Annotated in this window: 60 protein-coding genes (2 of these 60 only partly in view); 3 read left to right on the forward strand and 57 right to left on the reverse strand. The window is 47.6% G+C overall.

Annotated elements, in window-relative coordinates; genetic code table 11:
• The 12 genes from KNQ12_RS02605 to bshA form a co-directional block, all read right to left on the reverse strand.
• Nucleotides 1-142: the start of a DnaD domain-containing protein gene (locus tag KNQ12_RS02605; protein ID WP_023468616.1), read on the reverse strand. It extends 437 nt beyond the left edge of the window; only the first 142 of its 579 coding nucleotides appear in the window; it begins with the start codon at nucleotides 140-142; its stop codon lies off the left edge, out of view.
• Nucleotides 143-217: 75 nt separating this feature from the next.
• Complete coding sequence (asnS, locus tag KNQ12_RS02610; protein WP_174316766.1) at nucleotides 218-1,507, reverse strand: asparagine--tRNA ligase; 1,290 nt, start codon at nucleotides 1,505-1,507, stop codon at nucleotides 218-220.
• 29 nt (nucleotides 1,508-1,536) lie between these two features.
• The gene (locus tag KNQ12_RS02615) at nucleotides 1,537-2,718 is read right to left on the reverse strand and encodes a pyridoxal phosphate-dependent aminotransferase (protein WP_214746235.1); all 1,182 of its coding nucleotides are present in this window, start codon (nucleotides 2,716-2,718) and stop codon (nucleotides 1,537-1,539) included.
• A gap of 14 nt (nucleotides 2,719-2,732) precedes the next feature.
• Nucleotides 2,733-3,200: a hypothetical protein gene (locus tag KNQ12_RS02620; protein ID WP_023468619.1), complete on the reverse strand. Its 468-nt coding sequence runs from the start codon at nucleotides 3,198-3,200 to the stop codon at nucleotides 2,733-2,735.
• Entirely contained in the window at nucleotides 3,197-3,367 is a 171-nt protein-coding gene (locus KNQ12_RS02625) for a YpmA family protein (RefSeq protein ID WP_012370646.1), read from the reverse strand. The genes KNQ12_RS02620 and KNQ12_RS02625 overlap by 4 nt, the downstream gene beginning before the upstream one ends.
• 62 nt (nucleotides 3,368-3,429) lie before the next feature.
• Complete coding sequence (gene dinG / locus KNQ12_RS02630) at nucleotides 3,430-6,243, reverse strand: ATP-dependent DNA helicase DinG (RefSeq protein WP_214746237.1); 2,814 nt, start codon at nucleotides 6,241-6,243, stop codon at nucleotides 3,430-3,432.
• A gap of 105 nt (nucleotides 6,244-6,348) precedes the next feature.
• A complete protein-coding gene (gene panD / locus KNQ12_RS02635; protein WP_029341994.1) occupies nucleotides 6,349-6,732 on the reverse strand; it encodes an aspartate 1-decarboxylase in 384 nt (127 codons plus the stop codon).
• Nucleotides 6,733-6,734: 2 nt separating this feature from the next.
• Nucleotides 6,735-7,565 (reverse strand): pantoate--beta-alanine ligase, encoded by an 831-nt coding sequence (panC, locus tag KNQ12_RS02640; protein ID WP_214746240.1) that lies wholly within the window; start codon nucleotides 7,563-7,565, stop codon nucleotides 6,735-6,737.
• Entirely contained in the window at nucleotides 7,562-8,401 is an 840-nt protein-coding gene (panB, locus tag KNQ12_RS02645; protein WP_214746243.1) for a 3-methyl-2-oxobutanoate hydroxymethyltransferase, read from the reverse strand. The genes panC and panB overlap by 4 nt, the downstream gene beginning before the upstream one ends.
• 248 nt (nucleotides 8,402-8,649) lie before the next feature.
• Nucleotides 8,650-9,621, reverse strand: a complete 972-nt coding sequence (locus KNQ12_RS02650) for a biotin--[acetyl-CoA-carboxylase] ligase (protein ID WP_058264832.1) — start codon at nucleotides 9,619-9,621, stop codon at nucleotides 8,650-8,652.
• Entirely contained in the window at nucleotides 9,591-10,724 is a 1,134-nt protein-coding gene (locus KNQ12_RS02655; RefSeq protein WP_251055699.1) for a CCA tRNA nucleotidyltransferase, read from the reverse strand. The genes KNQ12_RS02650 and KNQ12_RS02655 overlap by 31 nt, the downstream gene beginning before the upstream one ends.
• The gene (bshA, locus tag KNQ12_RS02660) at nucleotides 10,711-11,853 is read right to left on the reverse strand and encodes an N-acetyl-alpha-D-glucosaminyl L-malate synthase BshA (protein ID WP_023468626.1); all 1,143 of its coding nucleotides are present in this window, start codon (nucleotides 11,851-11,853) and stop codon (nucleotides 10,711-10,713) included. Before bshA ends, KNQ12_RS02655 begins: the two co-directional genes overlap by 14 nt.
• Before the next feature lie 170 nt (nucleotides 11,854-12,023).
• On the opposite strand from bshA, the gene KNQ12_RS02665 reads away from it, so the two are divergent.
• On the forward strand, nucleotides 12,024-12,911 hold the full coding sequence (locus tag KNQ12_RS02665) for a YitT family protein (protein WP_023468627.1): 888 nt from the start codon (nucleotides 12,024-12,026) through the stop codon (nucleotides 12,909-12,911).
• Nucleotides 12,912-12,954: 43 nt separating this feature from the next.
• On the opposite strand, the gene KNQ12_RS02670 is transcribed toward KNQ12_RS02665, so the two are convergent.
• The 26 genes from KNQ12_RS02670 to prsW all read right to left on the reverse strand — a co-directional run bounded on the left by KNQ12_RS02670 (nucleotide 12,955) and on the right by prsW (nucleotide 34,021).
• Nucleotides 12,955-13,635, reverse strand: coding sequence for a zinc metallopeptidase (locus tag KNQ12_RS02670; RefSeq protein WP_023468628.1), 681 nt, complete (start codon nucleotides 13,633-13,635; stop codon nucleotides 12,955-12,957).
• Nucleotides 13,636-13,680: 45 nt separating this feature from the next.
• Nucleotides 13,681-14,283, reverse strand: coding sequence for a DUF1405 domain-containing protein (locus KNQ12_RS02675; protein WP_023468629.1), 603 nt, complete (start codon nucleotides 14,281-14,283; stop codon nucleotides 13,681-13,683).
• 54 nt (nucleotides 14,284-14,337) lie between these two features.
• The gene (locus KNQ12_RS02680; RefSeq protein ID WP_023468630.1) at nucleotides 14,338-15,129 is read right to left on the reverse strand and encodes a menaquinol-cytochrome c reductase cytochrome b/c subunit; all 792 of its coding nucleotides are present in this window, start codon (nucleotides 15,127-15,129) and stop codon (nucleotides 14,338-14,340) included.
• 40 nt (nucleotides 15,130-15,169) lie between these two features.
• Entirely contained in the window at nucleotides 15,170-15,841 is a 672-nt protein-coding gene (gene qcrB, locus KNQ12_RS02685) for a menaquinol-cytochrome c reductase cytochrome b subunit (RefSeq protein ID WP_012370658.1), read from the reverse strand.
• Between the two features lie 3 nt (nucleotides 15,842-15,844).
• Complete coding sequence (locus tag KNQ12_RS02690) at nucleotides 15,845-16,351, reverse strand: ubiquinol-cytochrome c reductase iron-sulfur subunit (protein WP_023468631.1); 507 nt, start codon at nucleotides 16,349-16,351, stop codon at nucleotides 15,845-15,847.
• A 104-nt stretch (nucleotides 16,352-16,455) separates the two neighbouring features.
• On the reverse strand, nucleotides 16,456-16,896 hold the full coding sequence (locus tag KNQ12_RS02695) for a DUF2487 family protein (RefSeq protein ID WP_023468632.1): 441 nt from the start codon (nucleotides 16,894-16,896) through the stop codon (nucleotides 16,456-16,458).
• 181 nt (nucleotides 16,897-17,077) lie between these two features.
• Nucleotides 17,078-17,608 carry a ReoY family proteolytic degradation factor gene (locus KNQ12_RS02700; protein WP_023468633.1) on the reverse strand — a complete coding sequence of 177 codons (531 nt, stop codon included), beginning with the start codon at nucleotides 17,606-17,608 and terminating at the stop codon, nucleotides 17,078-17,080.
• A 28-nt stretch (nucleotides 17,609-17,636) separates the two neighbouring features.
• Entirely contained in the window at nucleotides 17,637-18,923 is a 1,287-nt protein-coding gene (locus KNQ12_RS02705; protein ID WP_251055700.1) for a tetratricopeptide repeat protein, read from the reverse strand.
• An 11-nt stretch (nucleotides 18,924-18,934) separates the two neighbouring features.
• Nucleotides 18,935-20,191 carry a 3-phosphoshikimate 1-carboxyvinyltransferase gene (aroA, locus tag KNQ12_RS02710; RefSeq protein WP_214746246.1) on the reverse strand — a complete coding sequence of 419 codons (1,257 nt, stop codon included), beginning with the start codon at nucleotides 20,189-20,191 and terminating at the stop codon, nucleotides 18,935-18,937.
• On the reverse strand, nucleotides 20,182-21,243 hold the full coding sequence (aroB, locus tag KNQ12_RS02715; RefSeq protein ID WP_023468636.1) for a 3-dehydroquinate synthase: 1,062 nt from the start codon (nucleotides 21,241-21,243) through the stop codon (nucleotides 20,182-20,184). Before aroB ends, aroA begins: the two co-directional genes overlap by 10 nt.
• Nucleotides 21,240-22,394, reverse strand: coding sequence for a chorismate synthase (gene aroC, locus KNQ12_RS02720; RefSeq protein WP_035396818.1), 1,155 nt, complete (start codon nucleotides 22,392-22,394; stop codon nucleotides 21,240-21,242). Before aroC ends, aroB begins: the two co-directional genes overlap by 4 nt.
• A gap of 19 nt (nucleotides 22,395-22,413) precedes the next feature.
• The gene (locus KNQ12_RS02725; RefSeq protein WP_023468638.1) at nucleotides 22,414-23,190 is read right to left on the reverse strand and encodes a CheR family methyltransferase; all 777 of its coding nucleotides are present in this window, start codon (nucleotides 23,188-23,190) and stop codon (nucleotides 22,414-22,416) included.
• Nucleotides 23,191-23,382: 192 nt separating this feature from the next.
• Entirely contained in the window at nucleotides 23,383-23,799 is a 417-nt protein-coding gene (gene ndk, locus KNQ12_RS02730; protein ID WP_023468639.1) for a nucleoside-diphosphate kinase, read from the reverse strand.
• Between the two features lie 93 nt (nucleotides 23,800-23,892).
• Complete coding sequence (locus KNQ12_RS02735) at nucleotides 23,893-24,855, reverse strand: polyprenyl synthetase family protein (protein ID WP_214746249.1); 963 nt, start codon at nucleotides 24,853-24,855, stop codon at nucleotides 23,893-23,895.
• A 1-nt stretch (nucleotide 24,856) separates the two neighbouring features.
• Nucleotides 24,857-25,564: a demethylmenaquinone methyltransferase gene (locus KNQ12_RS02740; protein ID WP_023468641.1), complete on the reverse strand. Its 708-nt coding sequence runs from the start codon at nucleotides 25,562-25,564 to the stop codon at nucleotides 24,857-24,859.
• A 22-nt stretch (nucleotides 25,565-25,586) separates the two neighbouring features.
• Nucleotides 25,587-26,165, reverse strand: a complete 579-nt coding sequence (locus KNQ12_RS02745; RefSeq protein ID WP_023468642.1) for a heptaprenyl diphosphate synthase component 1 — start codon at nucleotides 26,163-26,165, stop codon at nucleotides 25,587-25,589.
• Nucleotides 26,166-26,305: 140 nt separating this feature from the next.
• On the reverse strand, nucleotides 26,306-26,578 hold the full coding sequence (locus KNQ12_RS02750) for an HU family DNA-binding protein (protein WP_012370671.1): 273 nt from the start codon (nucleotides 26,576-26,578) through the stop codon (nucleotides 26,306-26,308).
• 85 nt (nucleotides 26,579-26,663) lie between these two features.
• A complete protein-coding gene (locus KNQ12_RS02755; RefSeq protein WP_035396816.1) occupies nucleotides 26,664-27,398 on the reverse strand; it encodes a hypothetical protein in 735 nt (244 codons plus the stop codon).
• Complete coding sequence (locus tag KNQ12_RS02760; protein ID WP_023468644.1) at nucleotides 27,395-27,571, reverse strand: DUF2768 domain-containing protein; 177 nt, start codon at nucleotides 27,569-27,571, stop codon at nucleotides 27,395-27,397. The genes KNQ12_RS02755 and KNQ12_RS02760 overlap by 4 nt, the downstream gene beginning before the upstream one ends.
• A gap of 39 nt (nucleotides 27,572-27,610) precedes the next feature.
• The gene (locus tag KNQ12_RS02765) at nucleotides 27,611-28,636 is read right to left on the reverse strand and encodes an NAD(P)H-dependent glycerol-3-phosphate dehydrogenase (RefSeq protein ID WP_023468645.1); all 1,026 of its coding nucleotides are present in this window, start codon (nucleotides 28,634-28,636) and stop codon (nucleotides 27,611-27,613) included.
• Nucleotides 28,637-28,650: 14 nt separating this feature from the next.
• Nucleotides 28,651-29,961, reverse strand: coding sequence for a ribosome biogenesis GTPase Der (gene der, locus KNQ12_RS02770; RefSeq protein ID WP_023468646.1), 1,311 nt, complete (start codon nucleotides 29,959-29,961; stop codon nucleotides 28,651-28,653).
• Between the two features lie 123 nt (nucleotides 29,962-30,084).
• Complete coding sequence (gene rpsA / locus KNQ12_RS02775) at nucleotides 30,085-31,218, reverse strand: 30S ribosomal protein S1 (protein WP_023468647.1); 1,134 nt, start codon at nucleotides 31,216-31,218, stop codon at nucleotides 30,085-30,087.
• A gap of 102 nt (nucleotides 31,219-31,320) precedes the next feature.
• Nucleotides 31,321-31,920 carry a lysophospholipid acyltransferase family protein gene (locus KNQ12_RS02780; RefSeq protein ID WP_023468648.1) on the reverse strand — a complete coding sequence of 200 codons (600 nt, stop codon included), beginning with the start codon at nucleotides 31,918-31,920 and terminating at the stop codon, nucleotides 31,321-31,323.
• Nucleotides 31,917-32,591, reverse strand: coding sequence for a (d)CMP kinase (cmk, locus tag KNQ12_RS02785; RefSeq protein ID WP_023468649.1), 675 nt, complete (start codon nucleotides 32,589-32,591; stop codon nucleotides 31,917-31,919). Before cmk ends, KNQ12_RS02780 begins: the two co-directional genes overlap by 4 nt.
• Nucleotides 32,592-32,667: 76 nt before the next feature.
• Nucleotides 32,668-33,324, reverse strand: a complete 657-nt coding sequence (locus KNQ12_RS02790; RefSeq protein WP_214746253.1) for a flagellar brake protein — start codon at nucleotides 33,322-33,324, stop codon at nucleotides 32,668-32,670.
• A gap of 19 nt (nucleotides 33,325-33,343) precedes the next feature.
• Complete coding sequence (gene prsW, locus KNQ12_RS02795; protein WP_023468651.1) at nucleotides 33,344-34,021, reverse strand: glutamic-type intramembrane protease PrsW; 678 nt, start codon at nucleotides 34,019-34,021, stop codon at nucleotides 33,344-33,346.
• Nucleotides 34,022-34,189: 168 nt separating this feature from the next.
• On the opposite strand from prsW, the gene KNQ12_RS02800 reads away from it, so the two are divergent.
• Nucleotides 34,190-35,158 (forward strand): asparaginase, encoded by a 969-nt coding sequence (locus KNQ12_RS02800; protein WP_058713740.1) that lies wholly within the window; start codon nucleotides 34,190-34,192, stop codon nucleotides 35,156-35,158.
• Between the two features lie 52 nt (nucleotides 35,159-35,210).
• On the opposite strand, the gene KNQ12_RS02805 is transcribed toward KNQ12_RS02800, so the two are convergent.
• From KNQ12_RS02805 to KNQ12_RS02840, 8 genes are all read right to left on the reverse strand, one after another.
• Nucleotides 35,211-36,200, reverse strand: coding sequence for a YpdA family putative bacillithiol disulfide reductase (locus KNQ12_RS02805; RefSeq protein ID WP_214746256.1), 990 nt, complete (start codon nucleotides 36,198-36,200; stop codon nucleotides 35,211-35,213).
• 121 nt (nucleotides 36,201-36,321) lie between these two features.
• Nucleotides 36,322-37,587, reverse strand: coding sequence for a Glu/Leu/Phe/Val family dehydrogenase (locus KNQ12_RS02810; protein ID WP_023468654.1), 1,266 nt, complete (start codon nucleotides 37,585-37,587; stop codon nucleotides 36,322-36,324).
• Nucleotides 37,588-37,721: 134 nt separating this feature from the next.
• A complete protein-coding gene (locus KNQ12_RS02815; protein WP_214746260.1) occupies nucleotides 37,722-38,666 on the reverse strand; it encodes a D-alanine--D-alanine ligase in 945 nt (314 codons plus the stop codon).
• Between the two features lie 139 nt (nucleotides 38,667-38,805).
• Nucleotides 38,806-39,396 carry an adaptor protein MecA gene (locus KNQ12_RS02820; RefSeq protein ID WP_075642529.1) on the reverse strand — a complete coding sequence of 197 codons (591 nt, stop codon included), beginning with the start codon at nucleotides 39,394-39,396 and terminating at the stop codon, nucleotides 38,806-38,808.
• Between the two features lie 57 nt (nucleotides 39,397-39,453).
• Nucleotides 39,454-40,338 (reverse strand): MerR family transcriptional regulator, encoded by an 885-nt coding sequence (locus KNQ12_RS02825; protein WP_023468657.1) that lies wholly within the window; start codon nucleotides 40,336-40,338, stop codon nucleotides 39,454-39,456.
• Nucleotides 40,339-40,409: 71 nt separating this feature from the next.
• A complete protein-coding gene (locus tag KNQ12_RS02830) occupies nucleotides 40,410-40,604 on the reverse strand; it encodes a hypothetical protein (RefSeq protein WP_023468658.1) in 195 nt (64 codons plus the stop codon).
• A gap of 43 nt (nucleotides 40,605-40,647) precedes the next feature.
• Entirely contained in the window at nucleotides 40,648-42,078 is a 1,431-nt protein-coding gene (locus tag KNQ12_RS02835; protein ID WP_251055701.1) for a RecQ family ATP-dependent DNA helicase, read from the reverse strand.
• A complete protein-coding gene (locus tag KNQ12_RS02840) occupies nucleotides 42,078-43,100 on the reverse strand; it encodes a YpbB family protein (protein ID WP_214746266.1) in 1,023 nt (340 codons plus the stop codon). Before KNQ12_RS02840 ends, KNQ12_RS02835 begins: the two co-directional genes overlap by 1 nt.
• 230 nt (nucleotides 43,101-43,330) lie before the next feature.
• Here KNQ12_RS02840 and KNQ12_RS02845 point away from each other — a divergent pair, with 230 nt between their 5' ends.
• Nucleotides 43,331-43,579: a ferredoxin gene (locus KNQ12_RS02845; protein WP_023468661.1), complete on the forward strand. Its 249-nt coding sequence runs from the start codon at nucleotides 43,331-43,333 to the stop codon at nucleotides 43,577-43,579.
• Nucleotides 43,580-43,708: 129 nt separating this feature from the next.
• Here the strand turns inward: KNQ12_RS02845 and KNQ12_RS02850 are convergent, their stop codons facing one another.
• From KNQ12_RS02850 to KNQ12_RS02900, 11 genes are all read right to left on the reverse strand, one after another.
• Nucleotides 43,709-44,668: an ABC transporter permease gene (locus KNQ12_RS02850; RefSeq protein WP_023468662.1), complete on the reverse strand. Its 960-nt coding sequence runs from the start codon at nucleotides 44,666-44,668 to the stop codon at nucleotides 43,709-43,711.
• On the reverse strand, nucleotides 44,668-45,738 hold the full coding sequence (locus KNQ12_RS02855) for an ABC transporter permease (protein ID WP_023468663.1): 1,071 nt from the start codon (nucleotides 45,736-45,738) through the stop codon (nucleotides 44,668-44,670). Before KNQ12_RS02855 ends, KNQ12_RS02850 begins: the two co-directional genes overlap by 1 nt.
• Nucleotides 45,735-47,264 (reverse strand): ABC transporter ATP-binding protein, encoded by a 1,530-nt coding sequence (locus KNQ12_RS02860; protein ID WP_023468664.1) that lies wholly within the window; start codon nucleotides 47,262-47,264, stop codon nucleotides 45,735-45,737. The genes KNQ12_RS02855 and KNQ12_RS02860 overlap by 4 nt, the downstream gene beginning before the upstream one ends.
• 66 nt (nucleotides 47,265-47,330) lie before the next feature.
• Nucleotides 47,331-48,404: a BMP family lipoprotein gene (locus KNQ12_RS02865; protein ID WP_023468665.1), complete on the reverse strand. Its 1,074-nt coding sequence runs from the start codon at nucleotides 48,402-48,404 to the stop codon at nucleotides 47,331-47,333.
• 129 nt (nucleotides 48,405-48,533) lie between these two features.
• A complete protein-coding gene (locus KNQ12_RS02870; protein ID WP_023468666.1) occupies nucleotides 48,534-49,253 on the reverse strand; it encodes a GntR family transcriptional regulator in 720 nt (239 codons plus the stop codon).
• Nucleotides 49,254-49,475: 222 nt separating this feature from the next.
• Nucleotides 49,476-50,489 carry a BMP family lipoprotein gene (locus tag KNQ12_RS02875; RefSeq protein WP_050677452.1) on the reverse strand — a complete coding sequence of 338 codons (1,014 nt, stop codon included), beginning with the start codon at nucleotides 50,487-50,489 and terminating at the stop codon, nucleotides 49,476-49,478.
• Nucleotides 50,490-50,821: 332 nt separating this feature from the next.
• Nucleotides 50,822-52,969: a DNA translocase FtsK gene (locus tag KNQ12_RS02880; protein WP_214746269.1), complete on the reverse strand. Its 2,148-nt coding sequence runs from the start codon at nucleotides 52,967-52,969 to the stop codon at nucleotides 50,822-50,824.
• Nucleotides 52,970-53,037: 68 nt separating this feature from the next.
• On the reverse strand, nucleotides 53,038-54,702 hold the full coding sequence (locus KNQ12_RS02885) for a ribonuclease J (RefSeq protein WP_023468670.1): 1,665 nt from the start codon (nucleotides 54,700-54,702) through the stop codon (nucleotides 53,038-53,040).
• A 153-nt stretch (nucleotides 54,703-54,855) separates the two neighbouring features.
• Entirely contained in the window at nucleotides 54,856-55,518 is a 663-nt protein-coding gene (locus tag KNQ12_RS02890) for a M15 family metallopeptidase (RefSeq protein ID WP_023468671.1), read from the reverse strand.
• A complete protein-coding gene (locus KNQ12_RS02895) occupies nucleotides 55,518-56,777 on the reverse strand; it encodes a lipid II:glycine glycyltransferase FemX (protein WP_029342035.1) in 1,260 nt (419 codons plus the stop codon). The genes KNQ12_RS02890 and KNQ12_RS02895 overlap by 1 nt, the downstream gene beginning before the upstream one ends.
• Nucleotides 56,774-57,671, reverse strand: the 3' portion of a protein-coding gene (locus KNQ12_RS02900) for a UDP-N-acetylmuramoyl-L-alanyl-D-glutamate--2,6-diaminopimelate ligase (RefSeq protein WP_214746272.1). The gene runs 566 nt beyond the window's last position; 898 of the gene's 1,464 nt are visible here — the last part of the coding sequence; its start codon lies off the right edge, out of view — the gene reads right to left on this strand; the stop codon is at nucleotides 56,774-56,776. Before KNQ12_RS02900 ends, KNQ12_RS02895 begins: the two co-directional genes overlap by 4 nt.

The raw sequence follows: 57,671 nt of genomic DNA on the forward strand, positions 1-57,671 counted from the left end.
TACCTTCTGCCCGGCAAGCAAACAGTTGACCAATCAATGTGAACTCGACAAAACTGATGCCTAACCGTTTTGCCTCGGTGAACAATCGTTTCGGTAAGACGACCGTCCCTTCCTCGAATAATTGCACTAAATTATGATTCATCGTATTTCCTCGATTCTCTAGTCTAAACAAGAAATCGACCCGTCGAGACGATGGGTCGATGTTTTTCCTTACTGCTTATGGATAGAGGCGGTTTAGCAAGCGTGGGAACGGAATTGTTTCCCGAACGTGCTCGACACCTGTGATCCAAGCGACTGTCCGCTCTAAACCAAGACCGAAGCCACTGTGTGGAACAGAACCGTATTGGCGTGTTTCGAGATACCATTTATAAGCACCTGTCTCGTCAAGACCATGTTTCTTCATCTCAGCGAGGAGTTTTTCGTGATCTTCTTCACGTTGTGAACCACCGACGATTTCCCCGTATCCTTCAGGGGCAATCAAATCATCACACAAGACGAAGTCTGGGTTTTCCGGATCTTCTTTCATGTAGAACGGTTTGATTGCTTTTGGCCAATGCGTGATGAAGACAGGACGTGCGAAGCTGTTTGCGATTGCTGTCTCGTGTGGTGCACCAAAGTCATCGCCGAATTCGATATCATCGAATCCTTGCTCCTTGAGCATATCGATTGCTTCCGTGTACTTGACGCGCGGGAACGGTGCTTTAATGTTTTCAAGGACCGTCAAGTCACGTCCAAGCAACTCAAGTTCTGCACGACAGTTTTTCAGTGCTGATTGCACAAGGTGCGAAACATAGTTTTCTTGGACTTCGAGGTTCATCTCGTGATCGTGGAATGCCATCTCAGGCTCCATCATCCAGAATTCGATCAAGTGACGACGTGTTTTTGATTTTTCAGCACGGAACGTTGGACCGAACGAGAAGACCTTTCCAAGTGCCATTGCTGCCGCTTCCATGTAAAGCTGACCCGATTGTGAAAGATACGCATCTTCATCGAAATATTTCGTATGGAACAATTCTGTTGTTCCTTCTGGTGCGCTACCTGTCAAGATTGGCGGATCCACTTTGATGAATCCTTCTTGGTTAAAGAATTCGTACGTCGCACGAATCAATTCGTTTCGAACGACCATGACCGCATGCTGGCGCTTTGAACGCAACCAGAGGTGACGGTTATCCATTAAGAAGTCCGTTCCGTGTGCTTTTGGTGTGATCGGATAATCGATTGCTTCATGGATGACTTCGATTTTTGAAATTTCCATTTCATGACCGATCGCTGTCCGACCGCCATCTGATTTGATGACACCTGTCACCCATAGTGATGATTCCTGCGTTAAGCCTTTTGCTTGTTTGAATAAGTCTTCGCCGACTGTTTCTTTGACGACGACACCCTGCATGAATCCAGAGCCATCCCGAAGTTGGAGGAAGGCGATCTTACCGCTTGAGCGTTTGTTTGCTAACCAACACCCGATCGTCACTTCTTCTCCTACATATTTGTTTACATCCCGAATCATTGCTTTCAACAGTCAACATCCTCTCTCTATTAAACGGCTGTATGTGCCGTGATGAATCCTTCAATCCGGTCGAGTGCCTCTAGGACACGTGCCGGATCCGTCGCGTAAGATAGGCGGACATAGTCCGGTGCACCAAATCCTGAACCTGGAATCAAGGCGACCTTCGCTTCAGATAAAACAGCTGTACACCAGTCATCGACATTATCGAATCCACACATCTCGGCAGCTTGCTTTGCATGTGGGAACAAGTAGAATGCCCCTTCCGGCTTCAGACACGTTAATCCTTCGATCTCGATGAGTCGTGCATAGATTTTTTCAAGTCGTTCTTCAAAGATGACACGCATCGCTTCGACCGGTGCATCGCCTTTTGCATACGCAGCAACCGATGCTGCTTGCGCAATCGATGTTGGGTTCGACGTCGAATGGCTCGCTAAGTTCGTCATCGCTGAGATGATCTCTTTCGGTCCGATTGCATACCCGATCCGCCAGCCTGTCATCGCATGGGACTTCGAGACACCATTGATGATGACCGTCCGTTCGCGCATCTCTGGCAAGGACGCGATCGAAATATGTGTCGCACCGTTATAGAGCAACTTTTCATAAATCTCGTCACTGATGACGAGTAGATCGTGCTTGATCGCAACATCTGCTACCATCTCGAGCTCTTCTTTCGAATAGACCATTCCTGTCGGATTCGATGGTGAGTTCAAGACGAGTGCTTTCGTTTTTGGGGTAATGTGTTGCTCGAGCAATTCCCGTGTCACTTTGAAGCGAGACGATTCGTCCGTTTCTAAAATGACCGGTATGCCGTCACTGAGTTTAATTTGCTCTGGATAACTGACCCAGTATGGTGCTGGGACGATGACTTCATCGCCTGGATCGAGAATCGCTTGGAACAACGTTGATAGTGCATGCTTTGCGCCTGAAGCGACCATGACTTCCGAGCGTTCGTATGGCATCCATAAGTCACGGCGTGTCTTTTCGATGATCGCATCCTTTAAGGCAACCGTTCCGCCAGACGGCGTATACTTCGTATCGCCCGCTTCTGCTGCCTCGAATGCTGCTTGGATGATGAATTCCGGTGTATTGAAGTCGGGCTCTCCCGCACCTAAACCGATGATGTCTTGACCTTCTTCACGTAGTGCCTTGGCTTTCGCTGTGATGGCTAGCGTCGTAGATGGTGTCAATTGTCGTACGCGTTTCGATAACATGTCGCCCACTCCCTTTACTTGATTCGTAATCGCTTGATGAAAGAACCTTCTTGATACGTGTAATACGAATAATCATAGCCTGTCGTCGTCTTTGAAACGATCTCGATGACGGCACGATCCTCAAAGCCGTACTTAGCAGACACGATGTCTCCTAGTTCCGGATGATCCGCGATGACCGTTTTGATGGCAATACCATCAGCAACTGGTCGTGTCTCAATCGTTCCTTTTTTCGGAACGAACGCCCGTACCGCCTGTCCATTCTGCTTCATCGTAAAAACGACATATTGACGTTTCCCGTTAAAGACTGATTCGAACCGGACGTCCGTTGGTTTGAGTTCTTTTTTCAGACGCGCCTCTGCTTGTTCGGCGACGCTCTGTTCCCGGTCTTTTGCCTCAGCGATCGTCACCTGATAAACGGCGGTGCCAAGTACAGTCAAAAGGATGAGTGCACTTAGCAGACCAAGCGTGATTTTCCACTTCATGTGCGGTAGATGGTAAAGACCATCTGCTCCTTGTCTTTTTCATCGAGAGCAAGACCGAACATTAAATCTTCCGTTTTCAGTGTCCGATTCAACAAGTCGACGATTTTATACGTATCGTCATGGCGGTTCACTTTGACGGTCGCAAGTGTTTCAATTTTTGAATCCATCTGTATGTCCTCCCTCATTTTTCTCTATCTATTATAATGCGATAGGGTTTATCTGAATAGACTTAATCGCCATCATTCAAGAACAATTCTAGTTCTGCCGTCAGTTCATCAAGCGGTTTTGATAAAACAGGCACTTTCGGCAGACTCGTGACGAACCGTTTTCCATAACGCGTCGTCTCAATCCGGCGATCAAGTACGAAGACGACACCTCGGTCGTTCGTCGTCCGGATCAAGCGACCAAAGCCTTGCTTAAAGCGAATGATCGCTTGCGGTAAGCTGTATTCGAAAAATGATGATTTCCCGAGTTTTTCGATCCGTTCCGAGCGTGCCTGGACGATCGGTTGATCCGGTGGCGCGAACGGTAGTCGGACGATGACGAGACAACTGAGATCATCTCCTGGGATATCGACCCCTTCCCAAAAGCTAGCCGTCCCGAACAAGATACAGGCGTCGAGTTGCTTGAACTGTTTCATCAGTCGTTGCCGTGAACCTTGCGTGACCCCTTGCGAGAGTAACGTAAACCGTTCAGGTAACAGTGGTTTCGTCGCTTCATGCGTCAGTCTTAGCAAGTCATTTGAGGTAAACAAGACGAGCATCCGTCCTTCCGTCACCTCTGCGATTTGTAAGATGGCTTCCGCAATCGTCTCTGCGAATTCCGGCAATGGTACATCCTGTAGGAGCGGGAGATCCGTCGGAATCATCAATCGCACGTTATCGGCATATCCGAACGGCGACGGAACGACGAAACGACGTGTCTCGAACGCATCGAGCCCTAAACGGTTCTCAATGAACTGGAACTTGTTCGAGACAGTCAGCGTCGCAGACGTCAGGATACACGTCCGTTTCGAAAAGACATCGCGTCGCAGTCGCTCTGAAATGTCGATTGGTTGTGTGTAGACCCGTGTTAGTTTCCGGTTCTTAACAGACGTCTCGATCCAAGATACCGTCTCATCGTGCGGGGCAAGCATCGTCTCGAAGATGGCGAGCTCCGCTTCTTCGATTTGTGACGTGATCGCTTTTAAATCCGCGACGAGTGAACGTTCGCGATAACTCATCTGCTCCCGGTGTTCATGGAACAGTTTATGAATCGCCCGGATTGCTTGACGCAAACGCCGCAACACCAATTCAACCCGCTTGGCACTTTCCTGGACGGCACGCATCGAACGGTCGAGTCGCTTGAAGCGAATGCTGACCATTCCTTCCCGTCGTGTTTTGCGGGAAGTCAGTTCGAGCCCGTATGCTTGAATAATCATCAATAGACCGTCCGCCTCTTCGAGCAACGTCGTCAGTGCCTCATCGACCGTCTCACTATGGGCTTCGACCATCTCGGCGATGTCCCATTCTTCCGAAAGATCGAGCAAGCGGTGTAATAATTTTTTATCGGACGAATACCCGAGTTGTCGGAACAGACGATCAAACGTATGTCCATCAAAGACGAGACCAAAATGATGGCTCGCGACCTCTTCGATTTGATGTGCCTCGTCAAGAATCAACGGACTTCCTTTCGGTAAGACCCCTGCTTCGAACTGCAGATCACTAAACAACAAGGCATGGTTCGTGACGATGATCGTTGCATCCTTTGCTTGGCGAATCGCATGTTGGAAGAAGTCCCGGCTGTACCACGGGTCAAACCGCCCGAGTTGCGATTGGCTATCAGACTGGATCAACTGTTTGATCCCGATATTGCCTTGCGCTGCACCGCCTGGTAAGCTGACTTCTTCTAAATCTCCCGTTTCCGTCTCCGTCAACCAGACGAGTAGAATTGCTTTTGCGAGCGTGAAGTTATAAGCATCCTCTTGATCATTCAAGAAAAATTCGAATTTCCGTAAATCAATATAGTTACTCCGTCCCTTAAGCAATGCAATCTGGACCGGCGCATCGAACAGTTGACGCAAGAGCGGTAAATCACGCGCGAATAGTTGCTCCTGCAATTGAATCGTGTGCGTACTGACGACGATCGGGACTTCATGTTCAAGTGCGTAATGCGCTGCCGGAACAAGATAACCGAGCGATTTTCCTGTTCCTGTTCCCGCTTCGACGAGTAACGGTGTTTCTTGATCGAGCGATTGATAGACATGACGCATCATCTCGAGCTGCCCACGTCGCTCTTCATATCCTTCGAATAGATGAGGGAACGTAACGGTGTTCAATTCATCAACGAATGGTCCGAACGGTTCAAGAACGGGCGGATGCGTTAAGCGTTCGATCGTCTGGCGCTTTTTCAAAGCGATTTTACGGAAACGATCAAACTGTGAATCTTCCTCGATGCCGACTAAACGAATCGCATGGTCGATTTCCTCTTCGATGGCACTGAACAGGCGTGGTGATAAACGTCTTAAGTGCTTCAATGTCTCAAGCGGCAACGTATGTAGTCGTTTGAGTAGTTCAAGCAACAATTCAGCCGTCGCCGAAGCGTCACTCCCTGCCCGGTGCGCCTCTTGATGGGCAAGTTGTAATGACTCTGACAGATGCGACAGCGCGTGGCTTTCTGCTGTCGGAAGTAAGATTCGTGCGAGTTCGACCGTATCGATGACAGGACCTGTGTACGGCAAGTATCCTTCCTCTTCTAACGCATCGTTTAAGAAGTTTAAATCGAACTGCACATTATGTGCGACGAAGACACCACCGTCGAGCAATGATAAGACACGCGGTGCGATGACATCGAATGTCTCGGCCTCTTTGACATCCTCATCCGTGATGCCCGTCAACTGGGAAATGAATGGAGGAATCGGTTGGGTCGGACGCACGAAGGCAGACAATTGTTCTGTCAACTGTCCATCTTCAATGACCGCCATGCCGATCTCAATCATCTCATCGCCAGCCTTTATGGAATGACCTGTCGTTTCCAGGTCGACTACGACGTACTTTTTCTTCAACACTGATCCTCCACCTTTTATCCATCCTCTCCATGACCGGATGGCATTTCATTCTTCATCTTAACAAAAAAAGAGACCCGCTGACATGATCGGGTCTCTAAAATTTCATAAGATCGTGTGGGCGATTTCTTGAGACAACATTTGTTTGATGTCGTTCTGTTCATTTAGAACAGCCACTTTTGGAACATGTGTCGCGATTTCTTCCGTCGATAGTTGCGCGTACGCCATGATGATGACCTCATCCCCGACTTGGAAATGGCGTGCTGCCGCACCGTTCAAACAGATGACACCTGAACCACGAGCACCTTTAATCGCATACGTTTCAATCCGTGCACCGTTCTGATTGTTCGTCACTTGGACTTTTTCATTTTCAAGAATCCCGACAGCATCGAGTAAATCCTCATCGATCGTAATCGAACCAACATAGTGTAAGTTCGCCTCGGTGACCCGGGCCTTGTGTAGTTTAGCGTGCATGAATGTGCGTAACATCGTCATGCTCCTCTCGTATATAGTAAATTATCGATCAAGCGTGCCGATGCAAACTGCACGGCGACTGCTAAGAGAATCGTAGTCGTTTGTTCAGTGACGGGTCTTAGTGACGGGTAGTCGACGGCTTCGACGTAATCGATTGTCGTCCCTTCGAATCGAAGTGCTTCGCGCGTCCGCTCGAGAACCGTTTCAACAGGCACCCCTTGATCGAGTGCTTGTTTCGCTTGTTGCAACGCCTGCTGAATTCCTGGTGCTTGCGCCCGCTCCGTTTCCGAAAGATAGACATTGCGTGACGATTTTGCTAGACCATCCGCTTCGCGAATGATCGGGCAACGGACGATCTCAACCGGAACGAAGTAATCAGCGACATACGCTTCAATCAATGCGAGCTGTTGTGCGTCCTTTAAGCCGAAATAAGCACGGGTTGGACGGACGACGTTCAATAGTTTGCTGACGACCGTCAACACACCATCAAAATGTCCTGGTCGTGATGCGCCGCATAAGACATCATCACCGGAGCGGACCGTAACACGGGCCATATCCAGCGGATACATCGTCTCGTTCGTCGGATAGAACAGATAATCGACCCCTTCTGCCTCTGCGATTTTCTGATCGCGTTCCGCGTCTCGTGGATAACGATCCAAATCTTCGTTTGGTCCGAATTGTGTCGGGTTGACGAAAATACTCAAGACGACGACATTATTCTCTTGTCGTGCTTGTTTGAGCAAGGAGGCATGCCCTTCGTGCAAGAATCCCATCGTCGGTACAAAACCGATTGAACCGGCTCCCGCTAAACATTCGCGTAACGTCTGGACGTCCTGAATGATCTTCATTCCTTAGTCCCTCCATAAAGCGCACCAATCAATTCTTCGTCCATCTGGAACGAGTGTGCTAGTTCAGGGAAGGTGCCGGCTTTGACGTCTTTGACGTAAGCAGCAATCGCTTCCGTTCCTGAAGTATTCCAATCCGTGTAGGCTTTGACGAACTTCGGTAAACGACCGACACCATACGTCAAGATGTCATGATAGACAAGTACTTGACCGGCGACGTCTGCACCGGCACCGATTCCGATGACCGGAATCGAGAGGAGCTCTTGAATGCGTTTCGCGAGCGGATGCGGCACACATTCGAGGACGAGCATCTTCGCTCCGGCACGCTCTGCTTCCAAACTGTCTGCAATCAGTTGTTCGGCTGCTTCTAATGATTTCCCTTGGACTTTGAATCCTTCAAGGACACCAACGGATTGTGGTGTTAATCCGAGATGCGCGACGCAAGGCATCCCAGCGTCCGTCAAACGACGAATCGTCTTTAAGATCTCCCCTGCCCCTTCCAGCTTCAAGGCATCTGCCTGCGATTCTTGGAAGATACGCGCCGCTGATTCAAGCGTGCGATCAAATGAACCATGATAACTTGCGAACGGCATATCGACGATCATGAACGTCTGTGGTGCGCCGCGGCGTACCGCGCGCGCATGATGAATCATGTCGTCGACCGTGACGGCAATCGTCGAATCATAGCCGAGGATGACGTTCCCGAGGGAATCGCCGACGAGCAACATATCAACTCCTGCTGCTTCCGATAGTTTTGCTGAAGGATAATCATACGCCGTCAACATGACGAGCTTCTCTCCAGCTTGTTGTTTTTTGAGTAATGGACCCATTGTGTGCATCGTGTTCTCTCCTTACGTGTGTAGGGAGGACAAAAGGAAAACGCCTTCTTCTCCAAAATAAATGCATGCGGAAAAGAAGGCGGAATAATTGAATATCGTCCTTCTGTCCCTGTCCGTTAAGATCAAGGCAGTTGAAACAGCTAAAACTGGCACCTGACAATTCGGTATGGTTCCGGCAAGCGGATACCATCCGTGGCTTTATTATACATGACGGGAAAAGCTCTCTGCAAACCGTCTGATTCAAACCTTTATTCTTTTTCCCAGTAAATCAGCTCTGCCGAATGGAAACGGGTTTCCCCCGTTTCCGTCTCAATCCGAATCGTGCCCGTCTCGTCAATACCGAGCAATGTTCCGGAAGCGGTCATCTGACGTGTCCGTAGCGTCACTCGTTCATGTAAGCGATCTGCGAGTGTTTCCCACTCGGAGACGAAAGATCCGAATCCTAGCTCGAGCCACTGCGTGTATAGTTGTTCAAATCGATTCAAAAACGTCGCGACGACCTCCGCACGTCGGAAAGTTCTTCCTGATTCTCGGACGAGCGAGGTAGCACGGTCTTTGATCCCTTCCGGAAACTGCTCGTGATGCACATTGATGCCGATGCCAATGATGACTGAACTGATCCGATCCGCCTCGGTCTGCATTTCCGTCAAGATGCCTGCCACCTTACGACCGTTGATCAAGATGTCGTTCGGCCATTTAATCGTAACTGGAACATCGAATGTCCGGAGAGACTGGGCAAGTGCAATACCTGCTACGAGCGTTAATTGACCTGCTTGGTGCATCGGTACATCTGGTCGGACGAGTAGACTCATCGCGATGCCTTCATTTTTCGCCTCATGCCACGTTCTCCCTAGCTGTCCGCGTCCGTTCGTCTGGTGATCGCATACGACGAGTGTTCCTTCCTGTGCTTGCTGTTGCGCTTGCTCATGTGCAATCCGCTGCGTCGTGTCCAGTTCTTCGAAATGAAGGATGTGGCGACCAAGGCGCGCTGTCGTTAACCATTGTTCAATCGCAATCGGCGTCAGCAAATCGCCTTCATCGACTAATTGATAGCCTTGTTTTTTATTGGAGATGATCTGGTATCCTTCTTCCTTCAAGGTTTGCATATGTTTCCAAATAGCGGTACGTGAAATATTTAGTGTCTCTGCTAATTCCTGTCCGGAGTACCACGTTCGCTGACGAAGTGCGATCAAGATTTGTTCTCGGACTGAGTGCGCCATCGCTCTACCTCCTTCAATAATGTCACGCGGTCGTTTAGGCAAGCGCGCGTGACGACACTGTATTCCAAATGCAAAAGTGCTTCTTTGATCTGTTGTTTTTGAAGACCGAGGCGGATCATGTCTTTTCCGTCGACAGCGAGCTCTTTACGACTGCGAATCGGTAAGTCTGATCGCTCTGGATAATCCGTTCCGGTCATTTCCCGAAGGATCATCAGTTCCTCGTCCGACAATCGATAACGATCCCAGTCTTGTAACGGTCGGTGTAACAGAGGTGTTAAACGCGTTGCGAGCTGCACTTGATGTTTCGATCGTTTCCAGCGCGTCAATCGATCTTTCGCGAGACCGGCATCGAGTACGAGTGTCCAGACGGCATCCTTTGAAACACCCTGAAACGACTGCTGCGCGAGTCCTTTGACGATTTCTGAAGTCATGCCGGGAAGGTAGCGTTCGATTCCTGTCCGGAGCATCGCCTGTAACGCCCGCTGTTTTCCAGGACCAAGTAAGAGCTTCTCGAACTCGATCGCGATCCGTTCAATCGCAACGGACGCTAGATGCGGAGCGAGTTTAACGATTGCTTGTTCAGTTGCCTCGTCAAGCGAGAAATCCAGTTGGCTCATGAAGCGGAACGCCCGCATCATCCGAAGCGCATCTTCATTAAAACGTTCGGCTGGTTCGCCGACCGTCCGGATGATTCGCTCTTCGATGTCACGCGCTCCTCCGAACAGATCGACGCGACCCGTTGGTCTGAGTGCCATCGCGTTGATCGTAAAGTCACGCCGTGTTAAATCCTCTTCTAAACTAACGCCAAGCGTCACCGCATCCGGTCGCCGGCGATCGCTGTACGTTGCTTCTGAGCGGAACGTCGTGATCTCGAACGGCACGTGGTTGAGAACGACCGTCACGGTTCCATGCTCGAGTCCTGTCGGAATGACAACAGGGAATAAATCGATGATCTGTTCCGGTAACATCGAGCTCGCTAAATCATAGTCTCCTGGTGTCCGGTCGAGCAACATATCACGAACGGCACCACCGACGATATACGCTTCACCACCGGCCTCCTCGATCGTCTGAATGATATGATGTGCGCCTTCAAGCAAGTTCATGACGCGCACACACCCGTTCATAGACTTGTTCATAACGACGAACAATCTCATTCGAATCAAAACGACGACGCGTATCGCGAATGCCCTCTTCTGCCATTCGTTCCCGTAACATCGGATCATCCGCGAGTTCACCGATTCGTGCCGCAGCCATTTTGACATCGTAGGTCGGAACGATATATCCGGTTACGCCGTCTTGTATGACTTCCGGTAAGCCACCTGCTGTCGAGACGACACTCGGGACACCAATTGCCATCGCCTCAAGAACGACGAGCCCGAACGCTTCTTTTTCAGACAACAGGACATGAATATCACTAATGGCGAGCAATTGCGCGACGTGTTCCTGTTTACCGGCAAAGATCACTTTGTCATAAATGCCGAGTTCCTTTGCGCGACGTCTCGTTTGTCCCATCTCTGGACCATCCCCGACGAGCAACAGACGCATCTTCCGGTCTTTCGCTGCAATGGCGAACGCCGCAAGCGTATCATCGATTCGTTTGACCGGTCGGAAGTTCGAGATGTGAATGACGACGACTTCGTCCGCTTCGATGCCGTAATGCCGCTTCAAGCGTTCATCCCGCATCGGATAATAGACACTCTCATCAATCGAGTTCGCAATGACATCGATGTCGTAGTGTGCGTTGAGCGTCGCATTCGTCTCAATCGCTAGACTCTCGGAGACGGCCGTGACCGCGTCTGATCGTTCGATGCCGTACCGGATTGCCGGTTGCATCTCTAAATCTTGCCCGATGACGGTGATGTCCGTTCCGTGTAACGTCGTCACGACGGCGACACCTTTTTTCTTTGCCATGTTTCGTCCGAGATCTGCACAGACCGCGTGCGGAACAGCGTAATGGGCATGGATGACATCGAGATCGAATAAATCAATGATTTCTGCGACTTTTGACGCTAACGTAATGTCGTATGGTGGATATTTAAAAACGGAATACTGATTGACTTCAACCAAGTGGACCGTGATGTTTGGCCGATATTCCGTCAGGCGAAACGGCATGCTCGATGTAATGAAGTGGACATCATGTCCACGATCCGCTAATTTCATACCAAGCTCCGTCGCGACGACCCCACTCCCGCCGACGGATGGATAACAAAGAATCCCAATTGCTTTTTTCATGATAAAACCACACTCTCTTTATGACTTCTATTCGTCTCTATTCTAAGCAATATCAATCGGAATGACCATACTGATCACTTTTCGACTGATTTTTATAGGAAAAGCTAGTCTTTTTCCGACCGTGCCGTTACCCTAGAGAAAGAGTCTTGATTTGAAAGGAGCATACGGAAATGGCACCTCCATTCCAATTTCCGATTCGGATCCAGAACATTTTCTGGATTTTGATCGGATCATTCATCTTTGCTTTTGGTATTTATCATTTTAACGTTCAAAATGAGTTAGCAGAAGGCGGTTTTACTGGGATTACCTTGATCTTAAAAGGACTGTTCGGATGGTCTCCATCGATCACGAACTTAGTGTTGAATGTCCCACTTTTTTTCGTCAGTTATAAGATTCTTGGTCGGACGACCTTCGTCTATACGTTGATCGGTACATTCAGTTTTTCCTTCTGGTATGGATTGATTGCCAAGTATTCACCACTCGTCATCGACCTGCGCGACGATATGGTGCTTGCTGCGCTCTTTGCCGGTGTCTTCATCGGCGTTGGTCTTGGCATCATCTTCAACAACGGTGGTACGACAGGTGGCGTCGATATCATCGCGCGTTTGACGAAGCGCTACTTCGGTTGGTCGATCGGTCGAACGTTCTTAGTCTTTGATTTCTTCGTCATCGTCGCATCCTTGACGTATCTCGATTATAAGCAGGCAATGTATACGTTACTTGCCGTCTACGTCGGTGCCCGCGTCATCGATTGGATGCAAGAGGGCACGTATGCCGGTAAAGCAGCGATGATCATCAGTGATCACCGGACAGAAATTGCCGACGGTATTCATGCGACGATGAACCGCGGCACGACCCGTCTTATCGCGAAAGGCGGTTACTCCGGACGGGATCTCGAAGTATTGTACGTCGTCGTCGCTCGCAATGAAATCAATCGCTTGAAGACGCTCGTTAAAAGTGTCGACCAGCACGCCTTCATCACGTTGCATGATGTCTATGAAGTAACAGGAGAAGGATTCACGTTCGATGAAAATCGAGTCCCAATCAAAGAAACGTAAAAAAAACACGGATCGCTCAAACGAGCAATCCGTGTTTTTCGTTTTAGTCATCACTTGACGGGTTGAAGACGAGCAGTGCGAGACGAAGGAACTCGGCGACAGCAACGAGTGTTGCTGCGACGTAAGTCCAAGCCGCTGCGTTTAAGACACGACGTGAACCACGTTCTTCTTCGGCATCAATGATTCCGTGTTCCGTCAACTGCGCCATCGCTCGATTCGAGGCGTCAAACTCGACCGGTAACGTGACGAGTTGGAAGATAACGGCACCGAGCATCAAGACGACACCAAGCATCGCAAGACCACTGAAACCGGCAAATAGACCAATCAACAACAGTGGGAACGATAAGTTCGATGTGATTGACGCGACAGGTGCGATCCGGTGACGGACACGCATCATATTGTAATCCGTCGCATCTTGAATGACGTGGCCGATTTCGTGTGCTGCGATCGAAACGGCTGAGACCGTCGAACCGTAATAGACGTCTTCCGACAAACGAACGACTTTGTTCGTTGGGTCATAATGGTCGGACATCGTTCCACCGATTGGCTCGAGACGGACGTTCGTGATCCCGTTCTGCTTCATGATGAAGTCTGCGACCTGCGCTCCCGTCACCCCACTCTGAATCGGAACATCTTGATATTTTTTATAGGTGCTCCGCACCCGCATCTGAGCCCAGATCGGGACGATGATGATGATCGCGAGATAGATCAAATAGTTTGCCACGAGACATCGTTCCTTTCTTTTTTTGATTATAGGTCTATTTTATGTTCAAGTGATCTTATTGTCAATTGAATCGCGCGCAACAAGCAGATATCCCATCAAAAGACATAATCCGGTCAACCAGAAGGAGCCATAGCCGATCCACTGGATATGCTCCGCAAGCGCTGGGTAACGCGGCCACTGACCGAGGACGTAATCCACGACATCGTTATGAATGACCCAGATGGCGACGAGGACGAGTTCCTTGACGCGAAACGTCATCAGCGGACTGTATAACAACGCCTGGAACGCCATCGCTCCGTGCGATACCATCAACATCAGTGCCATTGCTGTTAAGAACGAATCCCCCGTTCCAAGTTGATTTAACATCAAGGCGTTCATGACGACTGCCCAGACCCCATATTTGATCAATGTCACGAACGCGAGCGCTTCAAACAGTCGGGAACGTCGTCCGAAAATCCAAAGAAAGACGATAATCGTAAAGAAGAGGGATGCTGTCGGGCTATCTGGAATGAACGGATAGTAATACCACTTCGATGTCGCAAGTTGTGGTTCATACCAGTAGTAACCGTATAAAGTACCTGCTAAGTTGATCAATCCGACAATCCAGAGTACGGCTTTATGTCGGAGTAATGTCAAAATACCTTGCAATCGTTTCACCTCATCATCGACAAAAGCCGGAGGATTGCTCCCCCGGCTTTTGGCTTATTTATTGTTTTCGCCGCCTTCACCGTATGAAGCGATGAATTTCGCGAGTTCTTTACGATCCGCGTCTGATCCTTTGTACTGACCAGCAGGCATCGAACCGACACCTTTATCTGCGATTTCATAAATCTCTTCTTCTGTCTTCTTCGTACCAACGAGTGCCGGAGCTGCTGCTCCACCCTCGAGGTTCTTACCATGACAGTTGACACATGACTGGTTCGAATAAATTTCGTATCCTTTTGCCGATGTATCAATTTTTGGTCCTTCGTTCATCGTCAACTCACCTTGTTTATGGATTGTATCCCAGTGAGTCGTTTGAACAGATTCCCATGTCAAGAAGACGATTGAGACGACTGCGAGAAGCATCATGCTGACTGCGATCGGACGTTTCGCAGGACGACGTTCAAGACCTTGGTCGAGCCATGGCGCGACGAGAAGTGCTGTGAACGCAAGACCTGGGAGGATGACCGTTCCCATCAAGATGTACGGACCTGCAGCGAATTGGTATTTCAAGAGCTGATAGAGGAATAGGAAGTACCAGTCCGGAAGCGGAATGTACGACGTATTCGTCGGATCGGCAATGTTTTGAAGTGGTGCTGCTTCTACGATTGTCAATGTCATGAAGCCGATCAAGAAGACCGCTCCAACCATCCATTCGCGAAGTAAGAAGTTTGGCCAGAACGCTTCCGTTCGACCTGGATATTCCGAATAATCTTTCGACTTGTTCGGCATCCGGTTGTTGATCGACACCCGTGAATCGGTGACGAATTTCATTCCTTTACCACGATGCATCGTGTTCTCCCCCTTTTTTGTTGTCTAGATGATAGTCGGTTTAAAGTGGTCCAGAGATCCCTTGTTTACGGATCATCATGAAGTGGGCCCCGAGCAAGACGAACAATGCTGCAGGAAGGAAGAAGACGTGAATCGCAAAGAATCGAGCGATTGTACTTGCGCCGACGATTTCTCCACCCGCAAGGAGGGTCTTCGCGATACCACCGATGACCGGAATACTTTCAGCAATCTGAATCGTAACTTTTGTCGCGAACAATGCTTTCATGTCCCAAGGCAATAGGTATCCTGTCAGACCGAGAGCTAAGACGACGAAGAACAAGAGAACTCCGACGACCCAGTTCAATTCACGTGGTTTCTTGTATGAACCAGTGAAGAAGACACGTAATGTATGTAGGAACAACATTACGATAACGACCGACGCACCCCAGTGGTGCATACCACGAACGATTTGTCCGTGTGCGACTTCATTTTGAAGATAGTAGACGGACGCGTGTGCGTTGATGATGTCCGGTACATAATACATCGTCAAGAACATCCCCGAAAGAATCTGGATGACGATCGTAAAGAACGTCAATCCGCCAAAACAATAAACGAAAGCTGAAAAGTTATGTGCCGGGTTGACGTGCTCCGGTACTTCATGGTCGGCGATATCTCGCCAGAGCGGCGTAATGTCAACGCGCTCATCAATCCAATCATAGATTTTTTGCATCATCGCTTACGCACCTCTTTCGACTGGTTTACCAAGGTAGAGGAAACCATCTTTCTGCTGCATTTCATAACCATCGAGTGGTTTCGTCGGAGGCGTTCCTGGAACGTTGACGCCATCTTTCGTGTACCGACCGAAGTGACATGGGCAATAGAATTGCTCCGGGTGCGTCGGATCTGAACCGAAGCTGACTTGGCAACCTAAGTGTTTACAAATTGGTGAGAGGGCTAAAATTTCTCCCTTATCATCTTTGAACACCCAAGCTGACAACGTTTCTTCGAACTCATACCATGCATCTTGCGTTTGTTTCTTGAAGTCGACCCGTTTTGGTTCTGTCGTGATATCCGACAACTTCATTACTTTTACTTTATCGCCTGCTCCTGATTTCTTCAGGACTGGATCAACTGCGAAGTTGACCATCGGCATGACCATCGTCGCCGCCATGAAACCGCCGACGCCTGTCAATGTATACGTCAAGAACTGACGACGTGTTACGTTAGACCCGTTTTGAGCCATCTCGATCCCCCCTTGTGATGTACGCTGTGCCCCAAGACGACAGTACTTCACACAAATTTCTCACATGGTAATAGTATCTTAATAAAATCATTGCGTCAACCGCTTCATAGCGCGGTCCAACGGTTTCCTAACTGTTCGAGAACTTGTCCTACGAAATTCCCGACCATCTGACCTTGTTGGTCACGACTCATCGTCTCAAGAGCTAGACGTGGCACGTAGATAATCTCTTCGGCGGCAGTCTCCTTCCACCTTAAATCAGCAGTGATGAAGGTGATGAAACGGAATTGCCCGGAAGCAGCCGCTTGACGCCATCCTTCCAACTGTTCGATCGACGGTGCATCGATATAGGTCAGAGCAGGAACGAGCAACGCCCGTCCGGATAGCTGGCGTTCGACTTCGGACGCCACCGTCAATGTCATGTCTGCGCATTCCGCGTAAGCATGCATCGCCTCATCGAAACCGACCGGAAGCAAAGGCACGATCAGCGTATCGATGTACGCTTGCTCGCTTCGTGTCCGCTGTACGTCGGATGGTTTGAAACGCAAGTCATTTCCCCCTTTCTTCGTACTTACAATTCGTCACATTTAATGTATCATATCCGCATTTCCTCCTACTCTCTTAATGTGAACGTTTTATGAAATTCCACTCTATTTTTCTTCATATTTTGCACAAATCTTCACATACGAAAGGACCCTACCGCCTGCACTGGGCAATAGAGTCCTTCTGTTAAGGAAGTTGACTTCGAACGAGCCGTAACTGTTCGGAAAGAGAGTGGAATCGATGTTGATCGCGTGCATCCAGCGCTTCATCAATCAAGCGGACTAAACGTTCTTCTTCCTGCCGATTGACCGTGACCGCGATGAAATGTGTCGCTTCATCCGCTAAGCGCGGTTCAACAGCAACTTCTGGGCGAAACGGATTTTCCTCGAGTAAAGACAAATACTCGTCATCCATCATCATACCTTGGAAGTTCAACTCGATATAGATATCTTCCGATGTCAGGCGAATATCATGATACGCTTTTTCTGGATCTAGCGTCGTGACATTCCCTTTTTTGAAGAGAAATGGTTCCGCATCGAATCCGTATGTCGTCATGATGATTGCCTTCGGAGCGAAGGTCGCATTTTGAACGAAGTGTACCTGCTCAAGTTTTGCCTCATTGCGCAACCAATAATCGATGATCCATTTCGCTTCCCGTCGCTTTAACGTGTAATAGGTCAAGATGCGGCGTAAGAATCGCTGCTTTCTCTCTATCATCTCAATCCTACTCCCTTCTCCCGTGAAGTCATCCATCCATTCGTTCAACATAGTCGACGAGTTCGTTATCTTCTGGTGTCAACATAGCAGCGCGACGGAGAAGACGTTGTCCCTCTTCACGCCGTCCTTCCTCGACGAGTGCGAATCCATACTCTTTCAAGAAGAGCGCATCTTCGGTGAATGCACCTTCGACTATCGCATAATTCTCCATCGCTTGCGTGTATTCCTCTAAGGCATACAAAGCGCGTGCCCGGTACCATGTCAGAATCGGAGCAGTGACGTGTTCTTCGATGGCAGAGATCGTCTCGATCATCGCTTCGTGGTCCTCGTCTTCAGCAAGCAACGACAGCAAGCGTTCCGCTGCGACGATCGATTCCGGATTCAAGGCAAGCGCCTCACGCAGCGCTTGGACGCTTCCAGCGCGATCGCCGAGTTTTAGAAGGAACAAGGCTTCCATCGTCCGCAACTCATCATTGTAATCGTCGCGCTCCATTCCCTGTTTGATGACGTTCAGCGCTTCTTTTGTCAAACCAAGTTCGGCTTGGCTTTCCGCGTATGGTACGTACGCCGACGTATAGTCCGGATCCTGTGCAATCAATTGCTGGAATGTCTCGACCGCTTTTTGGTGTTGACCTACACGGTGAGCCGTCATCGCAAGACCAAACAGTGTATGCAAGTCGGAGCGTTCTGCGACAGCACGTTCGTACAGTGGAATCGCATCTTCAAATTGTCCTGTCATCGCGAGTGATTCCGCGTAAAGGGCATCGAGCGGCAATTCAGCACGTAACTCTGGTCGCTCCGCGATTTCGGCGAAAAACGGTACCGCCTGATCAAACGCACCGAGCGTCATGTAGAGCTCAGCCAAACCGTATGCCAGTAACGGTTCGTCCGGTGCAAGGTTACGCGCTTCCTTCAGTTTCGCTAACGCTACTTCGTCAAGACCTTGCGACTGATAGAGGTCAGCGAGTAATACGAGAGAACGTGGACCATATTCCATGTCCGTTGTGTCGACCTGCTCGAGGACGGAGATCGCTTCTTCTTCGCGATCCAAATCGATATAACACTCTGCTAGTAACAAGGCGACTCCCGCATTACCCGCATATTCGACGTAAAGTGGCGCCAAGAGATCGACCGCCCGGTCAGACAATCCGAGTTCGATATAGAGATCGGCTACGGCGAGGCGGTCCTCATCCGTTCCTGTCTTTTCGAGTTTTTCTAATGCTGCTAACGCTTCTGAGGTGTGACCGTGTTCCAATTCTTCGATGATGCCATTCAATAGTTGTTCATTCAAGGCAAACGCCCCACTTTCTGTCATCCGCCTCTTGCTTACTCAGATTGGTCGGATTGAAGTTTCTTTAAATCATCATAGAACGTTGGGTAGCTGACTTCAACTACTTCGCGTCCATGAACCATAATTTCTGGATTGATCGTCGCCGCAATCGTCAACATCATCGCAAGCCGGTGATCACCTGCACTGTCGACTTCCGCTGCTTGCAGAGGTGTCGGTCCTTCGATGATCATGCCGTCATCCGTTGCCTCGATATTCGCTCCAAGACGCTGTAATGCCGTCACGACGGTCTCGATCCGATCCGTTTCCTTGACACGAAGCTCTTGTGCATCGCGAATGATTGTTCGTCCTTCTGCTTGCGTCGCAAGCAAAGCGAGTAGCGGGATCTCATCAATCAAGGATGGAATCTGGTCACCTTCGACCGTGATTGCTTGTAACGATGTCGTCTCGACGGTCACATCTGCCGTCTCCTCTCCACCGTCTTCTGAGCGATGATTGATTTCGACACTTGCACCCATCTGGCGTAACGTCTGTAAAAAACCAATCCGTGTCGGATTCATCAAGACGTGGGTCGTCGTGATGCGACTATCCTGCCCGATCGCTGCCGCCGTCCACCAAAACGCTGCTGACGATGTATCCCCTGGAATGTCGAGTGACGTTGCTTGTAAGCGTACAGGACCTTGAACACGAATGTGCCGACCATCCTCATGTTCAACGATTGCTACGTCAACGCCGAACTGCGGCAACATCCGTTCCGTATGGTCGCGTGACAGGATCGGCTCGATGACCGTCGTCTCACCCGTCGCATGCAGACCTGCGAGCAACACGGCGCTTTTCACTTGTGCACTTGCGACTGGTAACGTATACGTCGTTCCGACAAGCGGCGTTCCTGTAATGTGAAGCGGCGCCGTCTCACCTGTGATGTTCGCTCCGAACAACGCAAGCGGTTCCGTGATCCGTTTCATCGGACGTCTACGTAAGGAAGCGTCGCCATCGAGCGCGTACGTCGCTTGACCGCCTGCTAGGATACCGCTCAAGAGACGAATCGTTGTCCCCGAGTTTCCGCAATCAATTGTCGCTTCTTGGAACGTATCCGTTCCGGTAATCCGAATTTCCTCTGGTGTTCGATCGATTTGTGCACCAAGCGCCTGCATCGCTTCTAGTGAAGCAAGACAATCGGCCCCTTCAAGTGCGTTTCTGACACGTGTCGTTCCCTCGGCGATTCCGCCGAACAGGAAAGCGCGGTGCGTCATTGATTTATCGCCTGGTACTTGTACTGTTCCTCTTAAGCCCATTCTAGACACCTCACTGTTTGATTGAATGCTTGGCGCAATCGTTCTTCGCTAATCGCTTCTAAAATGAAGCGCCCTTCTTTTTCAAGGACGAATCGAATCATTGCTTGGTGGTTCTTCTTGTCGCGACGCATCAGTTCAAGATAGGTCTTAAACGATTGTCGATTCGGTAATTCCGTTCCAAGACGGTGGAGCAATTGCCCGAGCTGCTTCGCCTGTCCGTCATTTCCTTCCAAGAACTTGACGAAGACAAGTCCGATCCCTACTGCCTCGCCATGCGCAAGACCAGGACTCGCATATTCAACGGCATGACCGAATGTATGTCCATAATTCAAGAACGCACGCATCCCTTGCTCCGTCTCATCTTGTTCGACGATATCCCGTTTCACATTTATCCCCCGTGCGAGCCAGTCTTCTAAGTCGAGTCCTTTGACTGCATCCAGCGAAATATCGAGTAACGAATCCGCAAATGATGGTCGCGCAAGGAACCCATGCTTGACTAACTCAAAGAAGCCACTTCGCCATTCCCGGTCTGGTAATGTCTGAAGGAGCGTTAAATCATATACGACACCACTTGGCTGATAAAATGCACCGACTAAGTTTTTACCGAGGGAGAGGTTGAGACCAACCTTTCCACCAACACTTGAATCATGCGCTAACAGTGTCGTCGGAATTTGAAGGAACGGGATGCCGCGCAAAAAGGTTGCCGCGACGAATCCCGCTAAATCACCAATCATTCCACCACCGAACGCAAGGATCAGGCTATGACGTGTCATCCCGTACCGAACCCCTTCTTCGAGTAGAGCGCCATAGACGGCAAGCGACTTACTGTTCTCCCCTGGCGCAACAGTGCTGATATGAACATCGATCGACGGCGATACATCCGCTAATGCAGCCTGCAATCGATCCATCTGCAAGTGATGTACTGTTTCATCCGTGATGACCCAAATGCGGTCCGCCTCGTTCAGCGCGGAAAGATGCGATAACCGGGCTAATGCCCCATTTCCGATAAGTACTGGATATGACGTGTTCAACCGGATATCAAATTCGATCAAAACGTCCGGACCTCCTCTTTGTAAGCAGCGACGGCAGCCTGAAGGCGATCGAGTGTCGATGTCCCGAACATTTCAAGGATAGCGACCGCAATCTCAAACGCGACGACGGCTTCTAGAACAACCGATGCGGCCGGAACGGCACAGGCATCACTTCGTTCGATTTGTGCCGTGAATGCTTCCTTCGTCTCGATATCGACTGATTGTAGTGGACGATAGAGCGTCGGAATCGGCTTCATCGCAATTTGGACGCGAATCGGCATGCCTGTCGACATTCCACCTTCGATTCCGCCTAGATGGTTCGTCCGCCGATGATAGCCGGATGCATCATGAACGATTTCATCTTGGACGGTACTCCCCTTGCGACGACCAAGTTCATACCCGTCACCAAAACCGACTGATTTCATCGCATTGACGCTAATGACAGCTTGCGCAATTCGGCTGTCGAGCTTTAGATCGTTTTGTGTAAAGGACCCAACGCCTGGCATCATGCCTGTCACGACGACTTCGATTTCACCGCCGAGTGTATCCCCTTCTTTTTTGGCCGCATCGATTTCCTCCATCATCCGTTGTCCTGCTTGTTCGTCAGCACATCGAACGGGTGAAGCATCAATCGTTTCCTGATGTTCCACAGGATCCTTCCACGGTGCATCGATTCCACCAATCGACCGTACGTGCGAGAACACTTCAATCCCGAGTTCATTCAGTAATTGTTTAGCGAAGGCGCCGACTGCAACACGTGCTGCCGTCTCACGAGCGGAAGAACGTTCTAGTACATCGCGTAAATCGCGATGACCGTACTTCAATCCACCAACGAGATCCGCATGTCCGGGACGTGGACGCGTCAACGTCCGCGGGCGCTCCAACTGTTCTTCGAGTGGTTCCGCTTGCATGACTTGTGTCCAGTGCGTATGATCCTTATTCTCGATGAACAAACTGATCGGCGATCCCGTCGTGTATCCATGACGGATCCCGCCACGTGCATCGATTTGATCCTGTTCGATTTGCATGCGTCGTCCGCGTCCGTATCCACCTTGGCGACGTGTCATTTCACGCTGGATGGCTTCGAAATCAATCGTGAGTCCTGCTGGCATCCCATCGATGATGACGGTCAACCCTTTTCCGTGTGATTCTCCTGCTGTCATGTAACGCATTCGCTTCATCCCTTCCTGTTCAACCGATTTTTTCGTAAAAGAAGCTTTGTTTCATCTTTAATCCAAACCGTTCGGGTTGAAAAATTTGTTCCGTTCCACCAACGAATAGGATTCCGCCTGGTTTTAAGGCCTCGACGAACGAACGATAGACGTGTGCTTTTGCTTCTTCTGTAAAATAAATCAGTACGTTGCGGCAGATGATTAAATCAAACCCCGTATCGTACCGGTCTCCTAACAGATTATGTTTACTGAAACGAACGAGTCGTTTGATTTCTGGAACGACTTCGAACGTTTGCTCTTGCTCGATGAAGTATTTCTTTTTACGCGCTTCGACGACTTCATTCAATGCAGAAGCTCCGTATCGACCAAGCTTGGCTTTTTCAAGGACGAGTTCATCCAAATCCGTTGCTTGAATCGTAAAGGCGGATGGATCGAGCCGTTCACTTAAAATCATCGCAAGGGAGTATGGTTCTTCTCCGGTCGAACAAGCTGCGCTCCACGTCCGGATTCGTCCATGTGCTCGCGACTCTAGGATCGGTAAGATATCTTGTTCCAATTGTTGCCAACGAATCGGATTACGGAAAAATTCACTGACATTGATCGTCATTCGATCTAAAAACTCGTCGTATAACGATGTGTCCTTATCCATTGCCTGCATATAAGAAGCAAATGTACTATATCCTTTTTTGTCACGTAACGCCGTCAATCGCCGTTTCATCTGTGCTTCTTTATACTGACCGAGATCAATCCCTGATTTGGTCTTGAATCGTTGAATAAAAAGTTCATAATCTTCCAATTGGCACACCTCGCTCACTATCGATATCGAATGGTCATCTCCATGACCGGTTCAACTTATTTTCTATAGTAGCATAAAGCTATAGGCATTCCAAAAAGCAATTCGACAATTGGGTCATTCCGTTTTACAAGAACACGACAAAAGGGATTCGATCAAATCGAATCCCTTCCCCGTTGTCTTTCTATTCATGAATTACGCGTTGACTGGCTGTCCTTGAAACCAGAGGGCAAGCTCACGCTCCGCACTCTCGACACTATCTGAACCATGGATGACGTTCTCACTCATCGTGTTCGCGAAATCACCACGGATCGTTCCAGGTGCTGCTTCAAGTGGTTTTGTTTTCCCGATCATCAAACGCGAGACGGCAACGACGTCTGCACCCTCGACACGAAGTGCAACGACAGGACCTGATGTGAGGAAAGTGACCAACTCTCCAAAGAACGGTTTCTCCGCATGCTCTTCGTAATGTGCTTTTGCTAACTCTTCAGTGACGTTCATCATTTTCATTTCACGAATGATGAATCCTTTGCGTTCGATCCGTCCAATGATTTCCCCAATCAATCCACGTTCTACGCCATCTGGTTTGACCATCAAAAATGTCTGTTCCATCTCTAGTTCCCCCTATGAAATGCTTTTAGAAAAGCGCTTACATAGTCAGTTTACTGGCTTTTAAGAAGAACAGCAAGAAATTTTTGACAATCTTCAACCTTTTCGTTTTCCAACGTAGCGCGCGACTTCTTCAAGCGATCGCTTCGCAGAGGATTTAGGTAATGCTTCGAGACGTTTGATGGCACGATGGATGTAATGATCGACTGTTTGTTGCGTTCGTTCGAGAGCACCCGAAGTTTGAAGAAACGACAATAAAGGTGCGACTTCTTCATGTGTTGGCATACTCTCGATTTTTGAAAGACGTTCATAAAAGACAGCATCTTCTGCACCATAAAAGACAGGTAATGTTTTGTGTCCATGACGCAAATCCTCTGCTACGGGCTTACCAAGTTCTGTGCGATTCGCTGTGAAATCAAGCAAATCGTCAGCAATTTGAAACGCAAGTCCGATATCTCGTCCAAACAACCGTAACGCTTTCGTATCGGCTGCAGAACAGTTCGCAACAATGGCACCTAGGTGACAACTCGCTTCGATGAGAATGGCTGTTTTTCGTTCGATCCGTTTGATGTAGCGTTTAATCGACTGTTCCCAATCATATTGGTCATAGATTTGTTCAATCTCACCTTCGCAAATTTCACGCATCGTATGGACCATCACTTGGACAAGTTCCGGTTTTCCGACTTCACCAATCAATCGAATCGCCTCTCCAAACAGATAGTTCCCGGAATACAGTGCGACTTCTTCATCAAAGTATTGCATGACAGTCGGTTTCCCTCGTCGTAGTTCCGCGTCATCAATGACATCGTCATGAACGAGTGATGCCATATGGACGAGCTCAAGACTGGCCGCCACACGAATCAGCTCATCCCGATCTGCTTCACCGAATTTAGACGCTAACAATACGAATGCCGGTCGAATCCGTTTTCCACCAGCCTTCAACAGTTGCTTTCCTGCCGCATCGATCGTTGGTTCCTCAGAAGCGATATGACTGATCAGAAAACGATCGACTAAATTAACTTCCTTCGTGACATCACGGTATATGGAATGCAGTGACATCTCACCACTTCTTCCCAAGGTGCATCGCAGCAGCCCCACCCGCGAATGCCTTGACTTCCACTTGCATGAAGCCTGCCTGTTCGAAGAGTTGTTTCAGTTCGACGCGGTCGAGGAACACTTCCGTCGATTCTTGTAGCCAGTTGTATTGATCGTATGATTTCGCAAGCAATCGCCCGACTTGTGGCATGATTTTTCCGAAATACAATGAATATGCCTCGCGGAAAATCGGTGCCGTCGGTTGACTCGTCTCGAGACAGACGACCGTTCCACCTGGTTTTAAGACACGATGCATCTCTTTGATGACCTGTAGATAATCCGGTACGTTTCGTAGACCAAACCCGATCGTCACATAATCGAACGAGTTATCACCGAACGGTAGATCCATCGCATTTCCGTGAATCAATTCGATGTTTTTCATATCGAGCGCTTCTACCTTCTCCACGCCGACTCTTAGCATGTTCTCTGAAAAATCAAGTCCTTTGATGACACCTGTCGGACCGGCTGCTTTCGCTAGTTGAATCGTCCAGTCCGCTGTTCCACAACAAAGATCGAGACATTTAGCACCCGGGAAGACTTGCATCCGGCGCATCGTCTCGCGTCTCCATAGTTTATGCAGTCGGAAGCTGATGACTGAATTCATTTGATCATAGTTCGTTGATATCGATTGAAACACTTCATATACTTTTTTTTCTTTATCTTTTGCCTGCACACCGTTCACCCTTTCCAAGATCTCATGCTACCGCCATCTGCTCGAGATGCGATAACAGTAATTTCTGTGCGACCAAATCCAATTGTTCTGCCTGTTGTTGAATGATCTGCCGCCCCTGTCGTGTCAGCCATTCTCGTTTCGTGATTGCTGCGAGTCCTTGCATTAATCCGAACTCTGCTGTTAACCATAAGAGAACCCGTTCTTCCGTCGATGCATAATTCATTTCGTGAAGGGCACACTTTGCCTCGTTGACCCGTTGAATCGTCCGTCCGAGTGAAACGAGAATCTCTTTTGGTAACCCAGCTAGCTGTTCGAAAAAGTAGCTCGAGAATAAATCTCCTGCTAATACAAGCAACTGTCGCTCCTTCGAACCGCGTAGCGTTTCATTGACACGCTCATGCAGACGTAGCGCTACTTGTGCGAAATGAATCGCTTTGACGAGTGCTTCCGTATCCAGCGTGTCATGTTGAGCGACATCAATCAACCAACTGATCTGTTCACGATCGATGGAAGGGAAATCCACATGTCGAGCCAATCGTGTCGTTTGTTTAGTGGTGAGTGCAGTGATGATTTCATCCACGCGCAGCTCATGTTGTTCCATGCTTTTACCCCCCGATCTCCAGTGCCATCTCGTTGATGGACGTTCTTCTTTTTTAATATACCATAATCGGCGGGCTTTCACGCTTCTGAATGTCCACAAAAAAGCCGCCCGAGAAAATCTCGGGCGACTATGTAGCCGGATTACTTCACAGCATCTTTCAATGCTTTACCTGGTTTGAAGGCAGGTACTTTACTTGCTGGAATCTCGATATCTTCTTTCGTACGTGGGTTGCGACCTTTACGGGCTGCACGCTCACGGACTTCGAAGTTACCAAATCCAATCAATTGGACTTTTTCTCCAGACTGAAGTGTCTCAGTGATCGATTCGAATGTTGATTCAACAACTTTCGTCACGTCTTTTTTTGTAAGACCTGATTTTTCGACGACTGCTTGAATGAGTTCAGTTTTGTTCATTACTTTCACCCCCTCCCAATCACTTCTTCGAGGGTAATCATACCCCATAAACGTTGCTATTACAACATTTTCGTGTAAATAACGTTCAATTTTCAGATTCTTCGCTCGATTTCTCTGAAAACACAGGTTCGCCTTTTTCGTTTATCGTGTAGCTTTGAGAATAGGCAGGAACAAAAGGTTGATCTTCATAGAGCAAATACCGAATATCTTGACCGACTTTCGGCTTTTTCTTCGCAGTTTGAACAGCTTTCTTCAACTCTGGTAAATAGTTGATGAAGAGGCGTCCTTGACCATCGACATAGATTGACAACTTTTCATCTGAATACGGACTTGGGACAGTCGGTTCTTTTTTGATGAATAGTTTTTTATAGTCAAGCGTAAACTGGTTTTTTCCGAACGATCCTTTAAACGGATACTTTTCGTTCTTCTTCCGATACGCATCAATCCGAACTTGGAGCTTCTGTAACTCTTCTGCAACAAGTAAATCCATCAACTTAACAGTTGGTTTCGTGTCGACATCAACTAACAGATAGATGAATGTTCCGCCACCTTCAAAACTGTTTGATGGTGGGTCACTCATATAACGCGGAATGAGCCGCCCTAATTCGATTTGATAACGCTCCATGAGCGGAGTGTCCGCTTCCATCGTCTTAATGGGTAAAACACCCGTGTCTTTTTGATACGCATCGACAGCATCCTGTACGGTACGTAACTGTTGCGGATACGGTACGCGGTTCGACGGTTTCTGACTGTCTGGAAATAGACAACCTGATAACAACGTCACCGGAATGAGCATGAGGATCACGAACCACTTCTTCATGCGCTTGGTCCCGCCATGACGATGAACACCATGATGATCGATGCGACGATGAAACAGACGAATGCCAAAGTCGATACGAGAATCTGCCATATCCCTTTCAATTTCGTCCGACTGACCGTGACCAGCAAGACACTGATCGCAAAGAGTCCGATGCCAGCGAACGAGATCCACATTTTTATTAATCCTGGACTCAAGGTTTCCACCCCACTCCGTTAATCTTTCGTCGTGAAGAGATGCTCGATTTCATTTTTTTGTGGTCGTTGCATCAACTTTTTGACTTCTTCTTCCGGCGTATGACCATCGAAAAGAACGTGGTATAACGCAGAAGTGATTGGCAGTTCGCACTGCTTCGTCTCCGCTAAATCATAGGCGGCTTGTGTCGCACGAACACCTTCGACGACCATTCCCATGTTTTCTAGCACCGTTTCTAACTTTTCACCGCGACCGATGGCATTCCCCGCACGCCAATTGCGACTATGGACCGATGTACAAGTAACGATCAAGTCACCCATTCCCGTCAATCCAGTAAACGTCATCGGTTTAGCTCCAAGCATCGTACCGAGACGCGCCATTTCGACCATTCCACGCGTTATCAAAGCAGCTTTCGCGTTGTCACCATAACCAAGACCATCCGTCATCCCGGCGGCAAGCGCGATGATGTTCTTCAAAGCACCACCGAGTTCTGCGCCAATGATATCCGCATTCAGATAGACACGGAAGTTTTCATTCGTGAACAGCTCTTGAACACGACCTGCTTCTTCTAAATCTTCTGAAGCAATCGTTACCGTCGTCGGTTTACGTAATGCGACCTCTTCAGCATGGGATGGACCCGTCAAGACACAAATCGCTTTACGCTTCGCTGGATCGACCTCTGCTTCGATTAATTCTGACAACCGAAGATGTGTCTTTGGCTCGATTCCTTTCGATGCATGGATCAAAACGACAGGTTCCGTCAGCAACTCATTTAGTTGACGAGAAACCGCTCGAATCGCGGAAGATGGTGTGACGATCAAGATATGCGTCGCCCCTTCGACCGCTTCTTTAAGATCCGTCGTTGCTTTTAATGCTTTTGGTAACGCAACACCTGGCAAGAACTGCGTATTTTCATGATGCTCATTGATACGGTCGACATTCATTTGCTCACGACCGTAAAGAATGACTTCTTGATCATTATCAGCTAAGACGAGCGAGAGGGCTGTTCCCCAGCTCCCTGCTCCGATGACTGCGATTTTGGTCATACTGACTCACCTCATTATTGTTTTTGACGGGCTAAAATCCGGATTGGTGTACCTGTGAAGTCAAATGCTTCCCGGATCCGGTTCTCAAGATATCGTTTATAAGAGAAGTGCAGCAATTCTGGATCATTAACGAACAAGACGAACGTTGGCGGACGTGACGCGACTTGAGTCGCATAGTTGATCCGAAGACGAACCCCTTTATCTGTCGGCGCCGGGTTCATCGCGACCGCGTCAACGATGACATCGTTCAAGACACTTGTCTGAATCCGTTGTGCATGACTGTGTGCTGCTTGTTGAATGACCGGTAACAACGTCTGCAAACGACGTTTTGTTTTTGCTGAGACGAAGACGATCGGTGCATAGTCAAGGAAACGGAATTCTTCCCGGATCTCTTCTTGCATCTTTTTCATCGTCTTATCATCTTTTTCGACAGCATCCCATTTATTGACGACAATGATGACCGCGCGACCTGCTTCGTGCGCATATCCCGCCACTTTTTTATCTTGCTCGATGATACCTTCTTCGCCATCAAGAACGACACAGACGACATCTGCCCGTTCGATTGCTTTTTGAGCACGCATGACGCTAAAACGTTCTGTTGATTCATAGACTTTCCCGCGTTTTCGCATCCCGGCCGTATCGATGATGACGTATTCTTGATCATCCCGTGTAAACGGTGTATCGATCGCATCGCGTGTCGTACCAGCGATGTTCGAGACGATGACACGTTCTTCACCGAGAATCGAGTTCGTCATACTTGATTTCCCGACGTTCGGACGACCAATCAAGGCAAACTTGATCGTACTTTCGTCATATTCTAATTCTTCTTTATCTGGTGCGAGTTCAAGGACACGGTCAAGTAAATCACCGAGACCAAGACCATGTGTACCAGAAATCGGGAACAAGTCTCCGAATCCAAGGGAGTAAAATTCATACATTAAATCACGCATTTCAAAGTTATCGACTTTGTTGACAGCGACGACGACCGGTTTGTTCGAACGGAATAACATGTTCGCGACTTCCTCATCCGCTGCTGTAATTCCTTCGCGTCCGTTCACCATGAAAATGATGACATCCGCTTCATCAATGGCGAGCTCCGCCTGATGACGCATCATTTGAAGTAGGGGCTCATCCCCGACTTCGATTCCACCTGTATCAATCAAATGAAAATGACGATTCAGCCATTCTCCAGTTCCGTAAATACGGTCGCGGGTAACGCCTGGCTTGTCTTCTACGATTGAAACCCGATCTCCAATCACCCGGTTAAAAATCGTCGACTTTCCGATATTTGGGCGACCTACGATCGCCACGACTGGAATTGCCATCCCAACACCTTCTTTCTCTTCTCTCGCTTCATAGCCGTTCTATTGTATCAAATCAAACTGTCATATACCATAACAAACCGCATATAAAAAGCGGACACGCTTGTGTCCGCTTTGTGTCATTACTTATTCTTTCTGATCAGAATCGTCTTCAGTCAAGTCAGCGACTGAGAATCCTTCTGATTGATTCGTATAATCCGAATAATCGTCAGCGGATGATTCTTCCTCTTCAAGGACACGTGTTGATAGCGAAATCTTATGCTCATCAAGACGCACTTCGAGTACTTTCGCCTCAATTTCCTGTCCTTCTTCGAGTACTTCCGAAGGTGAACCGATGTGACGGTTCGCGATTTGCGAAATGTGTAAAAGTCCTTCTACTTGTGGCGCAAGTTCAATGAAAGCCCCGAACTGAACGAGACGACGCACACGTCCTTTGACGATATCGCCAGCTTCGATCTTCCCTTCCATTTGTTGCCATGGACCAGGTTGTGTTTCCTTGATCGATAACTTCACCTTTTCCGTATCACGGTCGACACCAAGTACTTTGACTTCGACTTTTTGACCTTCCGTGACGATATCCGAAGGACGTTCGACACGGTGGTGTGCCATCTCCGAGATATGAACGAGACCGTCGACGCCACCGATATCAACGAAAGCACCAAAGTCCGTTAAACGTTGGACTGTACCTTCGAGGATTTGACCTACTTCTAAATTTTCGAGTGTCTCTTTTTTCTTCGCGTTCAATTCGCCCTCAACGACCGCTTTATGCGAGAGAATGACACGGTTCTTCTCTTGATCGAGTTCAACGACCTTGACTTCGATCGAACGACCGATGTAATCCGAGAAATCCTCGACATAATGCCGTTCGACGAGTGACGCCGGAATGAATCCGCGGACACCGATATCAACGACGAGTCCACCTTTGACGATGTCCTTGACGACAACTTCAAAGATCTCACCTGATTTATACTTCTCTTCTACTTGCTCCCACGCTTTGAGCGCGTCGATTTCTCGTTTCGAGACGACGACCTCTTCATCCGTGATTTTCTTGACCTTCACTTGTAGTTCATCTCCGACGTTCAGCACGCCGCGAATATCATCGAGATGAAGACTCGATACTTCGCTGATCGGTAAGATGGCTTCTGTTTTATATCCGATATCAATGAGTGCTTGCTTGTCTTCAATTTTCACGACCATTCCGGTAACTACCTGGTCCCGATGAATTTCAAAATCAGGCATATCTTTCATTTCTTCGACCATTCCAAAACAACCTCCTCACGATGAGTACAAGAAACGCCTGACACATGTCAATGCGTTTATCCTGCTTCTAACTTCTTACAATTCTGACTATTTGTCAAGGTATTAAGCGTGATTGAAGTAGACGGATTTGATTTCGTCCATGATTCGGTCAGAAATCGATTTCGCCGCGCCCCGCTGGTCACGTAAATCCGAGATATCAACCGGTTTTCCGATCGCAACATGCATCCGTTTGAACGGGCGGTATGATCCGATGATTGCAATCGGTAAAATCTGAGCATTCGATCGTAACGCAAAGAAGCCGACACCTGGTTGTGCTGATGTGAATTCACCTGGCGCAGATCGCGTTCCTTCCGGGAAAATACCGACCGTCTCATCCGTATTCAAGAGCTCAATCGTCCGTTTCAAAGCTTGACGATCGCCTTGACCGCGACCGACAGGATATGTTCCTGCCGCAATCATTAATTGTTTTAAGGCAGGAACTTTGAACAGTTCTTCTTTTGCCATGTAACGAACCGCGCGTTTTGGCGGAATCGCGCTGACGAGGAAGACTGGGTCCCAGTTCGAGCTGTGGTTGGCACAGACAAGTAAGGAACCGTCTTTCGGAATGTTCTCTTGCCCAGTCACTTTCAATCGGAAGACTGTTTTCGCAATGACCCAGACGACAAACCGCGCAATCCGGTAAATGGTATCTTGACGTTTCATTTTAGGACACCCTCTGCTAGCTCCATCAATCGGACGACGACTTCATCAATCGTCATCTCTGTCGTATCGAGATATAGTGCATCGTCAGCTTGGCGTAATGGCGAGACTTCACGCTCACTGTCGCGCTTATCACGCAGTGCGATCTCTTCTTGAAGAATCGTGATGTCACTGTCCATTCCACGCGCGATATTTTCACGATGTCTTCGAGCTGCACGCTCTTCCACAGTTGCCGTTAAAAAGACTTTTAATTCTGCATCCGGCAATACGACTGTACCGATATCACGTCCATCCATGACAATTCCGCCGCGTTCAGCTAATTTTCGCTGTGCCGTGACGAGTGCAGCCCGGACTTCTTTTTGACGAGCGACGAACGAGACATTATTCGTGATTTCGATGGAACGAATCGCATCCGTCACTTCGCGATCACCAATAAAGACACGTTGCCCGTTTTCGCCTGGTGTTAAACGAATATCAAGCGATTTCATTAATTCTCCTAGCGCTTCCCCATTATTGAGATCAAGCGATTGTTCAAGTGCTGCCAACGTCACGGCCCGGTACATAGCTCCTGTATCAATGTATACATAGTCAAGGCGTGCTGCCAATTGTTTTGCGATCGTACTTTTCCCAGCACCCGCTGGTCCATCTAAAGCGATTTGAATCTTTTTCATCATCCATCCAATCCTTCCATCTTCCCTATGATTGATAGGGATTCATTCTTCCGAACGTTATCATAGCAAAAAAATGCTGTCAGGTGAATGGATTCATGCCCCTTCTTGAACTTTTCATTTGCATTTGATAACAGTGACGCAATACAAGTTCACGACTTCTGTCGGGAATCATCGTAAATTGGAAGGCTAGTTCATACCTTTCTTCCCGTCGATCGATTCGAACAAGTTCAGCCACGACGTCTAGTGTACTTGATACTCCATCACCCGTAGGTAAGATGAATGTCATCTCCACTTCTTCATCTTTTGCAATCGGTAATTGATCTGACAAGATCATCATTCCACCAGCCGATAGATCGAGCGTCACCGTTGTAAACGGCTCGAAATGTGTTTTATGAGGGTGTACAGCGACATCGAGTATTTGCGGTACTCGAACGAACTGACGTCGTTGGATGCGTTCGATTTGATCATCCTTTGGTCGTTTCAAAGCATAACGTTGACCACGAAGTGGATCATTTTGTCGTTCAACGACGACCGTATCAAATCCAAATAATTTGCCTTTCTCCTTAAAAAAATAAAATGAAACTTCTTCTTGCTCTGACAAGATGAATGTTTTAAGTGTCGCGACCTCACTCGGCGCTTCAATCCAAATCAAACGGTTCGTCACGGCCGTCACTTTTGAGCGACCTTGTCGATCCTCACTATTCGAAAGCATTACCAAATCCCCGATTTCCATCATGTTACTCCGCTCCTACTCTCTATTCGATACCATCTGAATGTTGTTTTTTCCGTTTAAATCGTCGATTCAAACGATTGGCACCTCGTACTTGAAATAATCCAATCGTCCATAAGATGACCATAAAGACGATTGGTAAAAAGGATATACCACCATTTTCCAATATTAACAAATTAAATAAGATATGCGCAAATACCGGAAGCGCAATCGAGAGGGATAGCCAGCGATAAGGATGAGGCGAGAATTTCGCCATCCCCATGAAGAATCCCATGATGACCGCAAACAATGCATGCCCAGATACGGGTAAGAGTGCCCGGAAAAGCATATGTTCGACGGTTCCATTCACCATCAGATATAAAATATTCTCAAGCGTTGCGAACCCAAGTGAACAAGCTACCGCGTAAATGATCCCGTCGTAATAATCATTAAACCGTTGATGAATATAGACCGTATAAAAGACGACAAACCATTTGGCGAATTCTTCCGTAACGGCTGTTCGAATCAATTGCACCTCTTCACGCCCACCAAATTCGGTCTGGACGATATAGTCGATGAACATCAAGGGAAAGACGAGTAATATGCCGAAAATGAAACTTCGAAGGATATAGCCGACTGGCTCCGACTCATGTTCGTGACGGAGATAAAAATAAGTTAGGAGTGCGATGCCTGGGGCAACTCCGGAGAAAACGATTTGAACCACGCTTCCTCTCCCCCTTTCTTCCTCATTTATAAGAATAAAGGTTTCTTGGAAAAAAGAAAACGTCCTCGTTGTTTCAAGAGGGAAAAAGGTTACAATATGGGAGAACGAATCGAATCCGTCATAGAAAGTAGGTGAAGGTCTTCTGTCTGTAGACAAGGACCCTTTAGCATGAAATCATTATTACTCATTCATACGGGTGGAACGATCGCCATGGCACAGGATCATGCTGGTCATGTCCTACCAAACGATATCAATCCACTCGACGCCTCACTCCCGCGAGCAACAGATATTGCCAACATTACGACGCGTCACTTCGCAAACTTACCTTCCCCGCACATGACACCTGACATCATGTTGCGTCTAGCCCATTTCATCGAGAGTGAGTTCAAGAAGGAACATTACGACGGCGTCGTCATCACTCACGGCACGGACACACTGGAAGAGACGGCTTATTTCTTACATTTGACGCTTGGTGCACCTGTTCCGATCGTTTTGACAGGAGCTATGCGTTCTTCCAATGAGGTCGGATCCGATGGTGAGTTTAATCTGATTACGGCACTTCGTGTCGCTGTCAGTGAAGCTGCGCGCGGAAAAGGTGTTCTCGTCGTCTTCAACGGGGAAATTCATTCGGCATTCAACGTCACAAAAACACATACGTCATCCGTCGATACATTCAAATCCGTTCATTTCGGAAACCTTGGAATGGTAACGAAGGATCATGTCTACTTATTCAATACACCGCTCTTAAAACAAACACACATGGTGACTTCGCTCTCAAAACGCGTCGCCGTTCTCAAAGTCTATGCCGGTATGGAACCCGACCTGTTACTTGCTGTGAAACAACTCGGCTATGATGGACTCGTCCTTGAAGTCCTTGGTCAAGGAAATGTACCACCAAGTATCGTAGATGCGATCGCTGAATTGATTACCGTCATGCCGATCGTCATCGTCAGCCGTTGTTTCAACGGAATCGTTCAAGACGTCTACGGATATACGGGTGGCGGACAACAATTAAAAGAACTCGGCGTCATTTTCTCGAATGGACTGAATTCACAAAAAGCGCGGCTTAAACTGATGGTCGAACTTGAAATCGATGCTTCGCAACTAGAACTCGAAGAATCATTCCGCGTTGAATAAATGAAAAAACCTCTTGATTCGGAAATTTCCCTTCCAAATCAAGAGGTTTTGTTTAGGCTTGTATCGATACACCACGTAACCGTTCAACGAGATGATTGGCAATGCTTGCACCGTGAAAACGTCCATTTTCAATGAATATTTTATTGGCGTCAAATCCTGCTGCCACGACACCTGCGATATAGATGCCCGGGACATTCGACTCCATCGTCTCTTCGTCATGACTTGGAATACCTGTTTTACGATCAATCGTAATGCCTGTGTCAGCGAACAATCCGACATCCGGTGTGTAACCCGTCATCGCAAACACAAAATCAGCACGGACGGTCTGTTTATCTCCATCTATTTGATAAACGACCTCTTGCTCCGTAATTTCTTCGATTGACGCTCCAAAAATCATCTTGACCTTTTCCGAACGGACGAGAGATTCGAAGTTCGGCAACACCCATGGTTTGATGGATGGACTATACTCCGGTCCACGGTAAAGGACAGTCACACGTGCTCCTGCTTTTTCAAGTTCAATCGCTGCATCGACGCTCGAATTTTTCCCACCGATAACAACGACATCTTGATCAAAATACGGATGTCCTTCCGTAAAGTAGTGCGAGACATGAGGTAATTCCTCTCCAGGAACATCCATTCGGTTCGGTAAACCATAATAACCTGTCGCAAGCACGACGGAGCGAGCTTCTCGGCTTCTTTTTTCCCCGGAACGCACCGAGTGGATGATAAAATGATCCGCTTGACGTTCAATCCGCTCGACCGTCTCAAACGGACGAATCGTCAATTGTTTTCGTTTGACGACTTCTCGATAATAGACGAGCGCGTCGAGACGTCGCGGTTTTAATTCTTTATTGATGAACGGTACACCACCAATTTCTAACTTTTCACTACTTGAAAAGAACGTTTGATGCGTCGGATAACGATAGATCGCTTCGACGATATTTCCCTTTTCGAGCACTTCGACGTCTAGTCCCCGATCTTGCATTTCGATCGCTGCCGATAACCCACACGGTCCTGCACCGATTACGATACAATCTAACATTCGAATATCTCCTCTTCCGGTTGCTTTTTTTATATCTTAGCAAATCTCTACAATTGGCGAAAGAAATTGCAATGCAAAACGCCCGCTCTTCGTAAAGAAGAAGCGGACGTTCATCTTAATATTAGACCCAGCCACGGAAACGAGATGCTTCCGCCATCTTCCGGACACCCACCATATAAGCGGCAAGTCGCATGTCGACATTTCGCGTCTGCGCTGTCTGATAGACTTGGTTGAACGAGTTCACGAGTACTTTTTCAAGTTTCTCATGTACTTCTTCTTCCGTCCAGTAATATCCTTGGTTGTTTTGGACCCATTCGAAGTAAGAAACCGTTACGCCACCACTCGAAGCAAGAACATCCGGAACGATCAAAATGTCACGTTCAGCGAGAATTTTCGTCGCTTCGTTCGTCGTCGGACCGTTAGCCGCTTCAACGACGATCGCTGCTTTGATATCGTGCGCATTGTCTTCTGTGATTTGATTCTCGATTGCTGCCGGGACAAGAATATCACATTCAAGTTCAAGCAACTCTTTATTCGAGATCGTATTTTTGAACAATGTCGTCACGGTACCGAACGAGTCACGACGGTCGAGTAGATATGGAATATCGAGACCGTTTGGATCATGGAGTGCTCCGTACGCATCGCTGATTGCGATGACTTTTGCACCTAAATCATACATGAATTTCGATAAGAAACTTCCGGCATTTCCGAATCCTTGAACGACGACACGTGCGCCTTCAAGCGAGATCCCCTTTTTAGCAGCCGCTTCCCGAATCATGATCGCGACACCTTTTGCCGTCGCTGTCTCACGACCGTGAGAGCCACCAAGGACGAGCGGTTTCCCTGTAATGAAACCAGGTGAGTTGAATTCATCGATTCGACTGTATTCGTCCATCATCCATGCCATGATTTGCGAGTTCGTGAAGACGTCAGGTGCTGGAATATCCTTCGTCGGTCCAACGATTTGACTGATAGCACGGACATACCCACGGCTGAGACGTTCGATTTCACGGAAGCTCATCTCACGTGGATCACAGATGATTCCGCCTTTCCCGCCGCCATATGGTAAGTCAACGATACCTGCCTTCAGACTCATCCAGACGGATAATGCTTTGACTTCGACTTCCGTCACGTTCGGGTGGAAACGGATTCCACCTTTCGTTGGTCCAACGGCATCGTTATGTTGCGCACGATATCCTGTGAAGATTTTTGTCGAACCATCATCCATCCGTACCGGAATCCGGACTGTCAACATCCGGAGTGGTTCTTTAAGTAATTCGTACATCTCGTCTGGATAACCAAGTTTCCCTAGTGCCTCCTTGACGATTTCTTGTGTCGCTTCCAGTACGTTCTTGCGATGATTCGCATGTTGTTGGTCAGTGATCATTCCAACGTTCCTCCCCATAAGTGGCATCCCCTATGCCGTTTCCTTGTTCGGATAAAGTATACTCTTTTCTCGAACGTAATGAAAGGGGTTACGCCTATATTTGTAAGCGCTTTCTCACTTCTTTTCTTAGGATATCATTGATTTGGTTGTTTTGTTTGACGATGTCGTTCGATCGCTAGTTCCATGAAATATTCGACCAATTCCGGATATTCGATTCCTACTGCTCGTGCACCGTCCGGGAATAAACTGGTTGAAGTCATACCAGGAAGTGTATTCGTCTCCAAGATGACTGGATTTCCGGATTCCGGCACAAGGAAATCAGATCGTGAGTATCCTGCACAGCCGAGTACTTGGTGTGCTTTAACAGCCCATTCTTGAAGTTTTTCTGTCGTTGCTTCATCCAGCTCAGCAGGACAAATATGCTCCGAACCACCGATGGCATATTTGGATTCATAGTCATAAAAGGCGTTCTTCGGAATGATCTCGATGACAGGTAATGCTTTTTCTGCCCCTTTATGACCGACGACCGGGACTGTCACTTCACGTCCTTTAATGAACTGTTCGACAAGCACTGCATCGTCCGCTTCGAACGCCTTCGCGATTCCTTCACGTAACATCTTCTCGTCTTGAGCAATCGTCAATCCGTTTGATGAGCCTTCTTGTGCTGGTTTGACGACACAAGGAAATTGACCATTCCACTCTACGATTTTCGCTTCGATATCATCTCCACGCTCTAACAGCACATCACGGGCGATCGTAATGCCTGCTTTATCAAAGTGAACTTTCGAACGTGCCTTATCCATCGCTAGCGCTGACGCTAACACACCTGAACCTGTATATGGAATGTCTGCCAGTTCAAGCAATGCTTGTACGCGTCCATCTTCACCAATTTTCCCGTGAAGAGCGATGACAGCCACATCTACATCCAGCTGGAAGAGTTCATGCGCTTGATCAGGGTGGAAATCAACAGCCGTGACCTCATGCCCTTTACTGTTTAATGCTTCCATGATCGACTTTCCACTGTTTAATGAAACCTCCCGTTCTCCTGAAGTCCCACCGTATAATACTGCCACTTTCATCCTACTTCACTCCTTCTTCTTACGTTCAATGATTATCATACCATCCTTCTGACGATGAAAAAATACAAAATGGTGCCACTTCCAGCAGAAGACAAAAAGGTACGGCATCCCCCTATGAGGGAATGTCGCACCTGATGTTTTACATATTAAACTGTTCAGCTATCGTTGCGACGGCATGTTCCGCCTGAATCGTTTTCCCATACTCCGCCATGACAAGTGGACTTTTCGGGCTCGGTTCACCGTATTCAGATAAAATCGTCGTCACCGTCTGCTCGAGCGCCTCATTCATTCGTTCTTGGAAATAGAGATAATAGCTTCCCTCGAAGAAGTAGAGGCTACCACCTGTCTCTGTACGAGGCATATGTCGCAATAATCCATGACTCGCTTGAATGACGTCTTCTAGCGAGTGTAGAGCATATAAGACGTGATGGACGATATCGACTGTCATGCGGATTTCGACTTGATCGAACTCCTCGTTCATCTCTTCTGGCAAATCGCCTTCACGACGTACATCAACGAGCATCCCGTCATTCGGGAAGAATGTAACGAAAAATTCGAGTGTTCCAGCTGCTTGAAAACCAAAATTCGATTCGGCTTCTTCTAATAAGTTGCGCAATAAAGCTTGTCCCTTCCCGACAGCCAACGTTTCTGGTCGAACGTCGTGAAGCGATAACTCCTGCTTTGTGATGAAGACACGAAGGTGTCCTTGTTTCATTTGTTCAAACCTCATATAGACTCCTCCAGTCAAAACCGGAAACACAGATGTCTCCGTTCGCTATGAATCATACTATACACCAGTTGTCGGAGTGAGTCGACTTAACCAACTTTTCCAAGATTGATCGTCTGCACCAAGTAAATGTGGACCATATCGTTCCGGGAGCTGATCGACCGCATAACCACCAAGACCAATCTCAAGATCCGGAAAATCAGACATTAGACGTGCTAACGCTTCATCAAGTAACGGTAAATGATCGGATAACGTGCAGGAAAGAATAACGGCTTTCGGTTGCAACTGATGCGTGACAGTCACTAAGTCCTGAACCGGTATACCGGAACCGAGGAAAATGACATCAAATCCAGATTGACGTAAGTAAAGCGTGAAGAAAAGTAGCCCAAGTTCGTGTTCTTCTTCCGGCGCGCAGACACAGACGATTCGCGGTAAAAATGGATTGATCGGCATCTGTAACGACAGTGTCGAGAGGCGAGCTCTCAGAAATGCCGTCGCAAAATGCTCATGCGCAATCGTAATCTCTCCCGACTCCCACTTCACTCCAATCTCATGTAAGAGCGGACCGACGATGTCCTGAATGACTTTATCGAAGCTAAACATCGAGAATGCTTTATTCATGATGTCGTGCGCATGTCGTTCTTCAAAGTTCGTCAATGCCTGGAACAACTGATCTCGCAGTTCGACTCCATAATCGTGCGGTACCTCAGCCCGATTAACAGGCATCTCATACAACTGGATTGCTTTAGAGACAGACAATCCCTCTTTTTGTTTATCGACGATCCAGCGTAATTTCGCGACGTCGTTATCACTATAAATGCGATGTCCGGATTCACTTCGATCCGGATCGAGCACCTGATATCTCCGCTCCCAAGCACGAATGGTCGTCGGGTTGAGTCCCACTAACGCAGCGACTGCTTTGATATTATATTTCCCACGATCCATGCATCGTGCCTCCTTCCCCTTCCTTTCTAGTATACGCTGAAAGGAAAAAAATCTCCGTTCACAATGTGCCCTTACATCATGAAACCGATGGAGACGAAGGCGATGATGATCGTGATCATAAGTACCGTCAGCGTGATTGCTAGCGGATTTTTTCGAAACGGTTGTTTCAATCGCTCGTTACGAACGTGTTCGATACGCGAAGAACGCGGTGGCAATGACTGATCCTCTTCGTTCTGATGCAACCGTCGTTGATCTTGTTTACTCAATGTTCATCACCTTTTCTTGAAAAATATAACGATATTGTCTAGTTTACACCGAATCTAGTGATGAAAAAAAGACTTGTTCTAAACGCATTTTCCAATCTACCGGTTGATGGGTCTTTCTCTTCACCGGATTTTCCCATTCAATCGTTCCGCACACATCACAACACCGTGGTTGTACGATTGCCTGCTCATCAAAATGATGCAACAACATCGTACGGCGACATTCGTTCCGATGAATGTAGTCCATCATCAGGTTGACCTCTTGTCTTTTTAATTGTTTACGTTCCGTTTGCCACTGGATGATGCGTTCCTTCGACCACCCGTTCTCAAGTTGCGATTTGAGTAATCGATATGCCGGATCTTCCGGATTAAGACGAAGACGATTTTCCATCTTGGCATAGGATTCGCCTTGATTCATCCCTTGTTGCAATTGATCAATCCATAAGACGGGTGCATATTGCGTGTCGATCAAGTACGTCTGTAATTGTTCATCTTGAGCAGCGTAGAGTAAAATCGCCGTTGCCTCTTTACCATCACGACCAGCACGTCCGACTTCCTGCATATAGGCTTCAATCGTCGCAGGCATCGTATAGTGAATGACCGTTCGGACGTTACCTTTATCGACACCCATTCCGAACGCACTCGTACACACGAGACAGTCCATCTCATCATGAAGAAACTGTTGTTGAACAAGTTGGCGATCTTCTATCGTCAACCCAGCATGATAATAGGTCGCACCGTCAATGATTCCAGCAATTCGTTCCGCTTCTTTACGGGTCGTCGTATAGATGACGCATGGGCGAACGATGCGTTCCATCCACCGAGCAACTGCCGCATCTTTTTCTTCTCGATCAACGCGATCGACAACATATTGGATTTCTGGTCGGTTGACAGAACGACGGATGATTTGTGGCTCATGCATACGCAGTTGTGTTCGAATATCTTGCTCGACAGCACGAGTTGCTGTTGCCGTTAAGGCGAGACATGGTGGAAGGCCGAGTTCTTGTCGAATGTGACCAAGTCTTGCATACTCCGGTCGAAATTCGTGACCCCATTGGGAGATACAATGCGCCTCATCTACGACGAAGAGCGCAATCTTTACCTGTTTTAGCCGAGCCCGAATCTGCGGCAGCGCGAGTTGCTCCGGTGATAAGTAAAGATATCGTAGATGTTCGAGTACAGATAAAATCTGTTCTTTCTCTTCTCGCGTCTCGACAGATGTTAATTTAGCGACAGATCGCTCTCCTCGGCGCTTGATTTGCATGACCTGGTCTTCAATCAACGAGAGTAACGGAGACAAAATCAACGTCAGCCCTTCATTTTTTACATAAGAAGGAAATTGATAACAGACAGACTTTCCTCCACCTGTCGGCAAAATTGCTAGTGTATCTGTTCCGTTTAGGATGGCATCGATGATTTGGCGTTGCCCTGGTCGAAATGCTTCGTAACCAAAATGACGATGCAATAACGCTTCCATTACATTCCCTCCCATTTACTACGTGCTAACACCAATCGAATTTGAAAATAAGATATATCGGATTGCATCTCACTCTTGATTCGCTTTAGCGCGTAGGTTCCGAGTCGCTGTGCAATCTGTCGTACCTCTTCTTGCTGAGATGGCGTGACAAAATGATCCAGCGGAAACGAAGGAGCATACATCGCAATCTCAACGAGATGATCTTCCATCGTACTATTTTTTAATCGTCTTCGGATCGCAACCGCTTCAACGGTTAACCCCTGTTGCAATAACTCCCATGTTTTTTTCGCAGACTGCGTCATTTTTGTCGTGTGTAGATCAGCGCCTATTTGCTTTAAAAGTGGTGTTTTTTCCAAGTCATCGATGCACTTTCGCCAAGCGATCGTAAATTCGTATTGGACAGTCTCCACATCTGTTTTCATCATTTGAGCTAATTGTGGATAAGACCATCCTGCTTGCACGCCAGACAAGCGGTAACTAATTAATGTCGCATCTCGTTCTGATAAGCGCTCAAGGAGAAATATCAACTCTTGCTGCATATGATGTAACCATTCTGCTCGATTTGAGATGATCGGAAGAACACTTTTTACCCATTCACGGACGATGGTTTCCTGTTGCACAGGAATGAACGGCTGTTTTGCTTCCAAGCAAATCATGGTTTGAACCAAAAGGCTGAGTCGTTTCCACATCATCTCAGCATAACCACGAAGTTCTCCACCTAGTTGATCAATGATCGCACGATCCGTTTGATTTATTAGTCGTGCGCCTTCGTGCGTCAGTCGCAAGGTCTCTTGCCGCTCAATCCAATTCTTCTGCGCGAGTTCAGCCAAGATTGTTTCGAATCGTTGTTTACTGACTAATACAGTACCGAACACCGATTCCAAATCATAAAAATGGGCATCTTGCAGAGAAGTCGCTGATTTCTTTCCTTGAAAAACATGATAAAGACTCCGGTCTGATCGTTCATTTCGAAGGCGCTGAATCGATTCCAGAAAAATACGCTCGAGTAAAGAAACTTCCATATGTCACGCTCCCTTCTAATGTAAATTGTTTATCAATTTGAAGATGATTTCCCATCCTTTTTCTTTTCGTTACGTTTTAGACATACTATTTGCGGGCATGTGATGATATATACATTTTCTGTTGTCACTTACGCTTCGTCATTGAAATGCAACGATGAGTCCGATACAATGACATATAGATGAGAACAGCGTGTTTCAATAATGTTTTCGTATAGAGAGGAGACCGTTCAATGGCTAAATTTACGATTGTCGACAAAGATACTTGCATCGCTTGTGGTGCTTGTGGAGCAGCGGCACCAGATATCTATGATTATGATGATGAGGGTTTGGCGTATGTCATTCTTGATGATAACAATGGTACTGCCGAAATTCCAGAAGCATTATTCGACGATATGATTGATGCATTCGAAGGTTGCCCGACGGATTCAATCAAAGTAGCAGATGAATCGTTCGATGGCGATGCGTTAAAATTCGAATAAGTGAATAAAAAAAGATGTTTCCTCGCGAAGCATCTTTTTTTGTTGGACTTTTTCTCATTCAATCTATCGATTATCTAAAAAAACCGGATGTCGCCAATTGGCAACATCCGGTCTATGATTAGTAAAAATTTAGCGTTTTCCTTTGATATACGGTACACCGACAGCTTTTGGTGCATCCGCACGACCAACGACACCAGCAAGTGCTAAGATCGTCAATAAATACGGCGCAATCAACAGATACACTTGTGGAATTTGATCGAGTAACGGCAATTGCTGACCGATGATCGAAATCGCTTGAGCGAACCCGAAGAAAAGGGCTGCCCCCATGGCACCGAGCGGGTTCCATTTTCCGAAGATCATCGCTGCAATCGCGAGGAAGCCTTGACCGAGAATCGTCGTCACACTGAAGTTCAATGAAATCGACGTCGCGTAGACAGCACCAGCAAGACCACCGAAACCACCAGAGATCATAACACCGATGAAACGCATCTTCGTGACGTTGATTCCCATCGTGTCCGCTGCCATCGGGTGTTCTCCGACAGAACGTAAGCGAAGACCGAATGGTGTCTTGAAGATGATGTACCAGGCGACGAACGCGAGAACGATTGCGATATACGATGTGTAGTAGACGTTTGCAAAGAACATCTTCAAGACTGGAATATCAGACAAGAATGGTACATTCTCTTTCGAAATCCGGTTTGGAATCGAATCTGTCTGTCCTTTACTGTAAAGTGCCCGAACAAGGAAGATTGCAAGACCGACCGCAAGCAAGTTGATCGCTACTCCAAGAACCGTTTGGTCTGCTCGGAAGAGGATTGCTGGAATCGCAAGGAACAGTGAGAAAACTGCCCCAACGACGATCGCGATGAGCATCGCAAGCCAAGGACTCGCAGCACCTAAGCCCATTTTCGATAAAGTCAATGCCGTGACGACACCTGTGAAGGCACCCATGACCATTAATCCTTCTAACGCGATGTTGACGACACCAGAACGCTCACTGAAAATGCCGCCAAGTGCTGCAATGATTAACGGAGCCGAATAGGCGAGTGCGATTGGCACGATGATATAAAGTACTTCAAGAAAGCCCATTATTGACCGGCTCCTTTCGCTTTTTTAGATTCTTTCTTAACCGTGAACTTCTCGATGACGAGACGAATCGCGTAACCCGAAGCCACGAAGATGATGATGAATGCGATGATGATTTTGATCAGTTCCGGTGGAATACCAATCTGTTGCATCGACAGACCACCGATGTTGAGTCCTGCAAACAGTAACGCCGCGAGAACGACACCGATCGGGTTATTCGCACCTAACAAGGCAACCGCGATTCCGTCGAACCCTACCCCAGTGAAGGATGCATTCAATGTCATGTTTTGGAACGTCCCAAGACCTTCCATCGCTCCAGCGAGACCTGCAAAGACACCAGAGATGACGAACGATAGGATGATGTTCCGGTTAACGCCCATACCTGCATACTCTGCAGCATTCTTGTTGAATCCAACTGCTCGGAGTTCATAACCAAGCGTTGTTTTCCACAAAATGAACCAGAAGACGAGGGCAGCAATGACTGCAATGAAAATTCCGTTATGCAAACGTGAAAAATCCGTGATCTCTTGTAAGAACGGTGACGCAAGGGATGCTGATTCCTTGACTGACTCCGTCCGCTCGTTCGTAATACCGATGACGTGACGTAAAATATCATTCGTCACATACAACGCGATATAGTTCATCATGATTGACGTGATGACTTCATGCACGTGGAACTTCGCTTTTAAGATACCAGGAATCGATGCCCAAAGTGCACCTGCTAAACCTGCTCCAATTAGAGCAAGCGGTAAATGAATCGCCATCGGTAGATCAAACTCAATCCCGATCCAAACTGCGACCATCCACCCGACGAGAACCTGACCTTCAACCCCGATGTTAAAGAGTCCAGTTCGGAAAGCAAATGCGACAGCAAGACCGGCAAAGATCAACGGAGCTGCTGCTCGCAATGTTTCACCGATGCTGTATGGTTCGCCAAAAATACCATAGAATAACTGATCAAAACCGGCAATCGGATCATACCCGCCGATGACCATGACGATCGCCCCGACGACCATTCCAAGGATGATGGAAAGAATCGGAATGAGGATGCCGTAAAAACGCTCTAACTTCATGAATGACCTACCTCCTCTTTCTTACCGCCGGCCATCAAGAAGCCAAGCTCGATCTCATTCGTTTCTTTTGGATCCAAGAAGGCAACTGTTTTTCCTTCATAAAGAACGGCAATCCGATCTGATACTTGAAGAATTTCTTCGAGTTCGAATGAAATCAACAAGACTGCGCGACCTTTTTCGCGTTCAAGAACCAACTGTTCATGAATGAACTCGATTGCTCCGACATCCAGACCACGTGTCGGCTGTGCTGCAATCAATAGGTCTGGTGAACGATCCACTTCACGCGCAATGATCGCTTTTTGCTGGTTACCACCTGACAAGGCACGAGCAAACGTCTCTGGACTTGGAGTTCGGACGTCGAACTTCTCGATGAGCGTTTTTGCTTTTTCCATGACTTGTTTATAGTTCATGATGCCTGCTTTTGAATACGGTTGTTTGTAATACGTTTGTAAGACCATGTTATGTCCGATTGAATAATCGAGGACAAGTCCATGTTTATGACGGTCTTGCGGAATGTGACCGACACCTGATTCCGTCACTTTACGTGGCTTCAAGTTTTTGATCGATTTATTGTTGAGGAAGATTTCTCCACTATCCGCTTTACGGAGACCAGTGATGGCTTCAATCAATTCCGTTTGCCCGTTCCCGTCGATTCCGGCAATTCCGACGATCTCTCCAGCACGAATGTCGAGATTTAATCCATCGACGGCTTTGATGCCGCGACTGTCCTTGACGACTAGATCCTTGATGTCGAGAACGAGTTCTTGTGGAGTTGCCTTGGAATACTCCGCATTAAAGTTGACTTCACGACCTACCATCATTTCAGCAAGACGCGACTGTGTCATCGTCTCATCGATATCGACCGTTCCGATATACTTACCACGGCGAATCGTCGTACAGCGATCAGCTACTTCCATGATTTCTTTCAGTTTATGCGTGATGAGGATGATCGACTTTCCTTCTGCGATCAAACGATTCATGATCTGAATCAATTCCTTGATCTCTTGTGGTGTCAAGACAGCAGATGGTTCATCGAAGATCAAGATGTCTGCACCACGGTACAACGTCTTTAAAATTTCAACACGCTGTTGCATTCCGACTGAGATATCCTCGATTTTTGCATCAGGATCAACAGCAAGACCATACTGTTCAGAAATCTGGCGTACCTTCTCACGTGCAGTTGCACGGTCGATCTTAATTCCGGCACGTGGCTCTGCACCTAAAATGATGTTTTCAGTAACAGTGAAATTTTGAACGAGCATGAAGTGTTGGTGCACCATACCGATTCCAAGATCGTTCGCGACGTTCGGACTCGTTATATTGACTTTTTCACCACGTACACGAATTTCTCCAGCCTCAGGCTGATACAAACCAAATAAGACGTTCATCAGCGTCGATTTTCCGGCACCGTTTTCACCAAGTAAAGCGTGAATCTCACCTTTCCGAAGCTGGAGCGTGATGTTATCATTTGCGACGAAACTGCCAAACTCTTTTCTGATGTTTAGCATCTCAATGACGTATTCCAAGAAAATCCACTCCCATGTTTAGTTTAAAAGGGGGAGCCGCAATGCTAGCGACCCCCGCTTTCATTATTATTTCAGTGACGCTTCGTATTCTTTGTACTCGTCGTCTGTCGCTGGGACTTTGATGTCGCCATCGATGATTTGTTTTTTGTACTCTTCGACTTTGTCGAGCGCTTCTTTCGAAACGTTGTCTTTTGAAGGTGCGATATCAACACCGCCGTCTTTCAAACCGAACTCAACGACTTTACCTGCTGGGAAGTTGCCGTCTTTCGTATCTTTCGCGACTTGTTCAACTGCTGTATCAACGCGTTTGACCATTGACGTCAATGTGACGTTCTCTGGCATACCTTCTTCGACTTGGTCACGGTCTACACCGATAACCCAAACATCTTCACCGTTTTTCTTACGGTTTTTCGCTTCAGTGAATACCCCTTGTCCTGTACCACCAGCTGCATGATAGATGACGTCGACTTTTTTACCGTACATACCTGAAGCGATCGCTTGTCCTTTTTCAGCAGCGTTGAAGTCTTCTGCATATTGAACTTCGATGTCAGCGTCTGGGTTGACTGCTTTAACACCTGCTTTGAATCCACTTTCGAACTTCTTGATCAAGTCAGAGTTAACGCCGCCGACGAATCCGACTTTATCTGATTTCGTCGTCAAACCAGCAACGACACCAACAAGGAATGATCCTTCATTTTCTTTGAAGACGATTGACGCGACGTTTGGCTTGTCAACGACCATATCGACGAGTGCGAAGTTGTTCTTTTTGAACTGATCCGCTACTTTACCGATATCTTCAGCCATCAAGAATCCGATACCGAGGATCAAGTCGTATTTAGCACGAGCTAATTGCTGAAGGTTTGGTTGGTAATCCGATTGTTTTGCAGATTGAAGATATTTGTAGCCAGTACCTTCTTTTAAGTCGTTGTCTTTTCCGAACTTCTGGATACCTTCCCAAGCAGATTGGTTGAATGATTTATCATCCACGCCGCCTGTATCTGTAACCATACCTACTTTAAAGCCTTCTGATTTGCTACCGCTACCTGAATCTTTTGAATCGTCGTTGCCACCACATGCTGCAAGGACCGAACTCATTGCTAAACCTGTTGCTGCTAATGCGAGAAGTGACTTCTTTTTCATCTGGAAAATCCCCTTTCGAATATGGTCATACAAAGTTCAAGACTACGTCTAGCACCCGAGGCTGGCGATGAGGAGCGTTACGTAGGTTATGACGGAAAGCGCTTTCAGTATTCATCCTAAAACAATGGCTCACACACGTTTACGGATGACGTGGAAATCAAACTTATCTGCTCGGAAATAGTTCGCTGAAAAAAGAACGGAACGGTCGAGCTCATCATAATGCGTTTGACGCAAAGCGAGCAGAGGTTGGTCCGTATGTAATTGTTCAGCGATTTTCGGATCAATACGTGGCTCGATGTGTGTCACAGCATGCGTGACACGTCGTCCAAGTTCTTTTTCTAAAGCATCAAATAATGATGTCGAAGAGGTGAACTGCTCTTCATTTTTAATATAATGGCTTGGAATCTTATCGATACAATAGACGACAGGAACATCCCCTGCGAGTCGGATTCGTTCGATTCGATAAACCAATTCATCCGGACCAAGTTGAAAACGCTCTCGGTCGCGCTCAGTCGGTTGGACCATCTCGGATGATAACACTTCTGATGTCGGAACCATACCTGCTCGCGCAATCATTTCTGTTACGCTGTACAATTCTTCGATTCCAGAAGTAAACGGTGGTCTTGCATTGATAAACGTACCGACACCGTGTTTACGGATGACGATGTTCTCATCTTCAAGAATTCGTAAAGCCTCTCGAAGAGTAGCTCGACTGACGCCAAGTTGCTTTGAAAGTTCAAACTCTGAAGGGAGCTTCTCGCCTTCCTTGTAAACGCCGTCATCGATGTCAGACTTGATCTTTTCAATCACACGTAAATAAAGCAAACGATGATCTAATTTAATCGACATGACGCATCTCCATCCTCTATCTAGTTGTAACCAGTGCTCAGACTTCTGACGTATGAGAACTCCAGCCAAGATAAGTATATGACGCCCAACACAATCCTGCAATCATTTTGTAACAGGTTAGAAGTCTGACTTCTGGCGCTTTTGTAACCCTTTTCATAACGCAATCAATAATGGAAGAAAATAGGGCATTCTACCTAAGAATGCCCCTTCTTTTTTCAACGCTTATTGCTCAGGTACTTCGATTTTTCCAGAAACGACATCTGTTTTTGCTTTCTCAAGCGCAGTCAACGTCTTCTTCGAAATCTTTTCAGATGGTACGATATCAACGCCATCTTCTTTCAGACCATAACGAATCGTTTTGCCGCCCTCGAGTTTACCGTCCTTCGCTGCGTTTGCTGTATCTTCGACTGCACGGTCGACACGTTTGATGACAGAAGTTAATGTAACATCTTCCGGCATACCCTCTTCTTTTTGGTCTCGGTCGACACCGATGACTGAGACGTTTTCACCGTTTTTCTTACGGTTCTTCGCCTCTGTGAAGACACCGTTTCCTGTACCACCTGCTGCTGGGAAGATGATATCTGCGCCTTTACCATACATTCCAGCTGCGATCGCTTGACCTTTTTCTGGAGCTGCGAAGTCTTCTGCGTATTGGACATCGATTTTAATCTTCGGATTGACGGACTTAGCACCTGCTTCGAAACCGGCACGGAAACGCTCGATGACGTCCATCTTCATCCCACCAACGAAACCGATATGATCTTTTTTCGTCTCCATTGCAGCAACGATCCCTGCAAGATATGCTCCTTCATTTTCCTTGAATGTGATCGACGTGACGTTCTTTCCTTCCACGACGTTATCGATGATTGCGAATTGTGTGTCTTTGAATTGATCAGCAACTGTTTTGATATCCTCATTGAACGTGTTCCCGATTCCGAAAACTAAATCTTCTCCCCCACGAGCAAGACGCGATAGATTCGGTTGATAATCTTGTTGCGATTTAGATTGTAGATAAGAGAACCCTTCATTCTTTTGAAGTTTGTTGTCTTTACCGTACGCTTGCAGACCTTCCCAAGCGGATTGGTTGAACGATTTATCATCGATCCCACCCTTATCGGCTACCATCGCAACAGAGAATTGATCTTTTTGATCGGCTTTCTCACCTGAACCACCACAAGCAGCAAGACCAACCGTCGCTACTGACATCATCGATACGATTACCTGTTTCTTCTTCATTTCATCCATCTCCTCTGCAATTATGAGAGCGCTTTCATTATCTATTTGTGAAAAAGCCGCTCCCAGCCCTCGTGTTGAAGGTCGGTCACTCATATGACTGAGTATGCCAAAAACACTACTGAAAATCAACAGACGTCTGACAACTATTTTCATGAAAGCGATTTTATTTTTGATGCCTTCATCAATTTTTCCAGTCATTTCTATTTTTACAAAATCATCATGTCTTTTTTTCATGTGCCTTTTCTTTTTTCGAGATACCGAGTCTTCTCTATACATTTTTCTAGAAAAGAAAAGGAAGCCTTGGAATAATCCACGACTTCCTTTCTACTCGATTAACGTCCCATGACGCGGCGTGGTTTAGATCCTTCAGATGGACCAATCAGACCGTTTTCTTCTAACGCATCAATAAGACGGGCAGCTCGGTTGTAACCGATGCGGTACTTTCGTTGAATCATCGACGTTGATGCCGTCTCTTGTGTCAGAATGAACTGAACGACCTCATCGTATAGTGGATCGTCGACCTCTGTTTCGCCCTCTGGTACATCTTTTGGAATCATCGCTTCAACATACTGTGCCTTTTGCTGACTGATGACATGATTGACGACCTTTTCGACTTCTTCGTCCGATAAAAAGGCTCCTTGTACGCGGACCGGTTTGTTCATGCCGTTACCAAGTAACAACATATCTCCTCGTCCGAGCAATTTATCAGCGCCTCCCGTATCAAGAATCGTCCGCGAGTCAGTCGCACTCGATACACTGAATGCGATTCGCGACGGGATATTCGCCTTGATGACACCGGTGATGATGTCAACACTCGGACGCTGCGTCGCAATGACCATATGAATTCCTGCTGCTCGCGCCATTTGTGCAAGTCGCATGATCGCATCTTCGACTTCGTTTGACGCAACCATCATCAAGTCAGCTAACTCATCGACGATGACAACGATGTACGGTAATCGTTGATGCACTTTCTCCTCTGCGTTCATCTTATCAATGAGTGCATTGTACCCTTCGATGTTGCGCGCTCCGTTTTGACTGAAGATCTCATAACGGCGTTCCATTTCCGAGACGACCTGTTTTAATGCCTGTGCCGCTTTTTTAGGATCGGTGACGACGGGCGCTAAGAGGTGCGGAATGCCGTTGTAGACGTTCAATTCGACCATTTTCGGGTCAATCATCATCAAGCGGACTTCATCCGGTCGTGCCCGCATCAATATCGAGACAATCATCCCATTGATACAGACCGATTTACCGGAACCCGTCGAACCGGCAACTAAGACGTGTGGCATCTTATTCAACTTCGCTGTCACCGTCTCACCAGAAATGCTTCGTCCGAGTGCGACGAGCAAACGATCGCTGTCCGATTGGACGCTCTCCGCTCCTAGTACTTCTCGAAGTGATACCATGGCGACTTCACGGTTCGGCACCTCGATTCCAACAGCCGCTTTACCCGGAATCGGTGCTTCGATCCGGATATCTTTTGCGGCTAACGCTAGCGCTAAGTCATCGGCGAGTCCCGTGATTCGACTCAGCTTGATTCCTTGTTTTGGTTCAATCTCGTACTTCGTGACACTAGGTCCGAGATGAATCTTTAAAACTTTTGCTCCGATCCCGAACGACTTTAAGGTCGCAATCAATTTCGTCGCATTGTCCTTCAGTCGTTTGTTCTCACCGGACAAGTCTTTTGATGTTGGTTCTGCTAACAAATCAAGCGACGGCAATTGATAACCGTCAGGTGTCTCTGTCATCGTCAACGGTCCTTGTGTCTCCGCTGCTTGCGGTTCAACATGATCCGTGAAACCGATGATCGGAACGTCTTGAATGTTGACGGAAGGATCTTCTGCTTCTTGTTCCGTTTCGATCGGTTCCTCGACAGTTGCTGGTCGCAATGTCTTCATTTTTTTCTCACGAACCGGTTTCGCTTTCAACTCTTTTTCGACACGAGGACGTGGTGTCCGTTCACGATTGCGAAACTCTTCTGCACGTTCTCGGAGCCCAAGCCACAGCTCTCCATAAAACGATGGGTTTAGTATATGAACGGCCGTTCCGATGAAGAACAGACCAATCAAGAAGGCACCCACGCTCGAAATATAATAAGCTGCGTTTTGATAGAGCCATCCATTGAGAATACCACGTGGTGCTCCGAGCAATAGATCAATCCAGACGACTGAACCCATCAGTAACATCGACCATGCCCATTTTTGAGCACGCGACGCATTCGAGAGGAGTAAAAGTAGCACAGCACCGATTCCACCATATAATAAGGAACCGAACTGACCAATTAACCGCTCTCCTCCATCGGCTAGCGTCAGTCCGACTTTCCCGAACTCCCCGAAAGCGAGAACGAAAGCTAATAATGAGACGATTGCGATGATGGTCGCATACGTACGATACGCAATCGGCTGACGTTGTTTCTTCGCTGCCGGTCGTTTCCGTGGCGGCGTTTTTTTTCGTACAGGTTTTCGTTTCGTCGTCGCCATACGTCATCCCTCCTGATAAAAAAACGGCTCAGTGGACCAGGTATTGGTCAATCTGAGCCGCTCGTTTGTTAAATCTCCATGATGATTGGAAGAATCATCGGGCGGCGTTTCGTCTGTTCATAGAGATAAGCACTCAGTTTATCTCGAATCAACGACTTCATCTCCGTCCAATCCAATTCTCCGTTTAATTTACCTTGTAGTTGTTTCGCAACGATTCGGTTTGCTTCGTTGATCATATCCTCTGATTCACGCATGTAGACGAATCCGCGAGAGATGATTTCTGGTCCCGATACGATCGTTTTGTTTTTCCGGCTGATCGTAATGACACAAAGGACGACACCGTCTTGCGATAACAAGCGACGATCACGAAGGACGATGTTTCCGACATCACCCACACCGATTCCGTCGATCAAGACGTTTCCAGCGTTCACTTTGCGTGACATCCGTGCTTTGCGCTTCTCGAACTCAACGACATCCCCATTCTCGATGATGAAGATGTTGTTCGCATTGACGCCAACCGTCTGTGCGAGACGACTGTGTGCCTTTTGCATCCGGAATTCTCCGTGAATCGGTAGGAAGAATTTCGGTTTGATCAAGTTGAGCATCAACTTCAGATCTTCCGCATGACCGTGACCGGACACGTGTACTTTCCGTTGGTTGTAAATGACATTCGCACCAGCACGGAACAAAAGATCGATCGTTTTCGAAACCGACTTTTCGTTACCCGGAATCGGCGAAGCCGCAACGACGACCGTATCGTTCAAGCGAATATTGACTTGCTTATGTGCGTTACGCGCCATTCGTGTCAAGGCTGCCATCGGCTCACCTTGCGATCCTGTCGTCAAGATGACGACTTGGTTGTCGTCGAGGCGGTTGATGTCAGATAGATCAATCAATGTTTTCTGTTTGAAGCGTAAGTAATTCAAACGCTGTGCCACTTCGACGTTATTGACCATGCTACGACCAACGACCGCTACTTTTCGATTGTTCGCTTCTGCTGCCGCAAACACTTGTTGTAGACGATGAATGTTCGAAGCAAATGAAGCGACGATGACACGACCTGGTGCCTCATAGATGACGTCGTTCAGTTCAGAACCGACGATCGATTCTGATCCAGACATCCCTGGTCGCTCTGCATTCGTTGAGTCAGACAGTAAGCAAAGCACTCCTCGTTGACCAATTGCTGCAATCTTCCCGAAATCCGCCTGTTTTCCATCAACTGGTGTGTAATCGAACTTGAAATCCCCTGTATGGACGATCGCACCTTGAGATGTTTGAATACATACCCCGACTGCATCCGGAATCGAGTGGTTGACCCGGAAGAACGTAATAAAATGACCTGCAACGGTTAATTTCGTCTTGGCATCAATTGGACGAAGATCTGCCTTTTTCAATAAACCGGCTTCTTTTAATTTGTGTTCAATCAAACCGAGCGTCAAACGCGTTCCGTAAACCGGTACTTTTAAGTCACGCAAGACGTAACTGAGTGCTCCGATATGATCCTCGTGACCATGGGTAATGAAAATCCCTTGAATCCGCTCTTTGTTTTCTTTTAAATAACTGATGTCTGGAATGACTTTATCGATTCCAAGCATCTCGTCTCCTGGGAACATTAATCCGGCATCGATGACGAAGATGTCCTCGTCGAGTTCGACGACGTACATGTTCTTCCCGATCTCACCGGCGCCACCAAGAGCAAAGACGCTTACTTTTTCCGTCTTCTTCTTTGACACAACATGACCTCCTATAATTCATATTCACTTTTCGTGAGCCGTCCACTTATCACTATCACTATTCTAGCCGAATTTTCACAATCTGCCAACAATCGGACTAGGAAATCTAAAAAAAACGTCATTCCTGCCACATTACTCCAGGAATGACGTTGATCACGTATTCAACAAATCTTCGACTTCTTCCGTTCGTTTCGCTTTTTCCGAACGGCTTGGACGTTCACCAGCCTTCAGTTCGTCGAGCGAATACCCGAACGTCATCTCAAAATGAGGATAGTCGACGAATCGTTTCCAATCGCCTCCCCATTCAAAACCGAGCGCTTTTCCGATATCCGCGACTTCACGCCAATCACTTTTCCCTGATCGATTCCCATCATACTCAAGATCATATGAAATCTCTCCATTCACGAGCTGAACGAAATCGACAGCGAGTCCATAATTGTGCATCGATTCACCACCACGTGCATTCGTGACGACTTCCCCTGCCTTAGAACGTCCTTGTTCATAAAGCGCGTTCTGTTGCTGAATCGAGCGGTATCCTTGCGTAATCTTGATATCGATATTGTAGCACGAATGCGCAACACGGATCAGATCCTTTGCCCCTGCTTCGACAGCTGGGTGGAGACGCTTCAGGTTCGTCTCGCTTGCATTAATTAAGCGATCTTCCCCCGCTACATCTCGTGGACAACTATCAATCCCGAGCTCCGGTTGATCCATTAAAATCGTCGGCATCCGATTCATGGATGCCGCAAGAAACAATCCAATCGCAAACATCGTCAATAAAAATACGATCCAACCGAAGATTGTTCCCCGTTTCATCAGCGGCGAAGCTTCTTCCGAAGTTTTTGTAAAATCGGTAACCCAGTCTCAAGCAACAGATAGAGCGGACGATTGAGTACATAATCGAACTCACCGATTTTTTCAATCATCCGGCTACCCCAACCAGATTTAAAGGCGTAGAGTCCCGCGTAATGATCATCCGGGTCTGTCGAACCACTGACTCCACCGAAGTCATAGGAGAGCGCACCATGTTCTTTCGCATATTGCATCATCGTCCACTGCATCAAGTGGTTCGGCATGAATTCCCGGTACTCGTTCGATGAAGCGCCGTATAAGTAATACGAGCGACGACCAGCAAGCGTCAAAAGACCACCAGACAGGATGACACCGTTTGGATGTTTGGCAGCAATCGTCATCAGTTCCGTCTTCGACTTCTCGGCTTTTTCGATTTGTGCTGTCGTCTGCTCCAAGCGATTGTTTAAGCTCTTTAACTTTTTCTCAGCCGTCTCTTTCTCAAGCTGACGATGAATCTTCGAGAGTTCCTTATCGGCTTGAAGTAATAAGGCTTCTGTATTCTCAAGCGCACGTACGACATCGAGTTTCGTCAAAAACAAGACCGCATCACCTTTTGGATGGAGATGATCGTACAGATTCTCGAAATAATCCAGACCGCGGATCGAGAAACCATCCCGTTCGCCCGTCTCGACCATCAGTTTCGCAAATGTCTTTAGCCCTTCACGATCCGCTTGTTCGCATACGATACCTTTGCGTTCAGCAAGGCGGACGTTGTAGCGGAACTTCGAATGGAAACCGTCGAAGATCTCTTTTTCTGTCCCTACAAGACTCGTCTCCATCGTAAAGCGTGGCTGCGCGTAGTCAAAACCGCCACCGAAGCCATTATGTTTAAAGCCAAGTCCTTGCATCTCCTGCAACAGACCAGGATATTCTTCCCGCTCGACGTTTGGATCAAATTTAATCGCAATTGCCTTCTGTTGTTTTGCGACACGAATCGCTTCGTCACGAAGGGCGCGAAGTGCGTCCGTATCCGTATAATCGACGACGAAACCGCGCGGTGCATAACAAAGCGTGAACGGTAGCTTCGGTACTTTCTTGAACAAAAGAAGACCAACTCCGGCAATCTCACCGGAGGCCGTTCCGACCGCGATCCGTTCATGTGTCCATCCTGTCGCGCTTTTGACTTCTCCCCATGCTGGAAGCTGGAGTAAGTCGCCTTTGGGATGTGTTTTTACGAATGTTTCAAATTGATCTATGGTTACAACGATTGGTTGATAAGTCACTTCTGTTCCTCCATTTGCCGTATCATCTCTTTGACGATGATTTCCTCATCGAGCGGGAATTTCTCATCCCCAATGATTTGATATTTTTCATGACCCTTACCGGCTAAGATGACGATATTATCTGGTCGTGCGAGTCGTGCTGCGTAACGCACGGCCTCTTCTCGATCACCGATTTCAACGAACTGATCGTGGGTCATCCCTTTGGCGATGCCGGATGTAATCGACTCATAAGCTTCATATCGTGGATCATCCGTTGTGATGACGACGGTTCCTGCGTAGGTCGAAGCGAGTTCGCCCATTTTTGGTCGTTTCGTCACGTCGCGATTTCCACCTGTCCCGATCAGGAAGACGATCTTTTCCTTCGGTACGTCAACGAGTGCTTTCAGACACTGTTCGATACCGTCTGGCGTATGCGCATAGTCGACATACACGTTATATCCGTCAATCGGCAAGCGTTGCATCCGACCTTTTGCCGGACGGATTGCTGAAATCGCGTCTGCGATCGTCGCCAGCTCATATCCGCAAGACAAAAGGATTCCTGTTGCAAGCAACAGATTGTAGACGTTAAAGCGACCGATGAAATTCGCCGTGACATCGACTTGTTCTTCCTTGTACAGCATCGTGAACGTCGTTTGTTGAAGCGACTGTTCAATCGCTGTTGCGCGGAGGTCAGCTGCGTTGTCGATGCCGTATGTCATGACACGAGCACCAGTCATCATCTCATACAGCTCACTCGTCGGATCATCTGCATTCAAGACCGCGACTTTCTCTGTCGACAGCCGTTGACCGAGTTGTGCGAACAACAATCCTTTGGCACGCGCATAGTTTTCAAATGTTTTATGGAAATCAAGGTGATCATGCGTCAGATTCGTAAATCCCGCAACGTCGTAATCG

Origin of the sequence: Exiguobacterium sp. s11 (genome assembly GCF_018619015.1) — a bacterium.
In the GTDB taxonomy this organism is placed as follows: Bacteria; Bacillota; Bacilli; order Exiguobacteriales; family Exiguobacteriaceae; genus Exiguobacterium_A; species Exiguobacterium_A indicum.

What these genes read in the sequence shown, in the direction of transcription:
- asnS (WP_174316766.1), bottom strand. Translation starts at nt 1,507, where the DNA reads ATGATTCGGGATGTAAACAAATATGTAGGAGAAGAAGTGACGATCGGG.
- KNQ12_RS02615 (WP_214746235.1), bottom strand. Translation starts at nt 2,718, where the DNA reads ATGTTATCGAAACGCGTACGACAATTGACACCATCTACGACGCTAGCC.
- KNQ12_RS02620 (WP_023468619.1), bottom strand. Translation starts at nt 3,200, where the DNA reads ATGAAGTGGAAAATCACGCTTGGTCTGCTAAGTGCACTCATCCTTTTG.
- KNQ12_RS02625 (WP_012370646.1), bottom strand. Translation starts at nt 3,367, where the DNA reads ATGGATTCAAAAATTGAAACACTTGCGACCGTCAAAGTGAACCGCCAT.
- panD (WP_029341994.1), bottom strand. Translation starts at nt 6,732, where the DNA reads ATGTTACGCACATTCATGCACGCTAAACTACACAAGGCCCGGGTCACC.
- panC (WP_214746240.1), bottom strand. Translation starts at nt 7,565, where the DNA reads ATGAAGATCATTCAGGACGTCCAGACGTTACGCGAATGTTTAGCGGGA.
- panB (WP_214746243.1), bottom strand. Translation starts at nt 8,401, where the DNA reads ATGCACACAATGGGTCCATTACTCAAAAAACAACAAGCTGGAGAGAAG.
- KNQ12_RS02650 (WP_058264832.1), bottom strand. Translation starts at nt 9,621, where the DNA reads ATGGCGCACTCAGTCCGAGAACAAATCTTGATCGCACTTCGTCAGCGA.
- KNQ12_RS02655 (WP_251055699.1), bottom strand. Translation starts at nt 10,724, where the DNA reads ATGAACTTGCTTGAAGGCGCACATCATATCATTCAGACGATCGAGGAG.
- bshA (WP_023468626.1), bottom strand. Translation starts at nt 11,853, where the DNA reads ATGAAAAAAGCAATTGGGATTCTTTGTTATCCATCCGTCGGCGGGAGT.
- KNQ12_RS02665 (WP_023468627.1), top strand. Translation starts at nt 12,024, where the DNA reads ATGGCACCTCCATTCCAATTTCCGATTCGGATCCAGAACATTTTCTGG.
- KNQ12_RS02680 (WP_023468630.1), bottom strand. Translation starts at nt 15,129, where the DNA reads ATGCATCGTGGTAAAGGAATGAAATTCGTCACCGATTCACGGGTGTCG.
- qcrB (WP_012370658.1), bottom strand. Translation starts at nt 15,841, where the DNA reads ATGATGCAAAAAATCTATGATTGGATTGATGAGCGCGTTGACATTACG.
- KNQ12_RS02690 (WP_023468631.1), bottom strand. Translation starts at nt 16,351, where the DNA reads ATGGCTCAAAACGGGTCTAACGTAACACGTCGTCAGTTCTTGACGTAT.
- KNQ12_RS02700 (WP_023468633.1), bottom strand. Translation starts at nt 17,608, where the DNA reads ATGATAGAGAGAAAGCAGCGATTCTTACGCCGCATCTTGACCTATTAC.
- KNQ12_RS02705 (WP_251055700.1), bottom strand. Translation starts at nt 18,923, where the DNA reads ATGACAGAAAGTGGGGCGTTTGCCTTGAATGAACAACTATTGAATGGC.
- aroA (WP_214746246.1), bottom strand. Translation starts at nt 20,191, where the DNA reads ATGGGCTTAAGAGGAACAGTACAAGTACCAGGCGATAAATCAATGACG.
- aroC (WP_035396818.1), bottom strand. Translation starts at nt 22,394, where the DNA reads ATGCGTTACATGACAGCAGGAGAATCACACGGAAAAGGGTTGACCGTC.
- ndk (WP_023468639.1), bottom strand. Translation starts at nt 23,799, where the DNA reads ATGGAACAGACATTTTTGATGGTCAAACCAGATGGCGTAGAACGTGGA.
- KNQ12_RS02735 (WP_214746249.1), bottom strand. Translation starts at nt 24,855, where the DNA reads ATGTCACTGCATTCCATATACCGTGATGTCACGAAGGAAGTTAATTTA.
- KNQ12_RS02745 (WP_023468642.1), bottom strand. Translation starts at nt 26,165, where the DNA reads ATGGAACAACATGAGCTGCGCGTGGATGAAATCATCACTGCACTCACC.
- KNQ12_RS02750 (WP_012370671.1), bottom strand. Translation starts at nt 26,578, where the DNA reads ATGAACAAAACTGAACTCATTCAAGCAGTCGTCGAAAAATCAGGTCTT.
- KNQ12_RS02755 (WP_035396816.1), bottom strand. Translation starts at nt 27,398, where the DNA reads ATGAAGAAGTGGTTCGTGATCCTCATGCTCATTCCGGTGACGTTGTTA.
- KNQ12_RS02760 (WP_023468644.1), bottom strand. Translation starts at nt 27,571, where the DNA reads ATGTGGATCTCGTTCGCTGGCATCGGACTCTTTGCGATCAGTGTCTTG.
- KNQ12_RS02765 (WP_023468645.1), bottom strand. Translation starts at nt 28,636, where the DNA reads ATGACCAAAATCGCAGTCATCGGAGCAGGGAGCTGGGGAACAGCCCTC.
- der (WP_023468646.1), bottom strand. Translation starts at nt 29,961, where the DNA reads ATGGCAATTCCAGTCGTGGCGATCGTAGGTCGCCCAAATATCGGAAAG.
- rpsA (WP_023468647.1), bottom strand. Translation starts at nt 31,218, where the DNA reads ATGGTCGAAGAAATGAAAGATATGCCTGATTTTGAAATTCATCGGGAC.
- KNQ12_RS02780 (WP_023468648.1), bottom strand. Translation starts at nt 31,920, where the DNA reads ATGAAACGTCAAGATACCATTTACCGGATTGCGCGGTTTGTCGTCTGG.
- cmk (WP_023468649.1), bottom strand. Translation starts at nt 32,591, where the DNA reads ATGATGAAAAAGATTCAAATCGCTTTAGATGGACCAGCGGGTGCTGGG.
- KNQ12_RS02790 (WP_214746253.1), bottom strand. Translation starts at nt 33,324, where the DNA reads ATGATGGAAATCGGGGATTTGGTAATGCTTTCGAATAGTGAGGATCGA.
- KNQ12_RS02800 (WP_058713740.1), top strand. Translation starts at nt 34,190, where the DNA reads ATGAAATCATTATTACTCATTCATACGGGTGGAACGATCGCCATGGCA.
- KNQ12_RS02805 (WP_214746256.1), bottom strand. Translation starts at nt 36,200, where the DNA reads ATGTTAGATTGTATCGTAATCGGTGCAGGACCGTGTGGGTTATCGGCA.
- KNQ12_RS02810 (WP_023468654.1), bottom strand. Translation starts at nt 37,587, where the DNA reads ATGATCACTGACCAACAACATGCGAATCATCGCAAGAACGTACTGGAA.
- KNQ12_RS02815 (WP_214746260.1), bottom strand. Translation starts at nt 38,666, where the DNA reads ATGAAAGTGGCAGTATTATACGGTGGGACTTCAGGAGAACGGGAGGTT.
- KNQ12_RS02820 (WP_075642529.1), bottom strand. Translation starts at nt 39,396, where the DNA reads ATGAGGTTTGAACAAATGAAACAAGGACACCTTCGTGTCTTCATCACA.
- KNQ12_RS02825 (WP_023468657.1), bottom strand. Translation starts at nt 40,338, where the DNA reads ATGGATCGTGGGAAATATAATATCAAAGCAGTCGCTGCGTTAGTGGGA.
- KNQ12_RS02835 (WP_251055701.1), bottom strand. Translation starts at nt 42,078, where the DNA reads ATGGAAGCGTTATTGCATCGTCATTTTGGTTACGAAGCATTTCGACCA.
- KNQ12_RS02840 (WP_214746266.1), bottom strand. Translation starts at nt 43,100, where the DNA reads ATGGAAGTTTCTTTACTCGAGCGTATTTTTCTGGAATCGATTCAGCGC.
- KNQ12_RS02845 (WP_023468661.1), top strand. Translation starts at nt 43,331, where the DNA reads ATGGCTAAATTTACGATTGTCGACAAAGATACTTGCATCGCTTGTGGT.
- KNQ12_RS02850 (WP_023468662.1), bottom strand. Translation starts at nt 44,668, where the DNA reads ATGGGCTTTCTTGAAGTACTTTATATCATCGTGCCAATCGCACTCGCC.
- KNQ12_RS02855 (WP_023468663.1), bottom strand. Translation starts at nt 45,738, where the DNA reads ATGAAGTTAGAGCGTTTTTACGGCATCCTCATTCCGATTCTTTCCATC.
- KNQ12_RS02865 (WP_023468665.1), bottom strand. Translation starts at nt 48,404, where the DNA reads ATGAAAAAGAAGTCACTTCTCGCATTAGCAGCAACAGGTTTAGCAATG.
- KNQ12_RS02870 (WP_023468666.1), bottom strand. Translation starts at nt 49,253, where the DNA reads ATGTCGATTAAATTAGATCATCGTTTGCTTTATTTACGTGTGATTGAA.
- KNQ12_RS02875 (WP_050677452.1), bottom strand. Translation starts at nt 50,489, where the DNA reads ATGAAGAAGAAACAGGTAATCGTATCGATGATGTCAGTAGCGACGGTT.
- KNQ12_RS02880 (WP_214746269.1), bottom strand. Translation starts at nt 52,969, where the DNA reads ATGGCGACGACGAAACGAAAACCTGTACGAAAAAAAACGCCGCCACGG.
- KNQ12_RS02890 (WP_023468671.1), bottom strand. Translation starts at nt 55,518, where the DNA reads ATGAAACGGGGAACAATCTTCGGTTGGATCGTATTTTTATTGACGATG.